Annotated in this window: 51 protein-coding genes (2 of these 51 cut by a window edge); 18 read left to right on the top strand and 33 right to left on the bottom strand. The window is 42.0% G+C overall.

Translation table 11 applies throughout. The annotated features are described in order from the left end of the window. From PROVALCAL_RS07255 to pta, 5 genes are all read left to right on the top strand, one after another. A protein-coding gene (locus tag PROVALCAL_RS07255) for a glycoside hydrolase family 32 protein (protein ID WP_006658527.1) crosses the window boundary here: on the top strand, positions 1 to 1,155 show its 3' portion. It extends 291 nt beyond the left edge of the window; only the last 1,155 of its 1,446 coding nucleotides appear in the window; the start codon falls outside the window, past its left edge; its stop codon occupies positions 1,153 to 1,155. Between the two features lie 312 nt (positions 1,156 to 1,467). Next, positions 1,468 to 2,208 (top strand): MurR/RpiR family transcriptional regulator, encoded by a 741-nt coding sequence (locus PROVALCAL_RS07250; RefSeq protein WP_006658526.1) that lies wholly within the window; start codon positions 1,468 to 1,470, stop codon positions 2,206 to 2,208. Between the two features lie 281 nt (positions 2,209 to 2,489). Next, entirely contained in the window at positions 2,490 to 4,046 is a 1,557-nt protein-coding gene (locus PROVALCAL_RS07245) for a PTS transporter subunit EIIC (protein ID WP_006658525.1), read from the top strand. A gap of 11 nt (positions 4,047 to 4,057) precedes the next feature. After that, positions 4,058 to 5,428 carry a class-II fumarase/aspartase family protein gene (locus PROVALCAL_RS07240; RefSeq protein ID WP_039861734.1) on the top strand — a complete coding sequence of 457 codons (1,371 nt, stop codon included), beginning with the start codon at positions 4,058 to 4,060 and terminating at the stop codon, positions 5,426 to 5,428. Positions 5,429 to 5,892: 464 nt separating this feature from the next. Beyond that, entirely contained in the window at positions 5,893 to 9,126 is a 3,234-nt protein-coding gene (pta, locus tag PROVALCAL_RS07235) for an autotransporter Pta (RefSeq protein ID WP_006658523.1), read from the top strand. Between the two features lie 58 nt (positions 9,127 to 9,184). Here the strand turns inward: pta and PROVALCAL_RS07230 are convergent, their stop codons facing one another. The 7 genes from PROVALCAL_RS07230 to PROVALCAL_RS07200 all read right to left on the bottom strand — a co-directional run bounded on the left by PROVALCAL_RS07230 (position 9,185) and on the right by PROVALCAL_RS07200 (position 17,503). Beyond that, positions 9,185 to 10,156, bottom strand: a complete 972-nt coding sequence (locus PROVALCAL_RS07230; RefSeq protein ID WP_006662510.1) for an Rpn family recombination-promoting nuclease/putative transposase — start codon at positions 10,154 to 10,156, stop codon at positions 9,185 to 9,187. Between the two features lie 209 nt (positions 10,157 to 10,365). Next, entirely contained in the window at positions 10,366 to 11,109 is a 744-nt protein-coding gene (gene ugpQ, locus PROVALCAL_RS07225) for a glycerophosphodiester phosphodiesterase (protein ID WP_006658521.1), read from the bottom strand. After that, positions 11,106 to 12,176 carry a sn-glycerol-3-phosphate import ATP-binding protein UgpC gene (locus PROVALCAL_RS07220; RefSeq protein ID WP_006658520.1) on the bottom strand — a complete coding sequence of 357 codons (1,071 nt, stop codon included), beginning with the start codon at positions 12,174 to 12,176 and terminating at the stop codon, positions 11,106 to 11,108. The genes ugpQ and PROVALCAL_RS07220 overlap by 4 nt, the downstream gene beginning before the upstream one ends. 2 nt (positions 12,177 to 12,178) lie before the next feature. Continuing rightward, entirely contained in the window at positions 12,179 to 13,024 is an 846-nt protein-coding gene (gene ugpE, locus PROVALCAL_RS07215) for a sn-glycerol-3-phosphate ABC transporter permease UgpE (protein WP_006658519.1), read from the bottom strand. Next, positions 13,021 to 13,908: a sn-glycerol-3-phosphate ABC transporter permease UgpA gene (gene ugpA / locus PROVALCAL_RS07210; RefSeq protein ID WP_039861733.1), complete on the bottom strand. Its 888-nt coding sequence runs from the start codon at positions 13,906 to 13,908 to the stop codon at positions 13,021 to 13,023. Before ugpA ends, ugpE begins: the two co-directional genes overlap by 4 nt. A gap of 68 nt (positions 13,909 to 13,976) precedes the next feature. After that, positions 13,977 to 15,290, bottom strand: coding sequence for a sn-glycerol-3-phosphate ABC transporter substrate-binding protein UgpB (ugpB, locus tag PROVALCAL_RS07205; RefSeq protein ID WP_006658517.1), 1,314 nt, complete (start codon positions 15,288 to 15,290; stop codon positions 13,977 to 13,979). A 641-nt stretch (positions 15,291 to 15,931) separates the two neighbouring features. Beyond that, entirely contained in the window at positions 15,932 to 17,503 is a 1,572-nt protein-coding gene (locus PROVALCAL_RS07200) for an AbgT family transporter (RefSeq protein ID WP_006658515.1), read from the bottom strand. A gap of 454 nt (positions 17,504 to 17,957) precedes the next feature. On the opposite strand from PROVALCAL_RS07200, the gene PROVALCAL_RS07195 reads away from it, so the two are divergent. After that, entirely contained in the window at positions 17,958 to 18,326 is a 369-nt protein-coding gene (locus PROVALCAL_RS07195) for a DnaJ family domain-containing protein (RefSeq protein ID WP_006658514.1), read from the top strand. A 13-nt stretch (positions 18,327 to 18,339) separates the two neighbouring features. Here PROVALCAL_RS07195 and PROVALCAL_RS07190 read toward each other — a convergent pair whose 3' ends face one another. The 18 genes from PROVALCAL_RS07190 to PROVALCAL_RS07105 form a co-directional block, all read right to left on the bottom strand. Further along, positions 18,340 to 19,035, bottom strand: coding sequence for a helix-turn-helix transcriptional regulator (locus PROVALCAL_RS07190; RefSeq protein WP_006658513.1), 696 nt, complete (start codon positions 19,033 to 19,035; stop codon positions 18,340 to 18,342). A 70-nt stretch (positions 19,036 to 19,105) separates the two neighbouring features. Next, positions 19,106 to 19,441 carry a tRNA-binding protein gene (locus PROVALCAL_RS07185; protein WP_006658512.1) on the bottom strand — a complete coding sequence of 112 codons (336 nt, stop codon included), beginning with the start codon at positions 19,439 to 19,441 and terminating at the stop codon, positions 19,106 to 19,108. Between the two features lie 160 nt (positions 19,442 to 19,601). Then, entirely contained in the window at positions 19,602 to 19,928 is a 327-nt protein-coding gene (locus tag PROVALCAL_RS07180; protein WP_006658511.1) for a DMT family transporter, read from the bottom strand. A gap of 18 nt (positions 19,929 to 19,946) precedes the next feature. Then, entirely contained in the window at positions 19,947 to 20,360 is a 414-nt protein-coding gene (locus tag PROVALCAL_RS07175) for a DMT family transporter (RefSeq protein WP_006658510.1), read from the bottom strand. Between the two features lie 52 nt (positions 20,361 to 20,412). Then, entirely contained in the window at positions 20,413 to 21,111 is a 699-nt protein-coding gene (locus tag PROVALCAL_RS07170) for a hypothetical protein (RefSeq protein WP_224050613.1), read from the bottom strand. Between the two features lie 22 nt (positions 21,112 to 21,133). Next, positions 21,134 to 21,778, bottom strand: coding sequence for a phosphate propanoyltransferase (locus tag PROVALCAL_RS07165; protein WP_006658508.1), 645 nt, complete (start codon positions 21,776 to 21,778; stop codon positions 21,134 to 21,136). Continuing rightward, positions 21,775 to 22,167: a BMC domain-containing protein gene (locus PROVALCAL_RS07160; protein ID WP_006658507.1), complete on the bottom strand. Its 393-nt coding sequence runs from the start codon at positions 22,165 to 22,167 to the stop codon at positions 21,775 to 21,777. Before PROVALCAL_RS07160 ends, PROVALCAL_RS07165 begins: the two co-directional genes overlap by 4 nt. Before the next feature lie 13 nt (positions 22,168 to 22,180). Beyond that, complete coding sequence (gene cutD / locus PROVALCAL_RS07155) at positions 22,181 to 23,131, bottom strand: choline TMA-lyase-activating enzyme (protein WP_039861742.1); 951 nt, start codon at positions 23,129 to 23,131, stop codon at positions 22,181 to 22,183. An 84-nt stretch (positions 23,132 to 23,215) separates the two neighbouring features. Continuing rightward, a complete protein-coding gene (cutC, locus tag PROVALCAL_RS07150) occupies positions 23,216 to 26,647 on the bottom strand; it encodes a choline trimethylamine-lyase (protein ID WP_036963339.1) in 3,432 nt (1,143 codons plus the stop codon). Positions 26,648 to 26,706: 59 nt separating this feature from the next. Further along, positions 26,707 to 27,837 carry a 1-propanol dehydrogenase PduQ gene (locus PROVALCAL_RS07145; RefSeq protein WP_006658504.1) on the bottom strand — a complete coding sequence of 377 codons (1,131 nt, stop codon included), beginning with the start codon at positions 27,835 to 27,837 and terminating at the stop codon, positions 26,707 to 26,709. Between the two features lie 7 nt (positions 27,838 to 27,844). Beyond that, complete coding sequence (locus tag PROVALCAL_RS07140) at positions 27,845 to 28,108, bottom strand: EutN/CcmL family microcompartment protein (RefSeq protein ID WP_006658503.1); 264 nt, start codon at positions 28,106 to 28,108, stop codon at positions 27,845 to 27,847. A gap of 25 nt (positions 28,109 to 28,133) precedes the next feature. Beyond that, positions 28,134 to 29,765 carry an acetaldehyde dehydrogenase (acetylating) gene (locus PROVALCAL_RS07135; RefSeq protein ID WP_006658502.1) on the bottom strand — a complete coding sequence of 544 codons (1,632 nt, stop codon included), beginning with the start codon at positions 29,763 to 29,765 and terminating at the stop codon, positions 28,134 to 28,136. Positions 29,766 to 29,834: 69 nt separating this feature from the next. Further along, positions 29,835 to 30,113 carry a BMC domain-containing protein gene (locus PROVALCAL_RS07130; protein WP_006658501.1) on the bottom strand — a complete coding sequence of 93 codons (279 nt, stop codon included), beginning with the start codon at positions 30,111 to 30,113 and terminating at the stop codon, positions 29,835 to 29,837. A gap of 15 nt (positions 30,114 to 30,128) precedes the next feature. Then, positions 30,129 to 30,413, bottom strand: a complete 285-nt coding sequence (locus PROVALCAL_RS07125; RefSeq protein ID WP_006658500.1) for a BMC domain-containing protein — start codon at positions 30,411 to 30,413, stop codon at positions 30,129 to 30,131. Between the two features lie 17 nt (positions 30,414 to 30,430). Further along, a complete protein-coding gene (locus PROVALCAL_RS07120) occupies positions 30,431 to 30,709 on the bottom strand; it encodes a BMC domain-containing protein (RefSeq protein WP_004249182.1) in 279 nt (92 codons plus the stop codon). A 625-nt stretch (positions 30,710 to 31,334) separates the two neighbouring features. Continuing rightward, positions 31,335 to 31,853 (bottom strand): FidL-like protein, encoded by a 519-nt coding sequence (locus PROVALCAL_RS07115; RefSeq protein ID WP_006658498.1) that lies wholly within the window; start codon positions 31,851 to 31,853, stop codon positions 31,335 to 31,337. Continuing rightward, positions 31,853 to 32,692 (bottom strand): transcriptional regulator, encoded by an 840-nt coding sequence (locus tag PROVALCAL_RS07110; protein ID WP_006658497.1) that lies wholly within the window; start codon positions 32,690 to 32,692, stop codon positions 31,853 to 31,855. The genes PROVALCAL_RS07115 and PROVALCAL_RS07110 overlap by 1 nt, the downstream gene beginning before the upstream one ends. A gap of 42 nt (positions 32,693 to 32,734) precedes the next feature. Continuing rightward, entirely contained in the window at positions 32,735 to 33,307 is a 573-nt protein-coding gene (locus PROVALCAL_RS07105; RefSeq protein WP_006658496.1) for a TetR/AcrR family transcriptional regulator, read from the bottom strand. Positions 33,308 to 33,622: 315 nt separating this feature from the next. Between PROVALCAL_RS07105 and PROVALCAL_RS07100 the strand changes: the two genes are divergently transcribed. After that, the gene (locus PROVALCAL_RS07100; RefSeq protein WP_006658495.1) at positions 33,623 to 34,180 is read left to right on the top strand and encodes an NADPH-dependent FMN reductase; all 558 of its coding nucleotides are present in this window, start codon (positions 33,623 to 33,625) and stop codon (positions 34,178 to 34,180) included. A gap of 70 nt (positions 34,181 to 34,250) precedes the next feature. Here PROVALCAL_RS07100 and potD read toward each other — a convergent pair whose 3' ends face one another. The 4 genes from potD to potA form a co-directional block, all read right to left on the bottom strand. After that, entirely contained in the window at positions 34,251 to 35,300 is a 1,050-nt protein-coding gene (potD, locus tag PROVALCAL_RS07095) for a spermidine/putrescine ABC transporter substrate-binding protein PotD (RefSeq protein ID WP_006658494.1), read from the bottom strand. 117 nt (positions 35,301 to 35,417) lie between these two features. Further along, entirely contained in the window at positions 35,418 to 36,221 is an 804-nt protein-coding gene (potC, locus tag PROVALCAL_RS07090) for a spermidine/putrescine ABC transporter permease PotC (RefSeq protein ID WP_006658493.1), read from the bottom strand. Next, on the bottom strand, positions 36,218 to 37,081 hold the full coding sequence (gene potB, locus PROVALCAL_RS07085; protein WP_006658492.1) for a spermidine/putrescine ABC transporter permease PotB: 864 nt from the start codon (positions 37,079 to 37,081) through the stop codon (positions 36,218 to 36,220). The genes potC and potB overlap by 4 nt, the downstream gene beginning before the upstream one ends. Continuing rightward, the gene (gene potA / locus PROVALCAL_RS07080; protein WP_006658491.1) at positions 37,068 to 38,177 is read right to left on the bottom strand and encodes a spermidine/putrescine ABC transporter ATP-binding protein PotA; all 1,110 of its coding nucleotides are present in this window, start codon (positions 38,175 to 38,177) and stop codon (positions 37,068 to 37,070) included. Before potA ends, potB begins: the two co-directional genes overlap by 14 nt. A gap of 814 nt (positions 38,178 to 38,991) precedes the next feature. Here potA and PROVALCAL_RS07075 point away from each other — a divergent pair. Next, the gene (locus PROVALCAL_RS07075; protein WP_006658489.1) at positions 38,992 to 40,638 is read left to right on the top strand and encodes a fumarate hydratase; all 1,647 of its coding nucleotides are present in this window, start codon (positions 38,992 to 38,994) and stop codon (positions 40,636 to 40,638) included. A gap of 87 nt (positions 40,639 to 40,725) precedes the next feature. Here PROVALCAL_RS07075 and PROVALCAL_RS07070 read toward each other — a convergent pair whose 3' ends face one another. Together PROVALCAL_RS07070 and araD are read right to left on the bottom strand one after the other, a co-directional pair. Then, the gene (locus tag PROVALCAL_RS07070) at positions 40,726 to 42,078 is read right to left on the bottom strand and encodes a polysaccharide deacetylase family protein (protein WP_039861729.1); all 1,353 of its coding nucleotides are present in this window, start codon (positions 42,076 to 42,078) and stop codon (positions 40,726 to 40,728) included. 244 nt (positions 42,079 to 42,322) lie between these two features. Continuing rightward, the gene (gene araD, locus PROVALCAL_RS07065) at positions 42,323 to 43,021 is read right to left on the bottom strand and encodes an L-ribulose-5-phosphate 4-epimerase (RefSeq protein ID WP_006658485.1); all 699 of its coding nucleotides are present in this window, start codon (positions 43,019 to 43,021) and stop codon (positions 42,323 to 42,325) included. A 473-nt stretch (positions 43,022 to 43,494) separates the two neighbouring features. Here araD and PROVALCAL_RS07060 point away from each other — a divergent pair, with 473 nt between their 5' ends. From PROVALCAL_RS07060 to PROVALCAL_RS07015, 10 genes are all read left to right on the top strand, one after another. Next, positions 43,495 to 44,307: a DeoR/GlpR family DNA-binding transcription regulator gene (locus PROVALCAL_RS07060; protein WP_006662495.1), complete on the top strand. Its 813-nt coding sequence runs from the start codon at positions 43,495 to 43,497 to the stop codon at positions 44,305 to 44,307. Between the two features lie 215 nt (positions 44,308 to 44,522). Next, positions 44,523 to 45,515: a substrate-binding domain-containing protein gene (locus PROVALCAL_RS07055; RefSeq protein WP_036963394.1), complete on the top strand. Its 993-nt coding sequence runs from the start codon at positions 44,523 to 44,525 to the stop codon at positions 45,513 to 45,515. A gap of 152 nt (positions 45,516 to 45,667) precedes the next feature. Further along, positions 45,668 to 47,173: a sugar ABC transporter ATP-binding protein gene (locus PROVALCAL_RS07050; RefSeq protein WP_006658482.1), complete on the top strand. Its 1,506-nt coding sequence runs from the start codon at positions 45,668 to 45,670 to the stop codon at positions 47,171 to 47,173. After that, a complete protein-coding gene (locus PROVALCAL_RS07045; RefSeq protein ID WP_006658481.1) occupies positions 47,166 to 48,155 on the top strand; it encodes an ABC transporter permease in 990 nt (329 codons plus the stop codon). Before PROVALCAL_RS07050 ends, PROVALCAL_RS07045 begins: the two co-directional genes overlap by 8 nt. A 13-nt stretch (positions 48,156 to 48,168) precedes the next feature. Beyond that, positions 48,169 to 49,203: an ABC transporter permease gene (locus PROVALCAL_RS07040; protein WP_006658480.1), complete on the top strand. Its 1,035-nt coding sequence runs from the start codon at positions 48,169 to 48,171 to the stop codon at positions 49,201 to 49,203. 16 nt (positions 49,204 to 49,219) lie between these two features. Continuing rightward, the gene (locus PROVALCAL_RS07035) at positions 49,220 to 50,089 is read left to right on the top strand and encodes an L-ribulose-5-phosphate 3-epimerase (RefSeq protein WP_006658479.1); all 870 of its coding nucleotides are present in this window, start codon (positions 49,220 to 49,222) and stop codon (positions 50,087 to 50,089) included. Between the two features lie 10 nt (positions 50,090 to 50,099). Then, positions 50,100 to 51,572: an FGGY-family carbohydrate kinase gene (locus tag PROVALCAL_RS07030; protein WP_006658478.1), complete on the top strand. Its 1,473-nt coding sequence runs from the start codon at positions 50,100 to 50,102 to the stop codon at positions 51,570 to 51,572. Positions 51,573 to 52,559: 987 nt separating this feature from the next. Continuing rightward, positions 52,560 to 53,978 (top strand): NAD(P)/FAD-dependent oxidoreductase, encoded by a 1,419-nt coding sequence (locus tag PROVALCAL_RS07025; RefSeq protein ID WP_006658476.1) that lies wholly within the window; start codon positions 52,560 to 52,562, stop codon positions 53,976 to 53,978. A gap of 84 nt (positions 53,979 to 54,062) precedes the next feature. Further along, on the top strand, positions 54,063 to 54,566 hold the full coding sequence (locus PROVALCAL_RS07020; RefSeq protein ID WP_006658475.1) for a RidA family protein: 504 nt from the start codon (positions 54,063 to 54,065) through the stop codon (positions 54,564 to 54,566). A 195-nt stretch (positions 54,567 to 54,761) separates the two neighbouring features. Beyond that, the gene (locus tag PROVALCAL_RS07015) at positions 54,762 to 56,228 is read left to right on the top strand and encodes a hypothetical protein (RefSeq protein WP_006658474.1); all 1,467 of its coding nucleotides are present in this window, start codon (positions 54,762 to 54,764) and stop codon (positions 56,226 to 56,228) included. 37 nt (positions 56,229 to 56,265) lie between these two features. On the opposite strand, the gene PROVALCAL_RS07010 is transcribed toward PROVALCAL_RS07015, so the two are convergent. Then, on the bottom strand, positions 56,266 to 57,021 hold the full coding sequence (locus PROVALCAL_RS07010) for an iron ABC transporter ATP-binding protein (RefSeq protein ID WP_006658473.1): 756 nt from the start codon (positions 57,019 to 57,021) through the stop codon (positions 56,266 to 56,268). Position 57,022: 1 nt separating this feature from the next. Next, positions 57,023 to 57,671: the 3' portion of an iron chelate uptake ABC transporter family permease subunit gene (locus PROVALCAL_RS07005; RefSeq protein WP_006658472.1), read on the bottom strand. The gene runs 335 nt beyond the window's last position; 649 of the gene's 984 nt are visible here — the last part of the coding sequence; the start codon falls outside the window, past its right edge — the gene reads right to left on this strand; the stop codon is at positions 57,023 to 57,025.

The following is a 57,671-nucleotide window of genomic DNA, read 5'->3' as shown; positions in this document are numbered from 1 at the left end:
TCGGGCTGTGCCGTGAATGACAACGGAGTACTTTCGCTGATTTATACCGGACATGTATGGCTCAAAGAAGAAGGCGATGATAGCGCAATCCGCGAAGTTCAATGCTTGGCAACAAGCACTGATGGTATTCACTTTGAAAAACAGGGTGTTATTCTCACTCCCCCTGAAGGCATTATGCATTTTCGCGATCCAAAAATTTGGCAAGAAAATGGCACTTGGTGGATGGTGGTGGGGGCTCGAGATGCCGCTAATTGTGGACAAACGCTGCTATATAAAGGTCGTTCATTGCGAGAATGGCAGCTCGATAGGATCCTCGCACATGCGGATCTGGATGGCGGCTATATGTGGGAATGCCCAGACTTCTTCCCTTGTGGCAGCCACCACTATTTGATGTTTTCCCCACAAGGCATTCAACAAAGCAAAGGCTATCAATATCGTAACCGCTTCCAATCAGGAGTGATCCAAGGTCATTGGCAAGCAGGAAGTGCATTTATACAAAGCCAAAAATTGACTGAACTAGATAACGGGCACGATTTCTACGCTCCACAATCCTTCACTACAGCGGATGGTCGCCGTGTCATTATGGCTTGGATGGATATGTGGGAATCAGTGATGCCATCAAAACAAGAAGGCTGGGCGGGCTGCTTAACCTTACCACGCGAGTTATTTGAACGAGATGGGCATTTATGCCAACGCCCAGTGATTGAAGCCAACTCACTGCGCCAACAGAGCCAACCCATTAAGCCGCACTCGTTCAGTAAAACAGAAGTGTTACTCGACCATTCCAGCGCCATCGAGTTAGAACTCGTTTGGGATATACGCCAAAGCCATGCAGAACGATATGGCATAGCGCTAGGTAATAAAGTTGGCGATGGATTAGAGCTGTATATTGATAGCCAATCTCAACGCTTAGTGCTCTGGCGGCACTACCCAGAATATGAGTTGGACGGTTATCGCAGCATTCCATTACCTACGAGCGATAAACTTTCATTGCGTATTTTTATTGACCGCTCCTCCGTTGAAGTCTTTGTCAACGATGGTGACGCCACAATGTCTAGCCGTATATATCCCCAGCCTAATGCGCGCAAGCTAATGTTATTTGCTTCTCATGGCAGCGCGGTTATTTCTGAAGGAACGCTTTGGCAACTCAAATAATGATTGAGCAGGAATTAGGATAAACAAAAACGCCTCGTGATGTGCTTTATCACAAGGCGTTTTTAATCTTTTAGACTCTGGTTGAGGTCCGTCTCATTTTTATATTCTTAGCTTAAATAGATAAGTATTATTATCGACCTTATAAGTCATTCACATCAAAAAAAATCTCGGAAAACCTGCATAAAATACGGCTTTAACGTATAATCAACGCTGTTGAGCTTTTGCTCACTTCACACAGTGTCGATATCATCATAAATAACACGCGAACCCAGACTAAAATGGGCTTTTGATACTCTATTGATCAGGTGAGATATGCTGGATTTTCTAAAGAATTATGACAACTTAACCGTCAGTGAAAAAAAAGTATTAAAATATCTTACCGATAACATTGCCGATATTCCCTACTTAAATATTAATGAATTAGTTGCCAAAACATTTGTATCTAAAACAGTCATTATTAACTTATCCCAGAAATTAGGGTTTAGTGGGTTTAAAGAACTAAAATTCCAAATTAATAATCACATACTCTCACAGAATAAAGCTGAGAAAAAAAATCCAGCGTCATATAAAAAGCAGCTCGAAAATAATATTCATAAAACGTTCACGCTGATTAATGAAGACCAAATTCGGGACTGTGCGAAAATATTGCACGGTTCACGAAATATTTTCCTAGTAGCACGAGGAACCAGTAAAGCCGTCGGCTATTATCTCGAGCATTTACTCTTCTCCCTCGGATTACATTGCTTTTTTATCAATGATTACAACCTTTCTGACTCCTTTACTCGTCTGGTTAACCAAAATGATACTGTCATTTTTATTTCTCTTTCAGGCGGTACGAAAAAGATCATCGAAACCGCCAAAATCGTTCAACTGAAAGAAGCCAATATCATCAGTATGACCGCCTTTCATACCAATGAACTCACCGCATATGCGAATAACACGCTTTTCTGCTTTGCCGACAGTTATGACACCAAACGCGATGATTCAAAATCGAGAACCGGATTTTTTATTCTGGTAGATTTACTTATTAATGAATTAGAAAATCTACTGTAAATACGTTCCTCTATTCTCTTTTATTTAGCTTAAAGTTAGTTAATTACGCCTCACTCAATTATTTTTGATATTTTTAAAATAATTATTTATTTAAAAAATCCCTAATACATTGATAAGAAAATCATTATCAACATGATTTTTAAAGATTTACTTTATTTAAATGACCTAGGTCTTAAAGCATGACCTGAGATAATATTTAAAACCGTAACATCATTTCATTTAAAAAACCCAGTGCTAGTATTCCAGTTAATTTCAATAATTCTTCGTCATTAGGAAAAAATATGGCTAAAAGAAAGTTTGGTGAGTCAATCCAGCGCTTTGGTAGGACACTGCTCCTGCCAATCGGGGTTCTGGCTCCAATTGGTATGATACTGGGGATCAGTGGTGCATTAGTTCAAACCTACATGATTGCTCGATTCCCTTTCCTCGGCAATGAAACCGTTAACGCATTACTTGTCAGTATCCGTTCTATTGCGGGCGTTATCTTCGACAATATTCCATTACTGTTCGCCATGGGGGTCGCGTATGGAATGAGTCAGCGCGATAAAGGAATCGCCGTCTTCGCCTCCGTTGTGGGTTACCTTTCGTTGATCATCACCATGAATATTTGGTTGGTGCTCACCGGTAAACTGGCGGATCCGGCGATTATGGGTCAAGTAGGACAGATTAAGGTTTTAGGTATTCAAACCTTAAACATCAGTGCCGCTGGGGGGATTATTACAGGGTTAATTGGTGCATGGGCCACCGATAAATTCTATAACCTCGAGCTGCCAACCGCCTTCGCTTTCTTCTCAGGTAAAAAATCGGTTGCGATTATCATGGTCGGTTTAATGATCATGGTCGGAGGAACATTACCGTTTATCTGGGAAGTATTAGTTCAAGGCTTGATGAAGCTTTCTGCCGTTTTCCTAAGTCCTGTCGGTCCATTCTTTACCGCAGGGGGTGAACGCCTGTTTATTCCATTCGGGTTACACCACGTTTGGAACGTTCTGTTTAGATTTACCGAAGCTGGTGGTACCTATGTTATTGATGGACAGACCTTTGTCGGTGTCGTTCCAGCCTTAACAGAAGTGTTATTTAAGCAAGGTCCAAGTAGTGAATACTGGGCAATGATGCCAAGCCTGACGCGCTTTATGGCGCAGCAACAAATGCTGGTGACGCTGTTCCTGTTCCCTGCCATTGCATTAGCTATCTATAAAACATCGAAAAAAGAGAACCGCGCTGAAGTTAAATCAATGTTGGTGACCATGGTGCTCACCGCAATGCTCGGTAACGTTACCGAACCGCTCGAATTTACCTTCGTGTTTATCGCACCGCTGCTGTACTTAATCTATGCCATCATCGTCGGTATTGGTGCAGTGTTGTTGTCATTCGCTGGCGTTGCTATCGGGTATATCCGTGGAACCGTGTTTGACTTCACTATCTTCGGCCTGCTGTACGAACACACTAACTGGATATTCTTAGTGCTGATTGGTGGCGGTTTAGCGGTGGTGACTTACTTCATCTTCTACTGGGCGATTATCAAATTTGATATCAAAACTCCAGGTCGTGAAGAGTCTAGCAACCTGAAAAATACTTTAATTAAAGAAAAACGTTATGGCGAAATCGCCGAGATCCTTGTTGAAGCCTTAGGCGGTAAAGAGAACATTCGTAACGTAGATAACTGTATTACCCGTATGCGTATTGATGTCGCAGAAGTGAATAAAATTGATAAAGATTTAATGTTGGAATCAGGATGTACCGCATTCTTCTTTCCATCGGCAAACCACGTCCACGTAGTGTATGGACCGAAAGTTGAATTTGTTCGCAACGCTGTTGATGAGTTCATGAAGAAATAAAAGGATATATGATGAGAGCCTTATATGATTCTAAGAGTAAAACTATCGATGACCGTGGCATAAAAGCCCTGTTATCGGATGAAGCCAAATACAATACTTGGCTGATGTTTGAATCCATGTTAGCTCAAGCGCAAGCTGAAGCGGGGTTCATCCCCCAGTCAGCGGCCGATGAAATTAAAGAAAAAGCGGTTATTGAGAACATTGATTTTGTAGAGATGAGCCGCATTTACCAAAAAATTGGGCACGGCTTCGTTCCCTTCTTAAAAGTATTGGTGAATGCATGTTCTGAAGAGAGTGGTAAATACATCCATTACGGCATTACCACCCAAAATATTCAGCAAAGCTCGCAGCTGTACATGATGAAAACAGTCCATAATAAATTTATGCTGCTGTTAAGTGAGATCATCGAGAACTTATCAGGTCTTGCTGAAAAAACGAAACACATGGTGATGCCGGGTAGAACTCATGGGCGCCACGCTATCCCAATTACTTACGGGTACAAAGTGTCCGTGTGGATCAGCGATTTCATCGACTGCTACCAACGAATGAAAGAGTGTGAAAAGCGCGTATTTACCATCATGATGGGCGGTGCTGTAGGTGCATTTAACTCTATGCCGGGCATTGGTTTAGAAGTGCAAAAACGCGTTGCTGAACTGACCGGCATGCACGCAATGGAAGTACCATCGCGTAACCTAAGTACCCATAAACTCGAGTACATGGCAAACTTAGCGCTGATGGCGAATATCTGCCATAAAATCGGGGAAGAAGTTTACAGCACGACACTGGAAGAAATTGCGGAAGTGTCTGAAGGCTTCACCAAAGGTACCGTGGGCAGCAGCACCATGCCACACAAAATCAACCCGAAACTGGCGAAAGGGATTATTGCTAACTCCCAGAAATTGTATTCACTACCGAGTGTTGGAATGTACTCCGCAGTTAGACCGTATGAAGGTGATAGCAGTTCTTACATGCTATTTGATGGACTCATCGAAGAAGCACTTGAGCTCACGACGGAAATTCTGTTAAGAACTGAAGAGCTTTCTAGAACGATAGTGCCTCACGAAGAGAGAATGTTACACAACGTTCTTAGAAACAAAGGGTTAGATAATACTGAATACGTGATGATGAAAATGGCAGAGAAGCTGGGTAAAGATAAAGCGCACTCATTACTGTATGAAGAAGCCATCAAAACTGCGGCGGATGGTGAGGATTTTTATACTAACCTGACCAAAAACAAAACTATCACAGACGCTTTTAGCAATGATGAAATCAAAGCCATGCTAGACCCTCGTTCTTACATTGGTCTGTCCGTTGAAATTGCAGAAAAAGAAGCAAAACGTGGTTTTGCAGCCGCACAAGAAATTAAAAAGCTTTATAAGTAATTATTAGCTTCCTAATTTTATTTTAAAGATAGCCTTCATTTGAAAAAATGGGGGCTTTTTTTGGTTATAAAAATATGAATATTGCTAAATAATAGAAAATAATTAATTACCTTTAATTAAGTAGTCGTACTTAAATCCATTAATAAAAAACGCATGTTAATAAATAAAGCTAAATTGTTGCCACTCTTGATTTATTCTAAAAAAATATATTCAAATTTTAATTTCATGATGAAAAAGCAGAAGTTAGTTTAATTCCCCACATGAAATTGTCATTTTATTTGTTCTTTTTACGTGCCATTAATCTGGTTTTATTGTGATTAGCCAGTCAATAAATCTACTTTATGGATAAATGATAAAACTTTGCGATGACGCTCAAGTATTTATTTTTAGAAAAAATAGATTATCTCAGCGATTCTGTTTTTGATTCTTAATGATGGTTATTTATTGATAATAAAGGTATCAGAATGAACAAAGCACAAAAATTCGCTGTATCTTCACGCAATAAAAATAAAGCTGTAATAAATAAAAATATTTTCCAACTCTCGATTATTACCTCTGCTCTATTATTTTCTGGTTATACACTGGCTTACTCTGAAACTGGGCAACTCGGTGATAAAAATAGTTGGGAAAGCCAAGAATATAAAAATGATTGGGGCTTAGCCGCCATGAATGCTTCTAGTGCATACGCGCTGGGATATCATGGACAAGGCGCTAAAATCGGAGTCATGGACTCCGGTGCGTTATTATCTCACCAAGAACTGAGTGGTTCCCGCTTCCACGCCGTTAAAGCCAAAGGTGAGTACGGCTCAACAGGTATGCGTTACCCACAAGAATTAGGCGGTCACTATGAAAAAGGCCAAGCCTTCGATGTGACTGGCGATTGGATCAAAGGCGTGAATGATACTCACGGCACACACGTTACAGGTACTGTTGGCGCGAATCGAGATGGTGAAGGCATGCATGGAGTTGCATGGGGATCGGATGTCTATGTGGGCAATACCGGCGCTACCGATAGCAACAACTACGGACCTTATCAAGACTACCAATATTTCTATACTGGCTGGAAAGCCATGGTCGATGCGGGCGCTCAAGTCATCAATAACAGCTGGGGAACTAACCCAAGAATTATTGATGCTGGTAAAACCGTCGGACCGGATGGTGGTAATACTAGCGTGCATTTACCCGTAGATACCACTCAACAAACTGAATACGAATATTTTTACTTCAAAAAAATCTATGGAGATAATCCATCCTTTGTGGATGCCGCCTATGATGCAGTGAAAGATACCAATGTGGTACAAGTCTTCACGACAGGTAACCGTGATTTTAAAAACCCGTACTACCGCCCTCTCTACCCTTATTTCAATCCACAAGCTGAGAAACATTGGATTGCCGTTGCGGGTTTAAAACAGACCGCAGATAAGACCGGTTATGAAATTGAAGGTATGTTCAACGAAGCGGGCAACGCCAAATGGTGGACCGTGGTTGCACCGAGTCGTTATATCTATTCCAGTGTCGTCGATGCCGATGGTAATCCAGGTTGGGATACTTTCAGTGGCACCTCAATGGCTGCACCACATGTCACGGGAGCCATGGGTGTTTTGATGTCCCGCTACCAATCCATGAATGCTCTGCAAGTGCGTGATGTCATGTTCACGACCGCTAACCGTTATAACCCAGATGGTAGCCTCTATAAAGACTGGAAATCCGCTGATGGCGTACCCGATGAGCGCTATGGTTGGGGTACCCCTGACTTAGAAAAAGGCATGTATGGTCCGGGTCAGTTCTTAGGTAAATTCGAATACCAGTTAGATGCCGTACCACTTGATGTGTGGAGCAATGACATTACCCAAGCAGCGCTTGATCAACGTGAGCAAGAAGATCTGGCTTGGCTCGCTGACTATAAAGCCAATGGCATTGATGCAGGTGGCGATTACAATCTGGGTACCGATTTTGTGGTAAATGACGGTAATCCAGATCCAACCTCGCATATTATTGACAAAGAAGAGGCTAAAAAATGGCGTCAGGAGTATTACCAAAAACGTGCCGATGCTATTCAAGCAAAAATCGATGCGGGTTTATACGATGGTTCTTTAGTCAAAACGGGTGAAGGCTCGCTGGTAATGACGGGTGACAATAGCTACCGTGGCGGCACAACAGTTAAACAAGGCTCACTGTTCGGTTTCACTGAGTCATTTGGCACGGCTGATGTGAACGTCAATGGCGGCACAATTAGCGTACTCAATCACTATAATGACCAGTTTACTCAAAAAGGTCAGTTAGTCTCCAATGAAAGCCATAAAGCCAATATCAACATCAACGACAACGGTACCTATTTAGTCACCGCAGGTCACAATGTAAATGTTGGGAATATGACCTTAAATCAAGGGGCTAAACTGGATATTGCTGCGGATAACATTGGGCAACTGAAAGACGTTTATCTCAATGACAATACCGTACAAGGTACTGTGAATGCTGATAATTTAGCTGACAACCGTGCTAAGTCAAAAATGCTCGCGAATGCCGCACCTAATGCAGTAAATAATGACTATGCCTTATTCCAAAAAGAGGTTTCTGTCAAAGACAACACCATTACAGGCTCTCTGAGCAAAAAAGCGGATACCTCATTTGCTTCATTTGCCAATAATGAAAATGGTCGTTCAATTGCTAACGTACTAGAAAATAACGCTAAAGGTCAGCTATTTGATGCAACGCTACCAATGAGCGCACAAGATCTTCGTCATACCTATCAATCATTAGGTAGTGATATGTACCTCAATGCTAACACGGCTAGTGTGGTTAACGTTTTAGGTCTAACTCGAACAGTGAAAGATCAGGCAATCGGGATCGGTCATGGTCGCTATGCTAACCTTGAAAATAGCAATGCACGCATCTGGATGACAGGTGTTGGTCAATGGGGCAACCTTGATTATGGTTACAGCAATATGGATACCGATTTCTACGCGGCATTAGTCGGTGCAGAAATTGATGTTGCCTCACATACCAAAGCGGGGCTGTTCTTCGGGGCAGGCTCATCTAAATATAAAGCCCATGAGTACGGTAAAATTGACAGCAATGACCTGCATGTCGGTGCCTACGGTGTATCTAATATCCAGAATGTTGCTGCCATTAATTATGGTGTCACACATACTAACCAAGATCGTGATGCGAAACGCACATTATGGGTTGGTCAAGATTCAGGTTACAACTCCAGCAGCTATGATGCGAAAATTACTCAACTCTTCGTGGAAGGTGCGTATACCCAATTGAATAATGATCAATATTCGATTGAACCCTATGCTGGATTTAACTGGTTACATGTCACCAGTGACAATCTGCATGAACAAGTGGGTAATATGCAATTCACCACTAAAACTGACAACCAAGATATCCAAGTTGGTACTGTCGGTTTACGTGGTGGCTACCCATTCGCCGCGGGTAACGTTAATTTAGCCCTGAAAGGCGATGTTTCAGCCAGCCACTTATTTGGTGATAATCGCCCTGAAGCCATGCTGTTCTTATCAGATACTGGCGAAGCCAAAATCCGTGGCGGTAAGCTGGATAATCTGTTTGGAATTGGCTTAGGTATTGATGCTCAACTGAACAAATCGACGACTCTCGGCGTATCTTACCAAGGTCAATACAACAGTGATGTCAACTCAAGTGGTGTGAATGCGACATTAAAAATTAACTTCTAATACAATAGATTGAAAAAGGGCAGAGTTCACTGTTACGTTAACTCTGCCCTGTATTATTTTAGCGCATAGCTTGTATTTCAGAATGTGGTAACCCTGTAATTTTACTGATAATGTCAATACTTAAGCCAAGGTCCAAACTGGTAATAACTTGAGTGTAAGTTCGCTGTCTAGCTATCGCTTGCTCCTCTTGCCGAGCTTCTTCTCTTCCTTCTGCTTTTCCTTCTGCTTTTCCTTCTTCTCTACCTTTTATTAAGCCTTTTTCTAACCCTTCATTTCTTAAACGGTCAGCAATCGTCATGACAGTCTCCTGATACCCTTCGGTTTGTTCAATTAATGTTTTGACTATCTGAGTGTATGTCGGGGTATCCATCACACTAAACAGATAGTTAATGATTAAAATCACATCATCACGGTGGTTTTCATTCTCACTAATCACCTGAGCTAAACGCTCGGATAGCACTATCAGGTCATCCCTCAATGTAGAATGTTTAAGCACGAGCTCCATTGCAGCAACTTTTCGGTGATTCACAATTTCATCGTCACTCGCTACCGTCACGTCCACCAGCGGCAATGGATTGCAATAGAGGTCATAGGCTAAATCTGCCCACGGAAAACAATCAGTCCATACCTGTGAATAGGGATAAGGCGACTGTTTCCCATGATAAAACAAGATAGGTACCACCAGTGGTAATGCGTTATTTCCTTGCTGCAAATGTTGGTTCATTGCACAGAATGCATAGTGCATAAGCCGCCATCCCATCAGCTTATCGGGGGTAGATTGATGTTCAACTAATAGGTAGAAATACCCTTTTCCCTTGAGAGTTTGAACAGAATAAAGCATATCTGAAAAACGAGACCGCAAGGTTTTATCGATGAATGAAGCACTCGCTAGCTTCAGTGTATCCAAATTACAAAGTGGTTTAATGCGGTTCGGAAGATAGATTTCAAAGAAATCTCGCGCATTATCGACTTTGCTCATAAAACCTTTAAAAGTCGAATCATGGGGTCTAGCAATGAGCTGCATTGTCATATCTACTGCCATCCTTATCCGTGTGATGACGAGATACTAACCAATATTTTTAAGGAAAAGGAAAAAAGTTAATCCTAATTACCGATAATCACTTGACAAACTAACTCATTGTTTTTAATTAAATAAATTACTTGTTTACACAATGGAAAAGCTCCCCCAATAAGCAATAGGCTTATTGGGAGAGCTTTAAAAACAAAGGGATTGCTGTTCTACTTTACAGGGAAGTTTGGACCGATTAGATCAATACGATCGGTACAAATTGCATCCACCCCCCAGTCTAATAATAATTTAGCGCGATCAGGGTCATTCACGGTATACACCAAAATAAATAAGCCAGCACGTTTCAAAAGATCAACTCGCGCTTTATCCAGTAAAATGTGGTCCAAATGAATAGACACACAATCTAAGCGCCCCGTGAGTTCTCGCCAATCTTCACGCCACTCTTCGAGTAGTAAACCGCGTGGTAATTCGGGGGCAGCGGCCTGAGCCGCTTCAAGGGATTCAATTGAAAATGAAGAGAGTAATGGCGCTGTTTGCCCCTGCCACCATTGACGAGCAGCGAGAGCCACCACAGTTCCTGTTTCGGTTTCTAAGCCCGTTGTGGGTTTAATTTCGATGTTTGCCATCATGTTATGTTGCTGGCAACGCTCCGCGACTTGTGACAGCAATGGCAAGGGTTCATGAGCAAACTCTTGGCTATACCAGCTTCCCGCATCTATTTTGATTAGCTGACTCCAATCGAAATCCCCCGCAATACCATGCCCATTACTGGTGCGCTCAAGGGTATCATCATGAAGCAGAAAAATTTGACCATCACGGGATAATTTAGCGTCAAACTCAATCATCGTATGACCATATTTTGCTCCGACATCGATGGCGGCAAGGGTATTCTCAGGGGCTAATTTTCCACCACCACGATGAGCAACAATTTTAGGATAAGGCCAAAGATTCATAAACGGTGTCCATATTGAGTATCAAAAAAATGCTGATGGGCTTCAGGAAGATGAAGCCATAGTGTTGTACCTACTTGGGGTCGATGTTCGTGACCAAGACGTACAATCACTTTTTGTCCAGCCCACTGACCATGCACAAGATTATCGGCACCTAACATTTCGAGTGTGTCGACTTCAAGGGGAATCCCCCCTGATGATTCAGAGCCTAATTGCAAATGTTCCGGTCGGATACCTAACGTTAGCGCATGCCCTACCCACTGTAAATATGTTCTCTCTAGAGGTAATTGCATTCCACCGTTTAATTCAAAACATGCGCCATCAGTACTTATTTTTCCTTCCAACAAATTCATCGCGGGGGAACCAATAAAGCTTGCCACAAAACGGCTAGCAGGACGTTCATACACCTCGACTGGTGAACCAATTTGCTCTGCGATGCCTTTATTCATCACCATCACTCGCTGAGCCAATGTCATCGCTTCCACCTGATCATGCGTGACATACAAACTGGTAGTTTTTAAACGTCGATGTAGTTGCTGTAGCTCAAGGCGCATTTGCACGCGTAATTTTGCATCGAGGTTAGAAAGCGGTTCATCAAACAAAAATACCGCAGGATCGCGGACAATCGCACGCCCCATAGCCACCCGTTGACGTTGACCGCCAGAGAGCTCTCTAGGCTGGCGCTTTAATAAACCATCAAGTTCTAAAATACGGGCTGCATCCTGTACTTTTTGACGAATGATTTCTTTCCCAAGCCCGCGAATTTTTAATCCCCACGCCATATTTTCTTCAACACTCATATGAGGATAAAGCGCATAATTCTGGAAAACCATCGCAATACCACGCTCTTTTGGCTCCAATTCCGTCACGCGTTTTCGGTCAATCCAAATGTCCCCACTGGTCACTTGCTCTAGCCCTGCCACCATGCGTAATAACGTGGATTTTCCACACCCTGAAGGTCCCACCATAACAATAAATTCGCCATCGGCGACATCTATCGTAAGCGGCTTAATGACTTGATTTTTTCCGTCCCAACTTTTGGTGACGGCTTGAAGCTTTAATTCTGCCATGGTTATTTCTCACTATCGACTAAGCCACGTACAAAAGCACGCTGCATCGCTAATACAACAAGAATAGGAGGAATGAGTGTCAGCAACATTGCAGCCATCACTTGGTTCCATTGTGTTGTCCCTTCTCCAGAAGCAATCATGCCTTTGATCCCAGCCACTGCTGTTCCTAAACTCGGGTCTGCGACGATCAAAATCGGCCACAAATACTGATTCCAACCGTAGATAAACGTGATCACAAATAGTGCGGATAAGTTTGTTTTAGACAATGGCAATACAATGTCGCGGAAAAAACGCATTGGGGAGGCACCATCAATACGTGCGGCTTCAATTAACTCATCCGGCAACGTCATAAAAAATTGACGAAACAAAAAAGTGGCAGTGGCTGATGCCATCAACGGTAAGGTTAACCCAGAGTAACTATCCACCATGTTTAAGCTGGAAATGACCTCTACAGTAGGAAAAATACGGACTTCTACAGGCAACATTAACGTAATGAAAATCATCCAAAAAAATAGACTACGGCATGGGAAACGGAACCAAACAATCGCAAACGCTGATAGCATCGAAATCGTGATTTTTCCTATCGCAATTACCAGCGCCATAATGGCGCTATTCACCAGCATTAACCAAAATGGTGCACTGTTTGCTGCGACGCCGTTATTCCAGATATAGGTCAGGTTTTCCCATAAATGGGTACCAGGGATCAGCGTTATCGGAGTATCAAAAACCGCTTTATCGTCCAGCGTCGCGGCAACAAACGCCACATACAGTGGAAATAAAATCACCAAAATTCCAAGTATCAGCATTGAGTGACTAAATAGGCTCAACCCTCGATTTTTTTCAATCATTGGTAACGCACCTTACGTTCGATAAAACGAAATTGAACTACCGTTAAGATGACCACCAATCCCATCAAAATGACTGACTGTGCTGCGGATGAAGAGAGATCGAGTCCCGAAAAACCTTCACGATAAATTTTATAAATGAGTGTTGTGGTTGCTTGTACGGGTCCCCCTCCCGTTGCCGCGTCAATCACCGGAAAGGTATCAAAAAAGGCATACACCAAATTCACGACCAGTAAAAAGAAGCTGACAGGGGTAATCAGTGGTAAAGATATTTTAAAGAAGCGTCGAATAGGACCCGCACCATCGATTGCAGCGGCTTCCATCAGAGATTTAGGAATCGACTGCAACGCAGCAAAGAAAAACAAAAAGTTATAACTAATTTGTTTCCAAACTGACGCTAGAACCACTAAAAACATGGCTTGCCCACTGTTTTGTGCATGGTTCCAATCATACCCAATCGCCTCCAAACCATAGGTGATTAATCCTCTTCCTGGGCTAAAGAGAAACATCCATAACACCGCCGCCACAGCGGGAGCTACTGCATAAGGCAACAGCATCAATGTTTGGTAAAAACGACTCCCTCTCACCACATAGTCAACTAACGCAGCAAAAAAAAGTGAAACCACTAACCCACACCCCGCGACCCACGCGCTAAAAATCATCGTGGTATAAAAAGAGTCGACATAATAGCTATCGCTAAAGAGTTGAGTGAAATTTTCCAATCCTACAAATTCACTGGATAATCCAAAAGGATCAATACTTTGTAGGGAGTACCATAGGGCTTGCCCTGCGGGCAAAATAAAGAAAATGACCGTAATGATTAATTGCGGCAACACGAGGACATAAGGCAACCAGCGAGAGCGAAATACGGGACGAGATGATGACATAAGCAACCCAATAAATCAGATGTGATGCAGCGCCCCTCTGCATGCCATCAGAGGGGCGAAAGGACTCATTACTGAGTGGATTTTTCAAAGCGGCGTAATAATTGGTTACCCCGTTCAACAGAAGCATCTAATGCTTGCTGTGGGGTTTTCTTACCGGACCATACTGATTCCAACTCTTCATCCACAATGGTACGAATCTGTGGCATGTTCCCTAAGCGTAACCCTTTGGTATAAGGGAGAGGTGCCTTATTGAGCATTTGACGCGTGGCAATATCTGCACCGGGATTTTTGTCATAAAAACCCGACTTTTGGGTTAATTCATACGCCGCAGTGGTAATCGGTAAATACCCCGTATTCTGGTGCCATTTTGCGGCATTCTCAGGCTCAGCAAGGAACTTCATAAATTCAGCAACGCCTTTATAAGTTGCGGGATCTTTGCCCTCCATCACCCATAAACTCGCACCGCCAATAATGGCATTTTGTGGCGCAGTTGGAATTTGCGCGTCGTATGGCATCATACCAACACCAAAATCAAACTTGGCGTGTTTACGGATATTGGCAAGAGAACCGGAAGACCCCGTAATAATGGCACAATCCCCGTTATAGAATTTTTCGGTTGGCTCATCTTTACGTCCTAAATAACTGAACGTCCCTTTCTTATTCATGTCTTGTAGCAGTTCAATGTGCCTTACGTGATCTGGTGTATTAAATGCCAAAACTGCATCCGTACCATCAAACCCATTATTTTTCGTTGCAACAGGTAACCCATTCCATGCACTAAAGTTTTCGATTTGAATCCATCCCTGCCAGCCACTCGCATAGCCACACTTCATTCCCGACTCACGTAATTTTTCAGTGTATTGAGCAAGGTCTTGCCATGTTTTTGGTGGCTCATCTGGATTCAAACCTGCTTTTTTGAAAGCCTCTTTGTTGTAATAGAGAACCGGCGTAGAACTATTGAAAGGTTGAGATAACAGGTGACCTGTTTTTGCGTCGCTGTAGTAACCGGAGACGGTAGGAACAAACTGGGATTCATCGAAAGCAATGCCAGCCTCTTTAAAGACTTCATAGACTGGCTTAATGGCTTTAGATGACATCATCGTTGCCGTGCCCACTTCATAAACTTGCAAAATAGCAGGGGCATTACCGGAACGAAATGCGGCTATTCCCGCAGCAAGGCTTTGTTCATAATTCCCTTTATAGGTAGGAACCACTTTGTAATCAGGATGCGTTTCATTAAAGCGAGTGACAAGGTCATTCACTTCTTCACCAAGCTGCCCCTCCATTGAATGCCAAAATGGAATTGTGGTGGCTGCTATTCCCTGACTACTAAACGCAAAACCAAGCATCAGTGCTAGAGCCGACTGTTTTATCGATGCCATGCCAATTTCTCTCTTTTATGATGACTAAAATTTATTCGCTGAGATTTACACTGAAATGTGCGAATTCACGCAGCTTATGTTCGAGAGAGAATTTATCACCGAGAAATGACAGAAATATCGCCAACACATGACAGACAGATGACAGTCATATCTCTTGCGAATGACGTTTACATGACAATCGACGTATTTTATTTTCTCGCTATATTACCAATAAACACGCGATGTAATTTAAAGCATTTGTTTTTGATTATTGAAAAACGACAAAATAACAAAAAATAGGAAACATGAATAATAAAGTAAAAAAAGACACGAGGAATAGTTTTGCGGAAATTGTCATTCTATACATATTAATCACCCTTATTTTTATTTAAAACAACACATAAATAAAAACAAACTTGAGAACAAGTCTATTCTTGACGTAACCATGCAAATAAATTTAATTCCTCATTTAACTTTAGGGTAATAATAAGATAACAACAAATATTTAATACAATAGAACCAAAAAACCAATAATACCCTATCAAACAAGCCATCTAATGATTATCATTTTATGTCTACTTATAAATACATATATCAATAGAAGTAAAAAAGGGTAAATAGAAAGCTATTTACCCTTACAACCTAATCGTTTAATAATGTAACTAACTGCCCGGTGTGAAATAAATTGGTGAACCTGGTCCTACTGGCAGCCCTAAAATAAATACCCAGACAATAAAGAACAGTGACCATCCAATAAAGAAAATAATGGAGTATGGCAACATCATTGAAACTAAGGTTCCAATTCCAGCATCTTTTTTATATTTAACAACGATTGCCATAATCAATCCAAAATAACTCATCATTGGCGTAATAATGTTTGTCACGGAATCACCAATACGATATGCAGCTTGGATAGTTTCAGGGGAATAGCCTGCCAACATTAACATCGGAACAAATATCGGCGCAGTCACCGCCCATTGAGCGGAAGCCGAGCCAATCATAAGGTTAATAAAGGCACAAATCAGAATAAAGCCAACAAATAATATTCCACCGTGTAGGTCAATGCTATTTAAGAAATTAGCGCCTTTGACCGCAATAACTTGCCCGATATTTGTCCATCCAAAGAATGCAACGAACTGTGCTGCAAAGAAAATGATGACTAAATAGAGACCCAAGGTGCTCATTGCGCTTGCCATCGCATCAACCACATCTTTATCACTGCGCATGGTTTTTGCAATATAGCCGTAAACAATCCCTGGAACCGCAAAGAAAATAAAGATAAATACCACAATCGCTTTTAAGAAAGGTGAATTACTCACTAACCCAGTTTCTTGATTACGTAAAATTCCACTTTCCGGCACCACCATTAAGGCTAATACTGCCGCTAATCCCCAGAAAGTCACCGATGCCCAGAACAGCGCTTTTTTCTCAAGCGGCGTCACTTCAGCTGAAGCTCTGAGCTTATCTTCATCTTCATCAACACCACCGCCCTGATAGGGACCTAACTGTGGCTCAACAATTTTTTCGGTGATGAAGTAACCCAAAATAGTAATCAAGAACGTACTGGCGAACATAAAATACCAGTTCGCTTCTGCACCGACGATATACGTCGGGTCTATAATTCGTGCGGCTTGCTGTGTGATCCCAGACAATAACGGATCAACTGTTCCTAACAATAAGTTTGCGGAATACCCACCGGATACGCCAGCGAATGCCGCTGCCAACCCTGCAAGTGGATGGCGACCTAATGAATGGAAAATAATTGCGGCAAGAGGAATCAGCACCACATATCCCAACTCTGCGGCAGTATTCGACATGATTCCAGCAAACACAATTGCAACAGTCGTTAATTTGCGAGGCGCTTTAATCACAATTAGACGCATTGCAGCGGATAATAGACCTGCACGTTCCGCAATCCCCACACCTAACAATGCCACTAATACCGTACCTAATGGAGCAAATCCGGTAAAGTTGGTCACGACATTGGAGAGAATTTTACGAATACCCTCAGCATCTAATAAACTCACAATGTGAATGATTCCGTCTTCAGCGCGACCTTTCGCGCCTTCAGGGCGAGGATCAGGAACACTAATACCAAAATACTGACCGACTGCTGAAGAGACTAATAAAATCCCAATTAAGATAATGAATAGAATGACAGGGTGTGGCAAGGCATTACCCAACCACTCAACCGTACGTAAAAAACGGCTACCCTCTTGTTTTTTTTGCTCCATATTTTCTCCTTATAAACAAGAGAAATGGACATTACACAATATTTTTTGCCTCACCTAATCACAAATACACAATTTCAAACCAACAAATTTGATACAATTTGATACATAAACTAATAATTACTAGATGGATAATAAAATAACAGCATTAATTTTGTTAAATTTTATTTATGTAATAATCAAATTTTATAAAAATTAAATATCAGTAAATATAAAAAATGTGGTCAAGTTAACATTTTAATAATATTAAGGTGCCATTTTTTATTATTTAACACTATCAAAGTATCAAATTTAGTCGGTTTTATTTCATTTAATCTGTCTAATGCACATTTTTACAATACCTCAAAATCTGTGTCATTCCCCCCTACAAAAAAACCATTAGCCAGATTAATGTGCGTTTCTCATTCACACTAATCAACGTTATAATTCATGCTTATTGACAACAGAGCGAACAATAATGTCTGTAATTGATCTTTGGGCCGAGCGCCATATTCAAGACGCCTTAAACAAGGGAGAATTATCCAATCTCAATGGTGAGGGTAAGCCTTTGCAGCTTGATGATGATAGCCTCGTTCCTGAGGAATTAAGGGCGGGATATCGTATTCTCAAAAATTCAGGATATCTACCTGCTGAATTACAGCAGAAAAAAGAAGCGCTCAATTTATGCCATATGTTACAGCAACTCTCTGCCGATGACCCTAATTATGTGGCTATCAACAAACAGCTGGCATTACTTGAGTTGAAACTCAAACAAGCCAATATCAACACCGATTTTTTATACGGAGAGTACTCCGCGACAATTTCGCAGCACGTAGAGTCTAAATGACGTAATTTAGACATCATATCAGGGATTTTAGGCGATATTCCAACGGTGTTTTACCGTAAAATTTACGGAATGCGTGGCTAAACGCTGAATGGGAATCGTACCCGACAAGAGTGGCAACGTGCTCAATGGTTTGATTAGTTAATAATAAACTTCCAGCAGCTTCCATCCGTTTTTGTAATAGAAACTGCATGACTGTGCCCCCAGTCTCTGCTTTCATTTTACGCTGTAATGTACTGACAGACATATAAAATGCAGAGGCAATATCCTCGCAGCTTATGGGTAAATGCAAACGTAATTCAATCCAGTGAGTCAATTCATCAATCCAACGATTTTCAGGCGTTAACTGGGCTAATAATAGACGTGCGACGGCAAAGTTCTGTTCAGGTGCTTGAGGAAAATGCTGTAACCAATTCAATAACCCTATCGCAGCAGGCGTGAGCGCGAAGTGGGTCATTCGCTCACTTAATGCCCACTGTGCTGTTGCTGGCATTTCCAATACATAGTTTTGATTACCTTTTTGCCCACTAAAGGCATGACTCACACTCGGAGGGATCACCACCCCCTGACCCGCATTCAATAGCCAGTGTTGGCGATGCATATTGATTTCCATCGCGCCAGATACGGCAAATACCACCTGCCATTGCCCATCATGTTGATGAGAAATAACCTCTTGAGAATATTGGCGATAATGCAGTTCAGGTAATAACAAGGTGAGCTCCTACTGGGTGGCATACAGTAGGAGTATAACGGTTTTAATCAAGAAAATGCAGCCTTACGGCTTAAGCAAGACGAGAACCATTCGGCACGGGTAAATTAAATTCCGCTAATACAATCGCCCCTGTTTCATCTGGTGCTCCCGTAATTAACACTTCAGATTTTATGCCAGCAATACGTTTAACTTCAAAATTACACACACATAAAACCTGTTTTCCAATTAAACTTTCGGGAGTGTAATGCACCGTAATTTGTGCGCTTGAGCGTTTAATTCCTAATTCTCCTAAATCCACATCCATGACATAAGCGGGCTTCTTCGCTTTACTGTTCACTTCCGCACGAATAATGGTGCCAATACGCATTTCAACTTTCGTAAAGTCATCCCACTCAATAATTTGCATATCTCATTCCTAAATTAAACGATAGTCATACGTTAAATTAGCATAGGATAGACAATGACTCTTAGCGTTAAACATTCATTTTATGTTGTGAAACCGTCATTGATTATCACCTGAAAAAACAGGCAATAATCAATGGGTATACGAGAGATAAAACCGAAGATTACATCGTTGAGAAGGTGTTCATAATAATACCGCCAGAGATAATTAATCCCATCGCGAAGACAGCAGGCACATCGGGTTTCTGCTTATATAAAATCATCGAAACTAACGTTACACCAACAATACCAAACCCACACCATAAAGAGTACGCAACACCCACAGGGATATATCCCATTGCACGAGTTAACGCAAAATAGCACAAACAGTAAGCCACAATCACTAAAATAGATGGACCTAATTTACTAAAACTGTTGGTTTTTTTGATCATCGATGTTCCTGTAATCTCCGAACCAATCGATAATGCCAACCATAAAAATCCAGTAAACATACTATTCCTCTCTTCTTATTAATGAGCGACGTTGTTAGTTGAAGACAGTGACGCTTCTGAATTTTCAGCTGGTTCAGCCTCATCAGCCCCCATCTTAGAAAACAAGTTCATAATCACGATGCCAGACGCAATGACCCCCATTCCGATAATTGCCGCCATATCGGGATGCTGCCCATAAAAAAGCATACCTAAGGTAGAAACCATTAAAATGCCCGTGCCTGACCAAGTGGCATATGCTAATCCAACTGGAATATATTTCACTGCGCGAGAAAGAGAGTAATAACAAATAACATACAGAATCACTATCAGACCTAATAATAATGATTTGGTTGTTCCTTCACTATTATCGAACATTTTCAATGTGGATGTTGCTGAGGTTTCAGAAATAATCACCGCCAGCATCCAAAGCCATGATTTTGCTTTAGAAGACATAGATAATACTCCTACATAGATAGACGTTTAAAATATTAAATTGAAATGAAATCTATTTTTTTAGAGACTTTAAATAATCTATTGCTGAATCTGTTAATTTATTTTTATTTAGAGAGTATTCCTTTGGGTCATTCATTACTTCGTTCAAAGTAATATAGCGATTCTGATTAACTTTATTTTCACTCGATGCCTCATCATTTCTAATGAGTATTTTATTTTCAATATTATTAAATGTATCGAATTGAATACCTAATGAGATAGCCTTATTTATATTCTCTTTAATTAGGTCGTTATACTGTTCATTTTTATTCAAACCTAATATCTGGTTTAAATCACTATCAGGACAACAATGATATTTCAGCGCCAAAATAGGAATATTTTGAGAGAGTGCATGTAAGATAATTTCACTTTCTTCGCTAACGGATAATCCATTCACAACTTCACTAACGACCTTACTTCCCAGAAAAGGTAAAAACACACAATGGAATTCAGCCAGCTTGTCTACACTAAAGGTATTAATATCAAATTGTTGTCCGATTTCTTTCCATTGGTTCCCTGTCGATTGGTTTCCTGTCGATTGCGTTAACATTTCCTTGGTGGCATAGAAAGAAAAAGACATCGAGGATAACGACAATAAACGTTGATACACCGCCTGTTGATAAGCTTGGCTAGGGGACAATACCACTAATACTCGCTGTTTCAGCTGTTGCAGTACCTGTGACACTATCTGCTCAATTATTTTTTCGTTCATCTTGCCACCGTTCGCTAAGTATTTAGCTGACAACAAAAACACTGTCATTATTGCGTAACCCTGCTGCATTCGCTTCATCTGTATCAATATGAAATTCCAGAGAAAATCGTGCATCGACTCGAATAACAACTTCATCAAATACGAGGCTACGCTCACCCTCAGTCCGCACACATACCCGCTGTCCATTAACGACATTGAGCGCGCGAGCATCCATCAGGTTCATGTGAATATGGCGTTGGGCACAAATCACCTGTTCCGAGAGATTAACGTACCCAGCCGGACCAATTAACAGCGCATTTCCTGACTCATTTAGATCCCCAGACTCACGCACTGGTGCTTTAATGCCAAGCGCAAAACAATCGGCTTTCGAGACCTCAAGCTGAGTTTTGGGTCTTGTTGGTCCTAATACTCGCACTTTACTGATCGACCCTTTAGGTCCAACCACCATCACACACTCTTTTGCCGCAAATTGTCCCGGTTGTTTCAAATCTTTAAATGGCGTGAGTTGATAACCTTCACCAAAAAGAACGGTGACGTCCTCTTGCGAAAGATGAACATGACGGTTAGAAACGCCCACCGGAATAGCGATAGGACTCTCCATTATTGCAGCAGAGTTTGGCACGGCTAAGCGAGACAGAATTTTCCCCATTAGCTGCTGGTTTATCATGATTTCTTCCCTTTACGAACTTCCGCTTTTGGCTCTACAACAACATGATTTTCTAGCGTTTCTACAGAAGACTCACGCACTGACGCTTCACGACATTGCTCAATTTCACTCGCGGTATTCTTGGCAGATAACAGTTGAGTGATCACACTCTCCTCAGGGCGAGCAATCACTAGCGTACCTTTTAATAAATTTTGATGGCTGACAACCGATGCACCATGATCAACCGCTGTTCTTACTGCACTAATTTCCCCCTGAAAACAGACAGAAACTAAGCCAGAACCAATTTTACGATAACCAACAATCTCAACACTTGCCGCTTTACATGCCGCATCGGCAGCTTGTATTGCCGATGTCAGTCCGTAAGTCTCAATGACACCTAAACTTTTCATCTTTCTCTCCTACTTAGTGACGAACCAGTCGAATATCAAAATCGAATGTTTTAAAGAAAGCCTCTAATTGATCTAACTCTTCAACGCTGTAGGTTGGATCTTTCTTGATGGGATAAATCATATCGAGCTTGTCGTATTTCCCACGACCAAGCTGGTGATAAGGTAAGATATCAATTCGATTTAAATTACCGCGTTTCGACAATTCCATGGCGTACTCAATTGCGCCAGTTATGGCATCAAAAGAGTCGTTGTATCCGCGAACTAAAGGCATACGCATCACCACATTTGCCCCCAACTCCATTAATCTTTCGAGATTACGGCGCACATTTTCATTACCAATACCAAACAAGTTTTTATGCTCAACGGTATCGATATGCTTCACATCGAACAAGAATAGGTCGACAACTTCGGCTAACCTTTCATAATTGGCGAGTGACGTTGTTCCTTGAGTTTCAACGGCTGTATTGATCATCATCTTTTTACATTCACGCAGAAGTTCCACAGCAAAGTCAGTCTGTAAACTCATTTCACCGCCACCAATCGTGACACCACCGCCAGAGGAAATATAAAAATCGTAATCCTGCATAATGATGTCCATCATTTCAGAAACCGTGACATCTTTTCCCATAATGTCTAATGCATCAGAAATGCACACTTCCTCACATTTACGGCAGCCAATGCAGTCAATACTGCGATTCACGCGATGGATAGCTTCCCCTTGTTCATTGGTTGTCATGTAATGGATACCTGTCGGGCAGACATCCACGCATTTCCCACATCCCACACATTTGTCGTGGGAAAACATCACTTGAAATTGGCTACTGAGCCCTTCAGGGTTAGCGCACCAAGGGCAACGAATATTGCATCCTTTGAGAAAAATAAGGGTACGAATGCCATCACCGTCATAAATTGAGTATTTCTGGATATTAAATATCCGCCCTCTGATTTCTGCCGCTGTGTTCATCATTGCATCTCCAAAACAGTTTCAAACTTATTGTTTTTATTATGATGGGTAGGGAATAGCTATCTATCCCCACCCAGATTGGGTTTAGAACTTCTCAATCACGGTACGGCTAATGATTTCGTCCTGAACCTCTTTACACAATTCAACGAAGTAAGCACTGTAACCAGCAACACGAACGATTAAGTCACGATATTTCTCAGGTTCTTGCTGTGCTTTTTTCAGCATTTCGTTATCAACGTAGCTGAACTGCATTTGACCGTTACCCAAAATGGATGCCGTTCTTAACAAGGTGATTAATCCATTGCGGCCTTCTGGCGTATCCAATAAGCCTTTTAAGAACTTAAAGTTATGCACCATCCCGATATTCATCGTTTCCACGTTCATTTTACTGATGGACTTAATAATCGCCGTTGGTCCTTGTTTATCAGCACCTTGGGTTGGGCTAATACCATCTGACAGAGGCATCCATGCTAAACGACCATTTGCCGTCGCTGCGGTTAACTCACCAATCGGTGTATTGTTAGAAATGGACAATGTTCCGTGACTCAATGTGGAATACAGCATGTCGTATTTACGACACTCACGTTCAGTCCATTCAGTAATGTCTAAAGCATATTGGTCAACATAGTTGTCATCATTACCGAACTTAGGTGCATTCAGGCAATCACGACGTAACTCTTCATAACCTTCAAAGTTGGCAAGCAGGCCATCGCGCACTTGCTCTAAGGTATAGCGACCCTCTTCATAAACCACTTTGCGAATAGCCGCCATTGAGTCAACGTAAGTTGCTAGACCAGAGAAAATCAGCCCTGGACCGTGGTTAATCATTGCACCACCCGCCGCAACATCTTTCCCTTTCTCCATACAGCCTTCCACCAGCAAAGACATCAATGGCTTTGGCGCGACATCACGGTGAACACGCTGACTGATGACCGTACCAATCGCAGATAGGCGAACAATATGGGCAATTTGCGCTTTCACCGCGTTATCGAAATCTTCAAAGGTTTTCAGGTTACGCAGATCTCCGGTATCTAAGCCTTGGTGGCTATCAAACAGCACCATCCGACCACGATTCAGAACAAATTCAATCGCAATAGGCCATTGTGTGTAACCCGTTGATGTCCACTGATAAATTCGACCTGATTTTTGTGGTTCCACGCAACCCATTAAGCAATAGTCGCGCGCATCTTCGAAATCAAAGCCTTTACGTAGCATCATTTTGATATGGGAATCGTCAAAGTGGCAGGCAGGGAAGCCCATACCGGCTTTCACCACATCTACGATTTTTTCCATATATTTTTGCGGAGATTGGTTGTGAATACGGCATGCTAATGATGGCTGATAAACTTTAACGAAACGGACTGCATCCATAATTAAGTACGTTAAATCGTTACATGCATCACCACCCGAGCGTTTTTGACCACCCACAGTTAAATTGATAAACGGCTGATATCCAGCGAAATATTTAGCACCCAGCTCACTGGACATCCACATTAATTCCGCACATTTGATGATAAACGCCTGCATCATTTCCAGTGCTTGGTCTTGAGTTAAACGACCCGATTGAATATCGCTTTCATACATTGGGAAACAGTATTGGTCTAAACGACCTAATGACAATCCAGTTTGGTTTTCTTCAATTTCAAACAAGGATTCCACAGTCCAAATACTTTGCAGCGCTTCTTGCAATGTTTTTGGTGGGTTCGCTGGGACATTTTCGTTCACTTGAGCAATTGTCAGTAACTCTTCACGACGTTTCTGATCTGTCTCTTGAGAAGCCAGTTCACGAGCATGTTCAGCGATACGATGCGCATAAGCCACCACCCCCTCACAGGTTTCAATCGAGGCTTTATAGAAATAAATGCGGTCGATGTCCTCTGGATTTTGCATGCTTAACTCAGCCAGTCTTGCCTGAGCATCCGCTTTAATGCCATTCATGCCTTTAGTGAAAAGTAATACGTCATAACCTGGGCAAGTATCGCCGCCGCCATTGATTTGGTGATAGGACAAGTCACTCACAAAGGTTTCGCCGCTGAATTCCCAAACCCCCGCTTCACGGTATTGCGCTTCACAAATTTCATCCAGAGAACGACCTTCCCAAAATGGCGCGATTTCTTCACGAATCACTTTTTTATCTTCTTCAGAGATCACAAATGGATCTTGTGGGCGAGTGCTCATTGTATCGAGTTCGTCTACCACCCAGCGCCATGCGATATCAGGAGAAAATGCCCCAGCGCGTGCTTTACCGCATGGGTGACCGACAATCAGCTCTTCAGGTTGAATCAAGATAGGTGCGGTTTCACACGCACGACGGAACGCTTTTGCACGCAACAAAATCGGCGGTAAACCTGGATTATTCTTTACCACTTCCGTAAAGGCTAATGCGCGATAGATAGACACGCTTGGACGCGCTTCTAGATAACGGTTACGCAAACGCTGTAAGCGCGGCGTTAACCCTTCCATCACTTTGAATTCATTATCTTGTTGAGCCGTTGGTGCGACATAACTCGCTGAAGCCGCAGAATATTGAGGCTGCGTACTTGCTTGACCGCAATATAAACGGACTTTTAATCCAGCATTAATTGCGCTGATATTTTCATGAGCCGAAAGCATCATCGCGGAAAGTTCGTTGATGCAAACTTGCGGATCATTAAGATAGATACCGCCTTTAAGCGCATCAAACATCGGATAACCATCCATCGCGCGAGTTGCACGGACTTCCGACAATTCAGCCAGTTTCAACCATAGACTTTCAACAATCTCATAAGCCTGTTGTGGCGTTAAGCGGCCTTGCTCAATGTCGCGTTGGTAGAATGGATAAACCGCTTTGTCGAAACCCATTGGATTGACGGCATAGCTGCCATTTTCTAAATGCAAAATCAGTTGTAATAAGTAGAATGCTTGGCAAGCTTCTTTAAAGGTTTGCGCGGGTTTTGCGGGTACTTGGCGTAATACTTCTGCACTCTCTTGCAGCTCAGCACGACGATATGAATTCGCCTCTGTTGACGCGAGATTTTCAGCTCTTAACGCTAAAGATTGGGCAAAATGGATAGCAGCATCACAGGCATAAATCGCCGCACGGCAATTATTTGCCTCATCAATACTGTTACGACTGACCGCACTACCAATATTTCTGACGCGATTTTCCAGCTGGTTTTTAATTTCGGCGAATCCCACATTTAACACAACTAAATAATCGGGAGCGGCAATGGCACTATCACCGGCTAAAAACTCATAAATACTCTGGCTGTGCACTTCGTCTTCCGTATGAAAAATAGCACCACGCGGCGTTGAAGACTGGCTACCAATGATCAATTCATCTTGTGCGATAAACGCAGGGAAATGACGAATAAATTCATAAAACTGTTGAGCGGGTTTAATCGCTTGTGGTGCACCCGTCAGTTGGTTTCTCACGGTTTCAAGAATGTTGGCACGTTCGGTAATGATTGAGCAATTACGAGCACTTAAACGTTCAGCCAGTGTTTTTACTCGTGGGGTCAAAGCATATTTGGCCATGTTAGCCTCTCCTGATGTTCTTTCTCGTTCGTTATTCATCACATAAAAAGCGTTAACTATTAAAAAGACTGTCTGTACAGTGCTTCTATCTGCTTTTCATTTACGTCCCGTGGATTAGTCGGAGTGCAACTATCGCGCAATGCTTGTCCAACCATTTCCCCTAAACGGGCATTAAAATCAGTTTCATTGACGCCTGTCGCGTGGATGCCTTTCGGCATATTCATTTCATCTTTCAGTACGTTGATTGCCATGATTAAGCTCTCAACGCCTTCACGTACGTTCGATGCTGGTAAATTAAGTTTTTGCGCTAATTCGGCATAACGCTTAGCCGCAGTCGTTTCACAACAGCCTTCCAGTCCTGCGTTAAATGCCACCACTTGCGCCATCAATATTGCGTTGGCACGACCATGAGGAATATGAAACACACCACCTAGTGCATGCGCTAAGCTGTGGGTGATCCCAAGAGATGCATTGGTAAATGCCATTCCCGCAATACACGATGCGTTATGCATTTTTTCACGAGCCACTAAGTTGCTGCCGTCGCGATAGCAATCAATGAGATGGGCAAAAACTAACTGAACGGCTTTTTCTGCAAGTGCATCTGAAAAATCAGAAGCACTGCGTGACACATACGCTTCTATGGCATGACATAACACATCCATTCCCGTATCTGCGGTGATAGTGGCAGGAACAGATTTCACTAATACAGGGTCTAAAATTGCCACATCTGGCAACATAAACTCATCAACCAATACCAGTTTTTCTGAGTGAGACTTAATCACCGAAAAAGCCGTGACTTCAGAACCCGTTCCACTGGTTGTGGGGATTGCCACAAAATGAGGTTTGGTTCTATGACTGTCTTGGCGGGTATGCCATAAGGAGTAAATAACCGCTTTCGCAGCATCAATAACCGAGCCACCACCCAGTGCAATCACTAAATCTGGGTATTGGCTATCCATGATTTTCATACCCTTCACGATGGATGAAATTTCTGGATCTGGCACCACATCATCGTACAAAGAAAATGAGATACCTTGCTGGGTTAATCGACGAATCACTTCATCGGCTAACCCGAATTTCACCATCGCTTTATCGGTCACGATAAACGCGTGCTGGGCATTAACTTGAGATAAATAATCCAAAGCATTTGCACCGAATTGCACTCTTGGCTTAATGAAAAACTGGTTCATGCGTTATTTACTCCCTGCCGTCTCGATACACTTTTTCAACAATGGCAACCACGGACATGGCTTTGTATTTGTCTTTGTTCAAAGCGAAATACTCTTCCGCCAAAACAAGGTCATTAATCCCTGCGCCAACACTGTCCACCGCAACAAACGTTTTATCCTTCAACGGATTCAGATCATCGCCAAGTGCCGTGATCATCAGTAAGTTACTACCACTTAGCTCTTGGCATTTCTGCGTTGCGACAACATGTCCAATTACCTTTGCCAAAATCATGATTTACCCGCCTTATCTCAATGAATTACTTATTTAGGCGTCCGAGAACGGCCTTAATAATCTGCTCAACATTCTCTTCCGTGATATCGCCATGAGTCGCAACCGCTTCAGCGACATCTGCATGACTCACCGTGTTAGAAAACCGGTTATCCGTAGCGCTTGAATGACCTTGAACTTTTGCTGGTTGCGACTGACGGAAACGATCATCGTCCAGAATACTGACCGACGACTGACATCCATGAGTTACTGGCGATGTTGAATACGCAGGCGTGTTCACCGGTGCTGGTTGTCTCAAATCATCAATAGAACGGACGCCATAACCGACTTTACGAATGTTGAGTAAATTCATTGGACCGACGTTGTCAGAACTTGAACCCCCTCCAATCGCCCCACATCCTAATGTCAGCGCTGGCGTAATATTGGTGGTTGCCCCAATGCCACCTAATGCCGCTGGGGTATTAATCAAAATACGGTTTACGGGTTTTTCGAGGGAAAACTGACGAATAACATCTTCATTTTGCGTGTGGATCACCAGCGTGTGCCCCAAGCCTTCATTTGTCAGCAAATCGACAACGCGGTGGCATGCAGAGCGCCAATCTTCTTCAACGTACATCCCTAAGATTGGGCACAGTTTTTCGCGTGAATACGGATTTTTCGGTGAGACAGTATCTTGTAATGCAATTAATACTCTCGTATTAGCTGGAACACTAAAACCTGCACGTTGACTCAGCGTAATCGCATCTTTCCCCACGACATCAGGGTTAATGGTGCCATTCGCTCTGAGCAGCATTGAAGCCATCCGTTTTGCTTCATCTTCATTCATGAAGTAAGCACCTTGAGCTAATAACTCGCGGTGAACATCGTTGTAAATGCAACGTTCAACAATGATGGATTGCTCAGATGCGCAAATCACACCGTTATCAAAGGTTTTACTGGTAATAATGTCACTGACGGCTTTTTTGATATCAGCACTGCGTTCAATGAAAGCAGGACCGTTACCCGGACCGCCACTGATTGTGGGTGTGCCCGATGCATAAGCAGCACGTACCATGCCTTCACCACCCGTTGCCAGAATTAACGAAACGTCTTTGCTGTGCATTAATTCTTTTGTCGCTTCCAATGTCAGCATGGTGACACCATCTACGATGCCCGCTGGCGCGCCAGCTTCCAGAGCGGCTTTTTTAACAATGTCCAGAGTTCTGAAGCTACACGCTTTCGCGTTAGGATGAGGGGAGAAGACGATGGCATTACCCGCTTTCAAGGCAATCAATGTTTTATAGATAATGGTTGACGTTGGGTTGGTCGAAGGAACCAGTGCCGTGATCACCCCTAACGGAACCCCCACATCCATCACTTTATTGATTTTGTCATCATTAATGATGCCAACTGTTTTCAGATCTTTAATATGTTCATACACACGAACTGATGCAAACGTGTTTTTCAGGACTTTATCTTGCCACTTCCCAAAGCCTGTTTCTTCGTTCGCCATTTTTGCTAACTCTTCTGCATGGCGCGCAGATTCTGTTGCAATGTGTTTAACAATACTGTCAATTTTCTCCTGCGAAAAAGTTGCAAAGGTTTTTTGCGCTTGTTTCGCGTTTCTAACTAGCTCTCTTGCCAGTTGTCTGGATTGCAGATCTTTATCTAATGCAACCATGTCTTCCCCCGTACCGGAGTCAAAAGATTAAACTTACTAATTTGTTGTTTTTTCTAATGCTTCTAATGATTAAGCTTTGTGTTGCTGCGCGATTTTGCCGATATCATTATGTGGTCTTGCGATCACTCGAGACGTAACCACTGTACCGACACGTTTCGCCGCTTCTACACCAGACTCAACCGCTGCGTTAACTGCGCCCACATCGCCTTTGACCATGGCAGTCACAAGCCCTGAACCCACATTTTCATAGCCGATTAATTCAACATTGGCGGCTTTACACATGGCATCAGCAGCTTCAATACATGCCACTAAACCTTTGGTTTCAATTAAGCCAAGAGCTTCTTTCATAAGTAAATTTCCTATTTATTCTGCGACTTTATACTGAGAGACAATTTTCTGGATGTCGCTATGTGGACGGGCAATAACCAAAGAGGTCACTACCGTGCCAATACGAGATGCAGATTCAACGCCAGAATCAACGGCTGCTTTCACCGCACCAACATCCCCTTTCACCATGGCGGTGACTAACCCAGAGCCCACATTTTCATAGCCAATCAACACCACATTTGCGGCTTTGCACATCGCATCAGCGGCTTCAATACAAGCAACTAATCCTTGTGTTTCAATAAGACCTAATGCATCACCCATGATTTCCCCCGAAAACGCTATGCTTTATGCTTAATCACAATTTTGTTGATATCGTTATGTGGACGGGCGATGACTAACGACGTCACCACTTCACCAACACGCTGTGCTGATTCAACACCTGAATCGACTGCCGCTTTTACTGCGCCAACATCACCTTTCACCATGGCAGTCACGAGACCAGAACCCACGTTTTCATAGCCGATAAGCTCGACGTTAGCGGCTTTGCACATCGCATCAGCTGCTTCGATACAAGCCACCAAACCTTTTGTTTCAATAAGTCCTAATGCATCACCCATTGTTGTTTCCTCCAAGGAAGCCGTTACGTTTTTCTTTACTCCCAGCGCCTAAGAGCCATTCCCCAAAATGCTGATGCCTCTTAACTGTGAGTAAACATTTATGCCAATTGAGTCTGCGTGGTGATTAATTGAACGCAGCTTTTGGCTTCAAAATCACTATAATCCCCAAAAAATAAAACAAAATATAAATCCATGATATGAAGATAATTAGAATAAAAAACCACAATTTATAATTGTTAGCTTAAAAATTCACACATCTATGCTGAAAAATGAGAAAATTCACGTTTCCGTCCGGTAAGAAAAAAAGCGATAAATACACTTGGTGGGTTTATTGAGGAGATTGTTAACAAGATATGATTGAGCTGATGCTAGAAGGTAATTTGGTCAATAATAAGTGTGGTTTGCCTCACGCGGGGACCAGAGGTCAATGGTAAATAGGGGCTAAGAACAGAAGATGAACGGGAGAATCACTGTATTCCACAACGTGTGGCTGGATGTTAACACTCCATGTCATGCAGTAACGTTGTTATTCGTGCAGTAAAAACTGTCGCAGCTTGTTAGAGAAAATGGTGTGGTAAACCGATGAGGGGAAATGTGTAGATAAGCACCCTAGCTACGTAGGTTATCAATTAAACTTGCTACCTAACTTAGGCGTGCAGATAAACAGGGGGGAATTAATCGAACTCAAAAGTAGTGCTTTATCATTGAGTTTTTGGGCATTAATAAATAAGCCATCATGGCTATCAGACATTTCTCGCATAAAATAATCGAAAATCACATCGGGGGATTCATCAATCGAGGAGGCACTGGCTTCCCAGTGGCTAATATTATAGTGCCGCTCAGTCGGCGAAATGCGTTTGCTGGTGTATTTAAATTTCACATATCGTTGTAAATAAAGCCATCCTGCACTGGACGTCGTATAGCCCTCAACAACAATTGAGCCTTCGCCATTTGCACCAAAATTAAAGTGAATATTCCCGTTAACGTTTTCATCCTTCATATTTTCAAAGCGCATAATGCCTTTCGTTGAACATGCCATTTCACCGGAATTTTTATTGGATAGCACAACCGATTGGGTATAAATCACCACACCTGTAAAAATCAGCGCACTCAAGACACATAATAATTTTCCGGATATTTTCATTATGGCTTCCAAGAATAATAAAAATAATTATCACAATAACTAAATGGATTAGATTCATTCGCCGCACAGTGGGCAAGAAAGACCCTACCCAACCCATTTTTTTGTAATTTGTCCCCGTAGAAGAAGACAAAACGCTCTTTATCATTACATACGAGGTTTAAATTTTTTCTAACTTTATCAAAGTTTTGAACATAGTTATCTGCAACAACACCGTTGATCATTTTCTCATTCGATAACACATCACAGCTGGCGTGTTCTAATGTTGGCAAAATCATGGGCGCAGAAGGCTGAGATGAAAAATAGCTCATCGTCGCCAACAAAATGGCGCAACACAAAAAAGCGGCACTGGCTAAATACCAACAAATTTCCCGTTTTTGTTTTGATATTGCATGAGGTAATGGATCTGAAGGCGATTCGGTAGGTTTAGTTTCTGAGGAAGGAGCCAGCATCACTTCCGCTTTTTGTATTTGACTTAAGCTATTTAACAAGTGGGTCGTATTGAGCGTTTCTTCATCAAGTACTTCCAACAAAACCTCAGAGTTAAACTCTAATCGCCCACGCGCGACGGTGACAATGATATTTTCAATGCCGTATTGTCGAAACGTTTTTCTAAGCAAGCTAATGTATTGGTTTAAATTACTATTTGAAGACACTAGTCCATTATCATCCCAAATAGCTTTAAGCACTTCATCACGGGAAACGACGCCTTTTTTTTGGATCATATAGAATAACAGGGCATTTGCAGTGATGGATAACTGAGTATCCACCTCATCTTTTTTTAAAGATAAAGTGCCATCAACGGCATCATAAATAATGAAGGCATTGATCTTATATTTCATTATCGCCTCATTCTATTTTTAGACGTACTTTCCCTTGGAAAACTAATGCGTCTCTTCAAATGAAATTTGGGTTAACCGTTGAATGATTGCATCACGCTCTTGACGTGATAATGTAGGACCTTCCGTTAACGCGGATAGCCACAATCCATCGGCGGCATAGCGCACTAAAGCCCCCAAATAGCCATTATCAAACGCATCACCTTGGGCTAAATGCCCTAGCATCCAATCACGCCAGCATTTCCGCAAAACAGGTTCTGTCGGCATCGCCAATGATAAAAGTGCGAGCTGAAAACTTTCATCGGAGTCTTTTAGCTCGCCAACATAGTGCAAATAGGCGCGAGAAAATCGCCCATAAGGATCAGAATCATTCGCCATAATGGCGGCAATACGCACATCCATAATGTCTAATAGCTGGATAAACAAAGCATGAATCAATTCTTGTTTACTGGGGAAATGATGCATTAGCCCCCCTTTGCTCACACCGGCTTCTCTGGCCACCGCATTGAGTGAAAGCGCCGCAATACCTTCTCGACCAGCGATTACCCTAGCTGCGTTTAGCAGCTCTTCTTGTCGTTTGATTGGATCTTTTTTTCTTGGATGCGCGAGTGTGTTCATGGGGATGAATAATACCGACTGGTCGGTATGTTCTATTTTGACTCGTATCAATGAAGAGAATATTGAGAGGAATTAAATATGAATAGTGTAATTAACTTCACAGTATTTCTGTTTAATAGTTAAAAAACATAAAGTTAATTTTAAAATATAAACAAATACTGCAATGAATTATCGACGGTTTATCATTGGCAAAATTAAATTTAACTTAATTTAGCTTTAGTGAATTTTATTATGCTAAATTATTAAAGACATTCCTATTCCAAAGAAAATATGCGAATTCATTGTATTTTCACAACATAAGAAGAGGTTTTGATTATGTCCAATCAGTATAATATCGGTGTGGTTGTCGGTAGTTTACGTGCTGACTCTTACAATCTAAAAGTCGCTAAAGCCATCACTAAATTATTCCCATCTAATTTCACCTTTAAATTTATCAACATTGCCGATTTACCTCTCTATAACCAAGAAGCCGACCAAAATGTTCCTGCGGTAGTGGCTAATTTTAAGAGCCAAATAAAAGCGTCTGACGGTATTATTTTCGCCACACCTGAGTATAACCGTTCAATGCCTGGTGTATTAAAAAATGCGATTGACCAAGGTTCAAGACCTTGGGGTGATAACTCATGGGATGGCATTCCTGCGGGAGTATTAGGCGTTTCTATTGGTAATATTAGTACGGCAATCGCCCAGCAGCATTTACGTAATAGCCTCGCATTTTTAAATATGCCTACCATGAATCAACCTGAGTGTTATTTAAAATGGTATGACGGCATGGTTGATGACCACGATAATATTTCACCAAAAAGTAAGGACTTCTTACAACCTTGGGCAGATAATTTTGCCAAATTTGTTATCCATAATAGTGCGCGTTAATCACTGATTTTATGTATGAAAAAGGCATCACCAAGGTGATGCCTCTGACCATTTCCAAACAGAACCGAAATTAGCGCCCTGCTTTCAGCTTTTGGAAATACTCTTCATACAGAATATTGGTATTCCCCACATCGCTTTGCCATTCCCCTTTTTTCAATACCTCTTCCGATGGGTACAGAGATGGGTCATTGGCGATTTCCGTAGGCAGTAATTTTTTCGCTTCTAAGTTTGGCGTCGGATAACCAATAGACTCCGCTACTTGTGCCGCAATTTCTGGGCGTAATAAGAAGTCGATAAGCTTATGAGCCCCTTCTACGTTTTTAGCATTCGCCGGAATCGCTAGGCTGTCCATCCAGAAAATACCCCCCTCTTTTGGCCACACAACTTCAATCGGTAACCCTGCTTGTCTCGCGACAAATGCGGAGCCGTTCCACAGCATACCCACATCCACTTCCCCTTCAATGTACGGAGTCGCAGGGTTGTCTGAGTTAAACGCCAGAATGTTTGGTCGCAATTTTTGCAGCTCGTTATACGCTTCTTCGATCTGTTTTGGATCAGTGGTATTACCGGAATAGCCTAATTTTGTCAGCGCGACTTGGAACACTTCACGAGCATCATCCATCATCAACAAGCTATTTTTATATTCCGGCTTCCAAAAATCCGCCCAAGAGGTAACAGATTTCGGATCAACCGCATCACCATTAATCCCGATACCCGTTGCCCCCCAAATATAAGGTACTGAGTAATCGTTATTTGGGTCGAACTCTTTGTGGATAAGGTTTGGATCGAGGTTTTTAAAGTTAGGCAGTTGTGACTTATCAATCTTTTGTAACATGCCTTCTTTACTCATTTTGTCGATAAAATAAGTCGATGGCACCACTAAATCGTAAGCCCCTTCTTTGTAGGTTTTCAATTTAGTGTACATGCTTTCATTTGATTCATAGGTGGAGTAAATCACCTTGATGCCAGTTTCTTTAGTAAATTGCTCTAATAAACCGGGGGGAACATATTCTGTCCAGTTATAGAAATACAGTACGTTTTTGTTATCGTCAGCGGCTGTTGCCGTGCCAATGCTTGCAGCCATTAAACCTGCGGCTAGCAGATAGGACCATTTTTTCATCACTGATTTTCCCTCAACAAAGTGCTTTTTATCTATCTTAATAGGCTTCGCTAAAGCCTACCCTCTCGCCTGATGGCATGGAAAGATTGGGTGCTGACAGCACCCACCAAGTACAACTTAACGTTTTGATGGCTTAGCCACCGCATTTTTACCGTGTTTGTCGCGCATCACCCACTGGCTGAGGCACACCAAAATCAACGACATTAATAACAAGACCGTTGCTAATGCATTCACTTCAGGGGAGACCCCCACTTTAACCATCGAGTAAATTTTTAACGGTAAGATTTCATAACTTGGACCCGTCACAAAAGAAGAGACCACCACGTCATCCATCGATAAAGTGAAGCTCAGTAACCACCCAGCAACAATGGCGGGTAATGCTAATGGCAGGATGATTTTACGTAAAATCGTAAATTCCCCAGCGCCAAGATCTCGGGCGGCTTCTAACATTTTCACGTCAAAATCTTTCAATCTGGCGTACACCGTCACCACCACAAAAGGCAGGCAGAAAGTAATATGTGAAAATAGCAGTGACCAAAAACCTAATGAAACCCCAAGGATCATAAACAGCACCAGCAACGAAATTGCCATCACAATATCAGGAGACATCATGACCACAAACAGCATTCCGCCGACAAAAGGCTTGCCTCTAAAACGATAACGAAAGAGTGCCACAGCGGTTAATGTGCCGATAATTGTCGCAAATGTCGCTGAAAGTACCGCCATTGTTAATGAATGCCCAGCCGCCTCAAGCAAGCTGTCATTATTGCTCAGTAACTCATACCACTTAGTCGAAAAGCCTTGCCACTGGATCCCAAAACGCGATTCATTGAATGAGTTCACAATCAGAATAATGATTGGAATATAAAGATACGCGTAGATGGTGGTCATAAAGCCACCACGCAAAATACGTCCGATCATTCTTCATACGCCTTTTTATTCAAAAGCTTAGCAGCTCGGTAGTACACATACAGTAGCAGCCCCATCATCACCGTGAGGAAAATACTGGTTGCCGCCCCAAACGGCCAATCGCGAATATTCAAGAACTGGCTCTTAATGACGTTACCAATCAGCAGGTTTTTCGCCCCGCCCATTAAATCCGCCACGTAGAACAGCCCCATTGCTGGCAGCAACACTAATAAGCAGCCCGCAATAATTCCCGGCATGGTCAGTGGAATAATAATCTTCACAAAAGTTTGGCATTTATTGGCGCCCAAGTCTCGCGCCGCTTCTAAGTAGGATTTATCCAGCTTTTCAATACTGGAATAGAGCGGCATCACCATAAATGGCAATAAGATATAGATTAAGCCCAATACCACCGCTTCTGGGGTATACATTAATTTCAGCGGCTTATCGATAATGCCAACCCACAGTAAAAAGTCATTCAAATACCCCTTGGTACTTAAAAAGACTTTTAACCCATAGATTCGAATCAATGAGTTAGTCCAAAATGGCACAATCAGCAGAAACAGCATTAACGGCTGGATGCGTTTAGGCAACCTTGCCAAAATAAACGCAAAAGGATAGCCAATCACAAGACAGAAAAATGTGGCGATTAACGCCATATTTAATGAATGTAGCATCACTTGGGCATACATCGGATCCGACAAGCGGATATAGTTGTCCCAAGTGAAGACCAAATCCACCAGATTCGTATCACTGCGTGTGAAGAAACTGGTACCAATAATCATTAAATTTGGCAGAAAAACAAAGAGTAGCAGCCAAGCGACAACGCCGGTGATAATCACATTCTGCAAGATTTTATGCTTACGAATGATCATCCAGAACTACCTCCCAGCTTTCAACCCAAGTCACTGCAACTTTTTGGTTAAGCGAGTGGTCGACATCAGGGTCATCTTCGTTGAAAAACTCGCTGACCATAATAATTTTGCCATCTTCCATCTCAACCACTGAGTCTAACGTCATACCCTTATAGTTACGTTCTCGTACGTAACCAATCAGCCCAGGATGATTATCGGCATCGTTAACTTCTTCGACACGTAAATCTTCGGGACGCAGTAAAACGTTTAAATGCTGACCTTCGGTGACCGATAAATCGGTAAAAATATCACATTCATGCCCTTCAACATTGGCACGAATTCTTTGCTCATCAATACGATGCAATACTTTTGCATCAAAAATATTGATTTCACCGATAAATTGAGCAACAAACAGGTTTTTTGGCTCTTCGTAAATTTCACGAGGCGTGCCATCCTGCTCAATTTTGCCTTCACGCATCACAATGATACGGTCAGACATCGCGAGTGCTTCTTCTTGGTCATGGGTCACAAAAATAAACGTGATACCGAGCTTGCGCTGTAAGGCTTTCAGTTCATTTTGCATCTGTTTACGCAGTTTATAATCCAGCGCCGATAAGGACTCATCCAAAAGCAGTACTTTCGGGCGATTCACGACTGCACGGGCAATTGCCACACGTTGCTGTTGACCACCAGAAAGTTGATTCGGCATACGCTCTGCAAAATCAGCCAATTGCACCATATGCAAGGCTTGTTCCACACGTTTTTGAATGTCAGCTTTCGGCGTTTTTTGCATACGCAAGCCAAATGCGACATTTTCAAATACGGTCATATGAGGAAATAATGCATAGCTTTGGAATACAGTATTCACGAAACGCTGTTCCGCAGGAATATCAGTAATATCCTGACCATCAAGAATAATTTGACCGTCATCTACATCTTCTAATCCAGCAATCAGACGCAAAACCGTCGTTTTACCGCAACCAGAAGGTCCCAAAATGGTTAAGAATTCGCCATTTCGGATGGTGAGATCAAGCTCAGAAATAATTTGTTTGCCATCAAAACCTTTATTTAAAGATTTTAATTCGACGAGTGGTGTGAGAGAAGTTGTCTCAGTCATTTATAATACACTCTATCCCTAGGAATAATGCAGATAGAACCGCCACCGTTAAAGACTGTTAAGCCCCCAGGAAGATCCCCAGCAAAGCCCAAAACCAGTAGCGCCATTTTAATAAAACTATAAGGGCTGCATAATAAACACTGTTAATGAAAATTGAAAGCCATTTTCAACACTTTGTTTGCCTTTCATTATGAATTTAAAACAAATAAAAGCGATTTATGATGAAAATAAGTGACATTGCCCTATTTTTCATAGCTTTCCGCTTAACTATCATTTTTCATTATAAGACTTAAAATAATAAAAACATAAAAACACAATGTGTTCAAATGGTTATATTAATTACCGATCTTATTGATGATTAAGATAACTTATCTAAGTAATAATAATCACTCTTTTTTATTTAATCCTTGTGCTTCATTTTATTTATTATTTTCTAAATGCTAATAAACCATGAATGATTAATGAATCAGCTAACCTAGCATGATATTTATGGAAAAATTGAATGCATAAAATCTAAATTAACACCCTAGATATAACATGAATAACAAATAGTTAAATCTAATACCCATAATTAAATTATGTGATTAACTTCATACTTTGAATTTGAATTTGAGTTTCTCGGAAAAGTTTAACCAAAGTCATATTTTCTTTTACATCCCTTTGAATATAATGGGTAATTATTCTAATTGCATTCAGACTATTATCCCTATAAACGATTATCCCGCCTGACAAAACAAGCGGCATTTAGAACAAAAAGCCTATAAATAATTTATTTTTTATATTTTCCGCTAAAATTGATATGTGAGTGAGCAAAATGGCTAATAAAGAGTTTTTTTACCAAGAACCTTATCCGTTATCTGAGGATAAAACCGAATATTACCAAGTCTCTGATAAATATGTTTCTGTAGAGCAATTTGCTGGGAAGCAAATGTTAAAAATTGAGCCGGAGGCTTTAACCTTTCTTGCTGAACATGCAATTTATGAATCCCAGTTCTTTTTAAGACCAGCCCACCAAAAACAAGTAGCGGCTATCTTGCACGATCCTGAAGCGAGCGAGAATGACAAGTATGTCGCCCTGCAATTACTGCGTAACGCCGAGATTTCTGCGAAAGGTATTCTGCCAAACTGTCAGGATACGGGAACTGTTGCCGTAGTCGGGAAAAAAGGTCAACAAGTTTGGACTGGCTGTGATGACGAAGAATACCTCTCTCGAGGTATTTATAACGTTTTCCAACGCGAAAACCTGCGTTTTTCGCAAAATGCCCCGCTGGATATGTTCAACGAAGTCAATACAGGCACGAATTTGCCAGCGCAATTTGACATTTTTGCCACCACGGGTGATGAATACCATTTCTTGTTTGTTAACAAAGGCGGCGGCTCTGCAAATAAATCCGCCCTTTATCAAGAAACTAAGGCAACGCTGACCCCAGCTAAGTTGAAAAACTTCTTAATTGAGAAAATGAGAAACTTAGGGACAACCGCTTGCCCACCTTATCATATCGCATTCGTTATCGGCGGTACTTCTGCAGAAACCACGCTGAAAACAGCCAAACTGGCTTCAGCAAAATACTATGATAACCTGCCAACGACAGGTAATGAGTATGGTCGTGCGTTTCGTGATATTGAGCTAGAAAATGAGTTATTAGAAGCGTCACGCCATCTTGGCTTTGGTGCGCAATTTGGCGGTAAATACTTTGCCCACGATGTGCGTGTCATTCGCTTGCCTCGCCATGGCGCTTCTTGTCCGATCGGTTTAGCCATTTCTTGCTCCGCTGACCGCAATATCAAAGCAAAAATTACTAAAGACGGCTTGTGGCTGGAGAAAATGGAGCATAATCCAGCGCAATATATCCCTGAATCGATGCGTCATCAGACAGAAGGAACCGTGGTTCATATCGACCTCAACCGCCCAATGAAAGATATTTTGGCCGAGTTGAGTAAACACCCTGTGTCGACCCGTGTATCCCTCAGTGGTCCACTGATCATCGCTCGCGATATCGCCCATACCAAGCTCAAAGAGCGCTTAGATAATGGTGAAGAGCTACCACAATATTTTAAAGATCATATGGTCTATTACGCAGGCCCTGCGAAAAAACCTGAGGACATGGTGTCAGGTTCTTTAGGTCCAACCACCGGAAACCGTATGGATCCATACGTTGACCTCTTCCAATCCCATGGCGGCAGCATGTTAATGCTAGCAAAAGGTAACCGAACTCAAGCAGTCACCGATGCGTGTAAAAAACACGGCGGTTTTTATCTTGGTAGCATTGGCGGCTCTGCGGCGATTTTGGCGCAAGAATTTGTGAAAAGCTTAAATTGTCTCGAATACCCAGAGCTAGGTATGGAAGCCGTATGGAAAATGGAAGTGGAAGGATTACCTGCATTTATTCTAGTGGATGATAAAGGCAATAACTTCTTTGATATTGTCCAAAATGACTCTTGCAAGAAATGTGTTAAATAATTAAAAAAGGGTGAGCAATAATCATTTTGCTCACCCTGTTATCTTAACCAATCGTTATTTATCAGCTTTCTACTTATTATCGATTCTCTACTTATCAACGACCACGTTCTTATTCACCACATCCTGCTCGCTATTACCTACCATCAATGCAAATTTGCTAATAGGGTCAGTGCTATAGGCATATAATCGTTTTAATGCGTAGGGGTTATCGCCAAGTTTAACTTTGCCTTGAATAGTTGATACCGCAATATGCAAACCTGCCTCTTTCGCTGCCTCAATTGCCGTTTGGTTATAAGCGCCAAATGGATAGGCTAAATAACGCTGGTCTCGTTCAAACTTAGCAAGAGCTTTCATTGAACGCTTAAAATCCAACATTATCGTATGCTCTTTACGACTAAAGATAATCGGATTATTACGGTTATCTAAGCGATGCAAAAAGTGCGTATGAGACTGAATATGAAACACATCTTGGCTCTCTTTAATTTCCTGCTTACTCATAAATTGCAGAGAATCTGGGTCCCATTTTTGTGGCTGTGTTTTAATACGGGAAGAAATCACGAACAGCGTCGCTTGCTGCTGGTTTTCTCTTAGAATAGGCAACGCATAGCGATACACTGATTTCAGTCCATCATCAAACGTTAATACCACTGCTCGCCCCGGCAAATTTGCACTCTTATTTAAATACCCTTCCACATCGTCTAAAGATAGCGTTTGGTATCCCATCTCTTTGAGGTAATTCATCTGTTCACGGAATGCCTCAACAGAGGTGGTCGTCGATGTATGGCGAAAGTTTTTATTTTCGCTATCTTTGAGAACATGGTGGTAGGTTAAAATAGGAATGCCTTTATCTATGGCAACATCATCTAAACGGACATACCCAAGGCGATCACCTATACGAATCGTTAACCACGATGTTTTATCACCATCTTCATCGGTTTTGATCATCCGCGCGAGTACCGGATAACGTAAGTTTTCCCATAACGAGGCTATCTGCCGAGAATTCTCATCAGTTGCGCTGTATACCGGTGTTTTTTGGCTTGTAATCAAATAGTCATAGACCGGATTCTTTAAGTCATTTAATCGGTCATCCTCAGGAATATTTCGAGGTTTCTTTTTGGATATTTGGGTGTTTTTTACATAGGCAAAATCATTACCAAACTGTAAAGCATTATAGTCGCCATTCGGGCTATAGGCGTAAAAACCCGTATCCGGATTAATTTCCCCTACAACTCGCATTTGACCACCAACAACAGCAAAGATATTTTCTGGGACTTTTGTCTGAATCAATTTAGGCGGTACATCCACAAGCTCCCAATTATCAAGATTGATAGCTTTTGAACCGCTGATGATTAAATTATTATTTTTTATATCTGCAGCATGTGAAACAGAAAAAAGATTAACGCAAAAGGTCAAAAATAGAAAAAGTAATCGATTAGACATGTCCTTTCCACTCAGTGTCACCAATACACCGCGCCAGTTTAAACCGACTTACAATTTAACCCTATACCCCGATAAAAATATTTTTTGCACGACAAAGCCACGAAAATATTTCCGTGGCTTTTGGCATGGTGAACAGATAAAAAATGAATGAGCTAAAATTTCAATTAAATGAAAAACAACTTTAGCAATCAATTAACAATAAAAAGAATCTCTTTTAAATTATCAATTTAAAAATAAATAAAAACTATTTTTGCCCGTAATAGGCATTTTTCCCATGCTTACGTAAATAATGTTTATCTAACAGCTCTTGCTGCATATCACCAATTTGAGGTGTCAATTGACGAGTAAATAAGTTCATGTAGGCAATTTCTTCCAATACCACTGCATTATGAACAGCATTATGGGCATCCTTACCCCAAGCAAAAGGACCATGACTATGCACTAATACTGCTGGAATATCCTTTGCAGATACACCGAGCTGTTTAAATGTTTCAATAATCACATGCCCTGTTTCTTTCTCGTATTCCCCAGCAATTTCGCTTTCGGTCATTTTACGGGTACAAGGGATTTCACCGTAAAAATAATCGGCATGTGTTGTACCTAATGCACTCAGTGGTAGCCCTGCTTGAGCCCAAATAGTCGCATGACGAGAATGAGTGTGAACAATGCCACCAATCTCTGGAAATGCTTGATATAACGCTAGATGGGTATCAGTATCGGATGACGGTTTATATTTACCTTCAACCACTTCGCCAGAGCTTAATGACACAACGACCATGTCATCCGCTTTCATGGTTTCATAATCCACCCCTGAAGGTTTAATCACCATTAAGCCTGCTTCTCTGTCTACCCCGCTAACGTTACCCCAAGTAAACGTCACCAGTTTATGTTTTGGTAATTCAAGATTAGCCTCAAAAACTTGCTGTTTTAATTTCTCCAGCATGATTACCTCCCCAGGTGTGAAAATAAAATTTGAAAATAGCTATGAATATCAACGACAAAAACTTATTTTGTTGTCTCTTTTTTTGCCGATGTACAGAGGATGTTCTGGTATTAAGGTAAACAGATTTAGCCGAATTAAAAAGCTCGCAGCTTTACAAATCATTAACAAAACCATGAATTTCAGTCATAGTCGGTCATACTCAGTCAAACTAAAACAAAAATAGCCCTAGTAAAAATGACCGAGTTTGATGAAGTTGATTAAAGCATCGTCTGGTTTTTGCCTACACATCGCTATATTTGGTGATCTAAATAACCATTTTAATGAAAGCATATAATTAACTTTCATTAAAAAGGTGACTTATATCTCTATAAATAGCTTTGTTTATTTCTCTACACCGTTACATGAGTCGAGTCACGACAAAAAAAAATCAACGCAGGCACAATGCATATCATGGAAAGAATAGGAGTCTTGAGATGTTACAAGCTGAACGCCATCGATTAATTTGTTCTCATGTTTCACAGCATGGTTCAGCACTAGTGCGCGATTTAGCCCTGCTTTGTCACGTTTCTCAAGAAACTATTCGTCGTGATTTAACGGCGCTTGAACGCGAAAAACGTCTGCTCCGCAGCTTCGGCGGTGCCGTTGCTACTGAACAAGATGAAACTCCAGTACTGAGTGTCATGCCTTCTTCGGTCAAACTCAGTCAAATGGTGGATGGCGCAGAATCGTTTCGCAAAAGAACGGAAGAGAATCCAGATGCGAAAATGAAAATAGCAAAAGCCGCACTGAAATTTATCCAACCCGGTGATTGCATCATGATGGATAACAGCAGCACTTGCTGGTTTCTCGCGAGGCAAATACCGGATATCGATATTACGGTGGTTACGAATTCCGTCAAAATTATTCAAGCTCTTGCGTGTCGAGATCGCGTCCGAGTCATTGGAATTGGTGGGGAATACTCAGAACGCCATGATGATTTTCATGGTCCAATATCGGAAAGTATTATCCGTAGTTTTCAAATTAAAACGTTATTTTTATCGTGCCAAGGATTCAATATAGAGACTGGCGTGCGCGATGGTAGTGAAATAAATGCCAAATTAAAAAGTATTATGATTCAGGTTTCTGAGAACTGTGTGTTATTAGCTGATAATAATAAATTAGACCAATATGCATTTAGCCAAGTTTGTACCTTAAATGATATTAACGTGTTAATCACAAATAAACTAAATGACAAAAACTTTAAGCAAACATTTCCAAAATTAAACATTATTGAATGTGATAAGTAATCTTTATATACATCATAGTAGCAGCGTAAGTCAGTGAATTAAGCATCTTGTTTTATTTTAAATAAATGAATTACACCAGGCAGCAAAAAAACCTATTAATTAAATTAACGATTAATAGAAATTAATTATATCTATCTAATTAAACAAAACATTAACCCTATGTTGATGAGCATGGCTACATATGCGCATCATCTCTGAGGAATATAACGATGAATATGAAAAAATTAGTTTTACCTTGCTTAATGGGCGCAGCACTATTTTCCAACGTGGCAATGGCTGAATCTCAGAAAGCGCAGAAGCCATTTACTATGGGTGTCGTGGTGAAAGTTGGTGGTATTCCTTGGTTCAACGTAATGGAACAAGGGATCACCGAAGAAGGTCAAAAACTGGGTGTTAATGCATTTCAAGTTGGTCCAACAACCGCCGACCCTGCTGAACAAGTTCGCGCAATTGAAGATCTGATCGCGAAGAAAGTCGATGTCATCGGTGTTGTTCCTAATGATGCAAAAGTGCTTGAGCCTGTTTTAAAACGTGCCCAAGAAGCAGGCATCAAAGTGATCACTCACGAATCACCAAATCAAAAAAATGCAGATTGGGATTTCGAATTATTAGATACCCAAAGCATGGGTGCTAACCATATGAAAGATATGGCTGCATGCATGGGTGAAGAAGGTAAATACGCCATGTTCGTTGGTAGCTTAACAGTGCCATTAGTGAACGAATGGGCTGATGCTGCTATCGCTTACCAAAAAGCACACTATCCAAAAATGCAAATGGTCGATGATCGTTTCGGGGTTGCAGAATCCGTTGATGACTCCATGCGTACTGCAAACGACCTGCTCTCCAAGCATAAAGACCTGAAAGGCATCATGTCATTTGGTTCACAAGGTCCTATCGGTGCAGGACGTGCTATCGACAAACGCCGTAAAAATGCAGAAACCTGTGTATTTGGTACGTTCACTCCAGGTCAAGGCATTAAATTATTAGAAAAAGGTGCGATTGATGGAGGCTATATCTCTAACCCGAAAGTAGCCGGTCAAGTCTTCGTTCAAGTGGCTACCGCAATGATGAATGGTCAAGAGATCAAAGATGGCGTAAGCATTGGTGATATGGGTGAGATCAAAGTCAGTGGCAACACGATACTCAGTGATAAGCCCGTTAACCTGAATATTGAAAATACCAAAAAGCTGGTTGAAGTCGGTCTGTAAGTTCGCTCTACATAATAAAAATACGATAACAGTATTCTTTTGTTCCACATAGTTTAAGTGACAACAACGTCGTGACTTTTCCCCCTTTAGGTCAGTTATGGCGTTTGTTGTCGCTCTGAATATGACGACACAGTCAACACCAGGACTCCACTATGACAGCCGAAAAAAACTCCCCTCTCATCACATTACGGGATCTTTCCAAAAGCTTTGGTGGTCATCGTGCATTACGCAATATCGACTTAACGCTGAACAAAGGTGAAGTTCACTGTTTAGCGGGCACCAATGGCTGCGGAAAAAGCACATTAATCAAAACCATCAGCGGCGTTTACGCTCCCGATGAAGGTAGCGAAATTGAAATCGATGGCAAGCGCTACACCCGTTTAACGCCGGACAAAGCCAGAGAGCTTGGTGTACAAGTTATCTACCAAGATTTATCTCTATTCCCTAATTTAACGGTGGCTGAAAACATCGCTTTTGAGCTAAACCTAAACGGTTATTTTGGTTGGTTCCAAAAGGGAAAAATTAGGGAAAAAGCGCTACAAATCCTCAAAGAACTTGAATTTACGATCGACCCAGACACACCAGTACAGTTCCTCCCTATCGCACAGCGCCAACAAGTCGCTATTTGCCGTGCGCTCGTGGCAGAAGCTCGCTTAGTGATTATGGATGAGCCAACTGCCTCATTGACACGCACAGAGGTAAATCAACTTCTCTCCACGGTGAATTATTTAAAAGATAAAGGCATAACCGTCGTTTTTGTGAGTCACCGATTAGAAGAAGTGAAAGAAATCTCAGATCGAATCACAGTGATCCGCGATGGACAAAAAATGGGGACGTGGCCAGCAGAAGATCTCACCACACGAAAAATCACTGAGTTGATGACAGGACTCGACATTGTACATGAACGTAAGTTACCGAATAACGCGGAAGAAACTCATACGGTTCTAGAGCTGAAGAACCTCAGCCGTAAAGGGCAATATCAGAATATTTCCCTCTCGCTGAAACGAGGTGAAGTGCTTGGACTATGTGGGTTATTAGGCTCTGGTCGAACTGAACTCGCGCTATCTCTCTTTGGGATCACGCGCCCCGATAGCGGCGAAATGAGAGTAGAAGGCAAACCGATTATCTTCAAAAGCAATGCCCAAGCTATCAAGCATGGTATTGGCTATGTCTCTGAAGACCGGCTAACCCTTGGTGCCATTTTGCAGCAGTCAATCGCCGATAACATGGTAATTTCCATTTTAGATCGCTTGAAAACCCCTCTGCATCTAATTGACGAGCAAAAATGCCAACAAATCGTTCAAGAGTGGATTGCGGATTTAGATATTAAGGTCACGGATCCCAACAATGCCCTTTCCACCTTATCGGGGGGAAATCAGCAAAAAGTGGTGCTCGCTAAATGGATCCTAACTCGCCCCAAAGTGTTGATCCTCGATGCCCCAACCGTGGGAGTCGATATTGGTGCAAAAGACAGTATTTATAAGTTGATCCATCGCCTTTCTGGGGTTGGGATCGCCATTTTGTTGATCACGGATGAAGCTTCCGAAGCCTTTTACAACTGCGATCGCATTTTACATATGAAGCAAGGATCTATCGTCAAAGAAATTGTGACGGATTCCATGACTGAGCAACAATTGGAGGAAATCATCAATGACTAATTGGCAAAAACTTCGTCCACAGTCTGTTGAAGGCTGGTTAATCTGGGTGATCCTCGTGATGGTGGTATTTTTCACCTTAATGAGCCCACAATTTCTTACCATTCAAAACTTGCTCGACTTAAGTGAAAGCTATGCGGTCACGGGCATCTTTGCGCTAGGTCTATTCGTGGTACTGGTCACCGGAGGAATTGATATTTCCTTCGCCGCCGTTGCCTCGGTTGTCCAATATGTGATTGCCACTTTTTTACTACAAGGTTTACTCGAAAGCCCAACGCTTAGCATTGCTCTCGCCATCGTGATCGGGATTACCTTTGGTTTGATCAATGCAATTTTGATCTACTCCCTCAATGTAGTGTCGATCATTATCACCATCAGTATGCAATCTTTACTGTTCGGTATGCTGATGTGGCTAACCAACGGGCACAGTATCTACGACTTACCGGATTGGTGGGTGGATCCTGTGACCATCCTGCCTTTTGAGGTGGATGGTGAATATTACCAAATAGGCTTACCGCTCGTGGTGATGCTAGGCATCGCGTTTTTAACGTGGATTCTCATGAACAAAACCCACATTGGGCGCCAACTATACGCGGTCGGTGGTAGCCAAGAATCGGCTTCACGTATTGGTATCCGTGTTTGGGTTATCTATCTGTTTGCTTACGGCTATCTTGGTGCTATGGCGGCGATTGGCGGCATGTTGCAAACCTACCGCATGAGTGAAGTTGTTCCAAGTGCACTGGTTGGTGGGGAATTGGATGTACTTGCAGCGGCGGTATTAGGGGGCGCAAGTTTATCCGGTGGTCGAGGGAGTGTGATAGGCACCCTCATGGGCGTTTTCCTCATCGGTATATTGAAAAACGGTCTGAACTTGATCGGGGTTTCTAACTACTTCGTCAATATCGTTATCGGGATGGTTATTCTTATCGCCATTTGTATTACTCACTACAAAAAGCGTAAAGAGACGGACGTAGGCTTTGTTTAACAGGAATATCACCATGAAAAAACAAGATTTTTTTAAAATTGATGGCTCTGTTATCGGACTGCTTTCAATCTTTCTTATCGCGATTGCGGCATTTAGTATCGCCATGCCAGGGCACTTTTTTACACAAAATACCTTTTTAAGTATTACGTTTCAGTTGCCAGAGTTAGGTCTTCTGACCTTCGCCATGTTTGTTCCAATGCTAAGCGGTGGACTAAACCTCGCCATTATTAGCACCGCCAACTTAACGGGCTTATTTATGGCTTGGGTGTTTATCAACTACCTGCCTGTTGATGCGGGTACGGGCACACAGCTAATGTGGTTGGTTTTTGCGTTAATCGGTGCAACCGTCATTGCGGTGATCATTGGTTGCCTCACTGGATTGATGATATCCCACATTGGGGCGCACCCTATTTTGGTGACTCTCGGCTCGATGACGATTATCAGTGGTATTGGGGTTTATCTCACAAAAGGCGCAGCGCTTAGCGGCATGCCCCCAATCGTTCGCGCAATTGGCTCTGATACTGTCTTCGGGATGCCTATTGCCATGATTATTTTCATTGTGACGGCGATTATTTTAGCGCTTTTCTTAGGACGTACACGCCTTGGGAAAAATATCTACATGAGCGGCAGCAACATCAATGCGACTTGGTTCAGTGGTGTGCGTACCGACCGCGTAATGATTGCCATCTATACCATTTCCAGTTTGCTGTGCGTGTTAGCAGGGCTGATCATGATGGCGCGTTTTAACTCCGCGCGTATGGGCTACGGGGACTCTTATTTACTGCTGACTATTTTAGCCATTGTTTTGGGCGGTACAAACCCGTTTGGCGGTGTCGGAAAAGTCAGCCGTGTATTCTGTGCACTGCTTGTTTTGCAAGTGATAGCAACGGGTTTAAGCCTGTTAGGCGTCAGCTTACACTTCAACCTTGCCGTTTGGGGCATCACCTTAATCCTCGCACTCGCCTTCAAATTCTTTAAAGAAAAATGGAGCGCTAAGCGTGCAATGACACGTAATCAGCGTCTCAACAAAGCATCCGTACAAAATTAACTGACAGGGAATACAGATGAATACTTCACGAAAAAATCCGATTGGTATCTACGAAAAAGCCCTTCCAAAGCACAGCAGCTGGAGCGAAAAATTAGCTATTGCGAAAGCCGCTGGATTTGATTTTGTTGAGATGTCTGTTGATGAAACGGATGAGCGTTTAGCGCGTTTAGATTGGAGCTTAGAACAACGCCTTGAAATTGTCGCCGCTATCCAGAAAACACAAGTACGTATTCCAACAATGTGTCTATCTGGCCACCGCCGTTTTCCATTTGGTAGCCATGATGAAAATACGCGTCAAAAAGCTCGTGAATTAATGACAAAAGCCATCAAATTGGCACAAGACCTTGGTATTCGTACTATTCAATTGGCTGGCTATGACGTGTATTACGAAGAACAAGATGAAGGCACCATTGCCCGCTTTGAAGAAGGCATGAAATGGGTCTCTGAAATTGCCGCGGCTTCTCAGGTGATGTGCGCCGTCGAAATCATGGATACACCATTTATGAATTCGATTACTAAATGGCAAGCCCTTGCCGATAAAATTCGCTCACCATGGTTCCAAGTGTATCCCGATGTTGGTAACTTAACCGCTTGGGGTAGTGATGTGGCTGCCGAGTTAACCAAAGGCATCGAAAATATTGTTGCTCTGCATCTGAAAGATACCTACGCCGTAACAGACAGTTGCAAAGGTCAATTCCGTGATGTGCCATTCGGCGAAGGGTGCGTGGATTTTGTGGCACTGTTCAAACAGCTTAAGCAGCTCAATTATCGTGGCACCTTCTTAATTGAAATGTGGACGGAAAAAGCCGATGAACCGCTGATTGAGATCATCAAGGCGCGCCATTGGATTGAAGATAAAATGCAACAAGCGGGCTGGGGAAATTAAGGAGCACACAATGAGCACATTTTTCATGGGTGTTGACCTCGGAGGCACCGTTATCAAAGCGGGGATCTACAGCCCTGATGGTCAAGAGATTGTCGTGGCTGAGCATCCTTTCCCAACAGAAAGCCCACAAGCTGGGTTCAGTGAACGCAATATGGAAACACTGTGGCAAGTCACCTGCGGCGTGATCCGTGAGGCCATAGTCAAAAGCCAGCTGCATGCCTCACAAATTGCGGGAGTGAGCTTTTCCTCTCACGGCAAAGGGTTGTATTTGCTAGACAAGCACGGAAAACCCGTCAGGAACGGGATCGTTTCTTCAGACTCCCGCGCACAGGCGATTGTTGACCAATGGCATCAAAATGGCACCGCAGAGCAAGCATACCCGCTCAGCTTGCAGCAACTGTGGGCATCGCACCCAGTTGCACTGCTGAATTGGCTAAAACAACATGAGCCCGATAGCTACCGTGATGGCCGCTACGTTTTAATGGTTCACGACTATATTCGTTACCGGTTGACTGACCAGCTCACTTGTGAAGAAACCAATATTTCAGGTAGCCAATTATATAACCCAACCACATCCAGCTATGACCCTAGACTGTGTGAATTGTTTGGCATTGAAGAAGCTAATGAAAAATTAGCGCCAGTTATCAACTCCGCACAATCGGCGGGTTGCGTCACCACCCAAGCAGCCAAAGATTGCGGTTTACAAGAAGGCACGCCCGTTTTTGGTGGTTTCTTTGATGTGGTCGGCGCGGCGTTATCATCCGGTGTCAGCCAAAAAGATAAGCTGAGCGCAGTGGCGGGAACCTGGACTATTTCAACACGGGTTTTCGACAAAATTATGCCTGCTGATTATCCTTATGTTTGGGGAAAATATTGTATTCCAGGCACCTATTTTGTCCACGAAGGAAGCCCAACCTCCGCCAGTAATCTAGCTTGGTTTACACGACATTTTTTCAACCAACGCTTGCAGGATTATAACGTGCTTAACGCATGTGTTGCGGAAGGTGCAACTCGGCAGAATGACATCCTGTTTTTCCCTTGGCTGTATGGTTCCAATTATCACAGTAACCTGCATGGTGGATTGCTTGGTTTAAGCTCTCATCATACTGAGGGGGATATCGCTTACGCGATTTACCAAGGAATAGTGTTCTCTCATCTACTGCATCAAGATCGTATTGTAGGTATCGATAATTGCACTCAAGCTATCCGCTTTACTGGCGGACCGACTAACTCTGCGCTGTGGATGCAGATGTTCTGTGATGCAAGCAATTTACCACTAGAAGTTGTCGATGTTCAGCAATCAGGTTGCCAAGCGGCAGCACTATGTGCCGCTGTCGGCTCCGGCTATTACACTGGATTTGATGCTGCGATTTCATCCAGCCCCCCAAAAATCACAGCATATCAGCCAAGCCAAGCGGCTCACTTACAGTTACGGGATAAGTTTGCCCGCTTTAAAGCGGTAGCAGATGCATTGAGCCAATAACGTCAAAAATACCTCCTAAATTCGTCACATGACGAAGGTAGGAGGTATTTTTACCTGCCATAACCCCTCCAATGGCACCTCCTCTTATATATATTATTTCGTTACTCAAAATCTCATTTACCAATTTAACATTTTATTAACTAATTTTTTGTAAGTTTAAAAAGTACTCAAATGTTAAATAGCGAAATAAAGCGAAATTTTCCTAATTAATTTATTCGACCAAATAATAATCGAAATAGAAAAATAAATTCCCTTTCAATATAAAAAATGAAAATGCAGAAATTACGCATAAAAAAATATTACTGTGAGTCAGGTCAATAATCCCAGATTAAACGTGATTAATTAGCAACCAAATGCTCAGAAATTGGATTTTTTCCATATTTTGATTAAGTCTGGAAAGTCAGTAAAAATATCTAACATATATTTGACCGATTGTGCTAAAAAATGAGCACTTAAATTTAAAGTTAAATTTTTCATATAGATACAAACAAAAAATATCATAAAAAAAAGAAATCACTGAAGAAGAGTCGTTAATATGCATTTTCATTAAAAATAAATTAATTGGTTGAAAATACATCAAGTGATGATTAAATAACTAAAAAATTTAACTTAATATTTATTTTATGTCTCAAAAAAAATAATCTGACTTAATCAAAATTTAGCATAATCAACTAAGAATGATTATTTAATATTTTTCCAACCCACCCAACGAAATAATTAACTTATCTAAAATAAATCTATTTACACCTGTACACTTTTTCTGACATTAACAATTAAATTTCACTATTTATGCTATTTAAAAAATAAGCCAAATTGCGACAAACCCCCAACAACACTGACCAGATCAAATAATTCATTCATACATTTCACTCAAATTTATTAACAAGTACTAACCATACTTAACAATTTCAAAATATATGATAAGATCATTATCTCAATTTGAAATTATTTACTATATAAAAAACAAGATTGTTATTGAGGTTATAGATGAAAATCTCGAGAAGAAAACTATTATTAGGGGTTGGTGCTGCTGGTGTGATTGCTGGGGGCGCAGCTGTTGTCCCTATGATCCGCAGAGAAGGTCGTTTTGAATCTACTCAGTCTCGCGTACCTGCGGTTGCTGGTACAGAAGGTAAATTACCTGCGTCAGCTGATGCAGTAGTTATCGGTGCGGGTCTTCAAGGGATCATGACTGCGATTAACCTGAAAGAACGTGGCTTAAACGTTGTTATCTGTGAAAAAGGAGTTGTGGGCGGTGAACAATCTGGCCGTGCATATAGCCAAATCATCAGCTACAAAACCTCCCCAGCTATTTTCCCTTTACACCACTACGGAAAAATTCAATGGCTCGGCATGAACGAAAAAATCGGCGCTGATACCAGCTACCGCGTTCAAGGTCGTGTTGAAGTTCCTTCAAGCGAAGAAGATCTGGAAGTTTCAAGAGCGTGGATCAAATCTGCGTCTGAAAACCCAGGTTTCGATACCCCGCTGAGAACCCGTATGATCGAAGGTCAAGAACTGGCTAATCGTCTGGTTGATGCTCAAACTCCATGGAAAATTGGTGGCTTTGAAGAAGATTCTGGTAGTCTTGACCCAGAAACTGTTACCCCAGCAATGGCTAACTACGCAAAATCAATTGGCATTCCAATTTACCTAAATTGCGCAGTTCGTGGCTTAGAAACCGCCGGCGGTAAAATTTCTGACGTTGTGACTGAAAAAGGCGCAATCAAAACCTCTCAAGTCGTTCTGACTGGTGGTATCTGGTCACGTCTGTTCATGGGTAACTTAGGTGTTGATGTCCCTACTCTGAACGTTTACCTGTCTCAACAGCGTATTACTGGTGTTCCAGGCGCACCAAAAGGTAACGTTCACCTGCCAAACGGTATCCACTTCCGTGAACAAGCAGACGGTACTTACGCAGTTGCACCACGTATCTTCACCAGCTCTATCGTGAAAGACAGCTTCCTGTTAGGGCCAAGATTCCTGCACGTATTAGGCGGTGGTGAATTACCATTAGAATTCTCTCTTGGTAAAGACCTGTTCAACTCATTCACAATGGCAACATCTTGGAACTTAGACGAGAAAACACCATTTGAAGAGTTCCGTACAGCAACCAACACACCAAACAATGAACATTTAGATGGCGTGCTGGAAAGACTGAGAAAAGAGTTCCCAGTATTTAAAGAATCTAAAGTTGTCGAGCGTTGGGGTGGCACTGTTTCTCCAACTGATGATGAGATTCCAATCATTTCTAAAGTTGAACAATACCCAGGTCTGGTTATCAATACCGCGACCGGTTGGGGTATGACTGAAAGCCCGGCGGCTGGTCGATTAACGGCTGAATTGTTAATGGATGAAAAAACCTTTATCGATCCGACGCCTTATAAACTGTCTCGTTTTAACTAATTAAGACGAAACACTATTAAATTGAACCTATTAAATACTTAACAGTCTTAATAGGTTCTTATTCACATATATAATGGAGTTATTATGAGCTACAAAACTTTACTGCTTTCTTTACCTTTAGTTTTAGGTGTAGCAACTGCAAATGCAGCAGATGATGTGAAACGTGTTCCAGTTAAAGGTTTTCCAATTGCTGAATCCGTAGAAATCGGCGCAGGTAACAGCATCATTTTCCTGAGCGGAAAAGTCCCTGCTAAAATCTCTAAAGATGCTCCAGAAGGCGTTTTAGAATCTTACGGTAATACCGAAGCGCAAACACTCAGCGTCCTGAACCAAATTCAAGCAAACCTAAAAGAAATGGGTCTGACTATGAATGACGTTGTTAAAATGCAAGTTTTCTTAGTGGGTGGTGACGAAACTAAAGGAACTATGGACTTCGCTGGCTTCATGGCTGGCTACAACAAGTTCTATGAAACTGAAAAAGTGACTAATCTGCCAGCTCGCTCTACCTTCCAAGTCGCTAAACTGGCTAACCCAGCTTGGAGAGTGGAAATTGAAGTTACAGCAGTTCGTCCAGCAGCTAAAAAATAATTTTTAACTGACAACGAATTCCTAAAACGGCCGACTATTTATTTCCGCTTTGGCTTGGAAGTAAACCTTAGCGGCCGTTTTTGTTTCCTTTCTCTTTTATTCCCATTACTATTATTCTTCTTTGATAAATACTTATATCGAATTCACCGCCTATATACTTACAGTTAGGGCATACTGAGCACCAGTAGGAAGAATATGATTAAAGAATCTCTGAAGATCCATGGAAAAAAACAGTTTGAAATCAAACAGCAGGTTTTTTTTCCTCGAAAATCCAAAGAGATCCGATACCAAGTTGAGACTTTCTTTTTTCTTCCTGCATCGATGCAAGTTAACCCCGATCTCTACACCGCCTCAAATCTTCAGCGCAGTTTAAAAAACTATATTCGTTTACGGGCACCTACGGTTCAATTGTCCTCTATCCCCGCAGAGAATGGATTAGTCGATGAATTAAAAAGCTGGCTAGAGCGACTCGACCCAGAATTACCCCCAACATTAGATGAATACGAAAACCACCTAAAACGCTTCGCGCTTACCTTTAAGCGTAGCGTCAGACTCACGCTAAAAATGGTCGCTCAAAACGCGCAGAGGCAAACTGAAGAGTACATAACGGGGTTATTAGCCGACATTGAACATGGGCTTAAGCGCTATCGTGAACTGAGTACTTACACCGCTCCGATTGAAAATATTATTCACTCAAACGCATTCGCGTATTGCGATGAATTTATGTCTCATTACACGTTGTTTTACTTACACGATTTATTAAAAGAGAAACAACTTCCTCTGCGCGATGAAATTCGTCATCTGTGGTATCAAGAAATGCGTTATCTGAAAAAGCTGGCTCCCGATAACTTTCCTCACGATGAAAATGATGCAGAAATGGTGACCTATCGGCGCAATTTGCTGAAGAAATATATTAACCGCTACCTCTATTTAGACATTCGTCATAAGCGAGGACTCCCTCTACTTTTACACTCAATTTATGGTATCGCCGCCGCAATTTCGATGGTATTCGCTACATTTATTGCATTTATGTGGCAAGGAAAATATGGGGCACTTAGCGCGAATTTATTCTTGGCAATGGTCATTGGTTATATCTTTAAAGACCGTTTAAAAGAAATTGGACGTGAACAACTGTATCGTTTGTTCCAACGTTGGATACCCGACCGCCAGCTACGTATTTATCGTGAAGGCGTCAAAGAGCCCGTCGGGATATGTAAAGAGTCATTCCGTTTTCTAAAAGAGAGCACCCTCTCACCCGACATTCACGAGATGCGCCAAAAATCCCACTGGGTAAATTTGATCAATGTGCAGCGGGTTGAAGATATTTTGTATTATCGAAAAGATGTAACCCTGCACAGCCACTCCGCGGCGTTTATGCAGACTCAATCTTCCATTGTGGATATTACGCGGGTCAATATTTCGGATTTCCTGAAATATATCGATATTAGCTATGAAGAGTTAATGGTTAACGATGATGAGCCAGCCATCATTGGCGAGAAGGTTTACCATATCTACCTTTGCCGCCGCGTCATCATGAATAAAAAAGCTTACAATGAGCTGGCTCGGTTAGTGGTAAATGCAGATGGCATCAAACGCTTGGAAATTCTTCAGCCACTTGATGAATTAGACAGCGACGAAGATATTACTATTCCGCCACAATAAAACACCGCTCCAATATCGCCTATTGGAGCGGATATCACTAGTAATACAGTGCGATACGTTGCCCATCGAGCTCTTTGACTTCAAGAGGCGTATCAAAAATTTCCTCTAAAATCTCAGACTTCATGATCTCTTCCGGTGCACCATGATAAGATAAACGCCCATTTCTCAGCGCCACAATATAATCCGAATAAACGGAAGCGAAGTTAATATCGTGGATCACCAGAATGATGGTTTTACCCAGCTCGTCAGCAGCACGGCGCAATAATTTCATCATAATCACCGCATGCTTCATGTCTAAGTTATTCAGCGGTTCATCTAGCAGCACATATTCCGTATCTTGGCATAATACCATCGCCACGTAAGCACGCTGGCGCTGACCACCCGATAACTCATCAAGGTAACGATGACGAAATTCGGTTAAATTCAAAAACGCCAAAGACTCATCGATTTTCTTTTTATCATCCAGAGTTAGGCGCCCTTTGGTATATGGGTAGCGCCCAAAACCCACCAGCTCTTCCACCGTTAAACGGCTAGCGAACTGGTTTTCTTGGCGAAGCACCGATAAGCAGGTTGCAAGCTTGTCACTGGGTGTTGTCGACACATCGAGTTCGTTTACTTTGACATAACCATGGTCCGCCGATAATAAGCGACCAATGATCGATAATAGCGTTGATTTTCCTGCACCATTTGGACCAATGATTGAAGTAACACCACTATTTTTAATACTGGCAGTGACGTTATCTAAGACCTTAGTATCTTGATAACTTTTCGATATCTGATGAATTTCAATCATACTAAAACCTTCTTAACACCATATAAATAAAGAATATTCCGCCAACAAACTCCAGCACCACAGACAGAGTTCCGGCTTTATTTAATCCATATTCAAGAACCAGCTGCCCACCGACTAAAGCGATGACACCCAGCAAGAAAGAGACGGGCAGTAAATAACGATGCTGACTACTACCTGCAATATAGTAAGCCAAGTTTGCTACCATCAACCCGAGAAATGTTAGTGGTCCCACTAGCGCGGTAGAAATCGCCACTAAGACAGAAATCAGCAATAAAATGACCGTGACTTGCTGGCGATAGTTAATCCCTAAGTTCACCGCATTGGCTTGCCCCAGTGCTAACACATCGAAGCAGTAACGCATGCGCCAGAGTAGAATTCCCACAATCACCGTAATCACGAGTGTGAAGAGAATCAGCTCAGGCGTACCTCTGGTGAATGTCGCAAACATCCGGCTTTGTAGAATGGAAAACTCATTAGGATCCATTAAGCGCTGTAGCAACGTCGCCACACTACGAAACAGCGTACCGAGAATAATCCCCACCATCAAAACAAGGTTGATATTCATTTTGACGGAGATAAATAACCAGCGATACAGCAGCACAGAGAAGATAACGAGCAGCGACGATTCCAGCAAAAACTTACCAATATTC

The organism is Providencia alcalifaciens DSM 30120 (assembly GCF_000173415.1).
GTDB lineage: Bacteria > Pseudomonadota > Gammaproteobacteria > Enterobacterales > Enterobacteriaceae > Providencia > Providencia alcalifaciens.
This window is presented reverse-complemented; position numbering and strand designations above follow the sequence as displayed.

Coding starts and splice junctions, on each gene's coding strand:
- PROVALCAL_RS07250 (WP_006658526.1), top strand. CDS start 1,468: ATGCTGGATTTTCTAAAGAATTATGACAACTTAACCGTCAGTGAAAAA.
- PROVALCAL_RS07245 (WP_006658525.1), top strand. CDS start 2,490: ATGGCTAAAAGAAAGTTTGGTGAGTCAATCCAGCGCTTTGGTAGGACA.
- PROVALCAL_RS07240 (WP_039861734.1), top strand. CDS start 4,058: ATGAGAGCCTTATATGATTCTAAGAGTAAAACTATCGATGACCGTGGC.
- pta (WP_006658523.1), top strand. CDS start 5,893: ATGAACAAAGCACAAAAATTCGCTGTATCTTCACGCAATAAAAATAAA.
- PROVALCAL_RS07230 (WP_006662510.1), bottom strand. CDS start 10,156: ATGACAATGCAGCTCATTGCTAGACCCCATGATTCGACTTTTAAAGGT.
- ugpQ (WP_006658521.1), bottom strand. CDS start 11,109: ATGAATCTTTGGCCTTATCCTAAAATTGTTGCTCATCGTGGTGGTGGA.
- PROVALCAL_RS07220 (WP_006658520.1), bottom strand. CDS start 12,176: ATGGCAGAATTAAAGCTTCAAGCCGTCACCAAAAGTTGGGACGGAAAA.
- ugpE (WP_006658519.1), bottom strand. CDS start 13,024: ATGATTGAAAAAAATCGAGGGTTGAGCCTATTTAGTCACTCAATGCTG.
- ugpA (WP_039861733.1), bottom strand. CDS start 13,908: ATGTCATCATCTCGTCCCGTATTTCGCTCTCGCTGGTTGCCTTATGTC.
- ugpB (WP_006658517.1), bottom strand. CDS start 15,290: ATGGCATCGATAAAACAGTCGGCTCTAGCACTGATGCTTGGTTTTGCG.
- PROVALCAL_RS07200 (WP_006658515.1), bottom strand. CDS start 17,503: ATGGAGCAAAAAAAACAAGAGGGTAGCCGTTTTTTACGTACGGTTGAG.
- PROVALCAL_RS07195 (WP_006658514.1), top strand. CDS start 17,958: ATGTCTGTAATTGATCTTTGGGCCGAGCGCCATATTCAAGACGCCTTA.
- PROVALCAL_RS07185 (WP_006658512.1), bottom strand. CDS start 19,441: ATGCAAATTATTGAGTGGGATGACTTTACGAAAGTTGAAATGCGTATT.
- PROVALCAL_RS07180 (WP_006658511.1), bottom strand. CDS start 19,928: ATGTTTACTGGATTTTTATGGTTGGCATTATCGATTGGTTCGGAGATT.
- PROVALCAL_RS07175 (WP_006658510.1), bottom strand. CDS start 20,360: ATGTCTTCTAAAGCAAAATCATGGCTTTGGATGCTGGCGGTGATTATT.
- PROVALCAL_RS07170 (WP_224050613.1), bottom strand. CDS start 21,111: ATGAACGAAAAAATAATTGAGCAGATAGTGTCACAGGTACTGCAACAG.
- PROVALCAL_RS07165 (WP_006658508.1), bottom strand. CDS start 21,778: ATGATAAACCAGCAGCTAATGGGGAAAATTCTGTCTCGCTTAGCCGTG.
- PROVALCAL_RS07160 (WP_006658507.1), bottom strand. CDS start 22,167: ATGAAAAGTTTAGGTGTCATTGAGACTTACGGACTGACATCGGCAATA.
- cutD (WP_039861742.1), bottom strand. CDS start 23,131: ATGAACACAGCGGCAGAAATCAGAGGGCGGATATTTAATATCCAGAAA.
- cutC (WP_036963339.1), bottom strand. CDS start 26,647: ATGGCCAAATATGCTTTGACCCCACGAGTAAAAACACTGGCTGAACGT.
- PROVALCAL_RS07145 (WP_006658504.1), bottom strand. CDS start 27,837: ATGAACCAGTTTTTCATTAAGCCAAGAGTGCAATTCGGTGCAAATGCT.
- PROVALCAL_RS07140 (WP_006658503.1), bottom strand. CDS start 28,108: ATGATTTTGGCAAAGGTAATTGGACATGTTGTCGCAACGCAGAAATGC.
- PROVALCAL_RS07135 (WP_006658502.1), bottom strand. CDS start 29,765: ATGGTTGCATTAGATAAAGATCTGCAATCCAGACAACTGGCAAGAGAG.
- PROVALCAL_RS07130 (WP_006658501.1), bottom strand. CDS start 30,113: ATGAAAGAAGCTCTTGGCTTAATTGAAACCAAAGGTTTAGTGGCATGT.
- PROVALCAL_RS07125 (WP_006658500.1), bottom strand. CDS start 30,413: ATGGGTGATGCATTAGGTCTTATTGAAACACAAGGATTAGTTGCTTGT.
- PROVALCAL_RS07120 (WP_004249182.1), bottom strand. CDS start 30,709: ATGGGTGATGCATTAGGACTTATTGAAACAAAAGGTTTGGTGGCTTGT.
- PROVALCAL_RS07115 (WP_006658498.1), bottom strand. CDS start 31,853: ATGAAAATATCCGGAAAATTATTATGTGTCTTGAGTGCGCTGATTTTT.
- PROVALCAL_RS07110 (WP_006658497.1), bottom strand. CDS start 32,692: ATGAAATATAAGATCAATGCCTTCATTATTTATGATGCCGTTGATGGC.
- PROVALCAL_RS07105 (WP_006658496.1), bottom strand. CDS start 33,307: ATGAACACACTCGCGCATCCAAGAAAAAAAGATCCAATCAAACGACAA.
- PROVALCAL_RS07100 (WP_006658495.1), top strand. CDS start 33,623: ATGTCCAATCAGTATAATATCGGTGTGGTTGTCGGTAGTTTACGTGCT.
- potD (WP_006658494.1), bottom strand. CDS start 35,300: ATGAAAAAATGGTCCTATCTGCTAGCCGCAGGTTTAATGGCTGCAAGC.
- potC (WP_006658493.1), bottom strand. CDS start 36,221: ATGATCGGACGTATTTTGCGTGGTGGCTTTATGACCACCATCTACGCG.
- potB (WP_006658492.1), bottom strand. CDS start 37,081: ATGATCATTCGTAAGCATAAAATCTTGCAGAATGTGATTATCACCGGC.
- potA (WP_006658491.1), bottom strand. CDS start 38,177: ATGACTGAGACAACTTCTCTCACACCACTCGTCGAATTAAAATCTTTA.
- PROVALCAL_RS07075 (WP_006658489.1), top strand. CDS start 38,992: ATGGCTAATAAAGAGTTTTTTTACCAAGAACCTTATCCGTTATCTGAG.
- PROVALCAL_RS07070 (WP_039861729.1), bottom strand. CDS start 42,078: ATGTCTAATCGATTACTTTTTCTATTTTTGACCTTTTGCGTTAATCTT.
- araD (WP_006658485.1), bottom strand. CDS start 43,021: ATGCTGGAGAAATTAAAACAGCAAGTTTTTGAGGCTAATCTTGAATTA.
- PROVALCAL_RS07060 (WP_006662495.1), top strand. CDS start 43,495: ATGTTACAAGCTGAACGCCATCGATTAATTTGTTCTCATGTTTCACAG.
- PROVALCAL_RS07055 (WP_036963394.1), top strand. CDS start 44,523: ATGAAAAAATTAGTTTTACCTTGCTTAATGGGCGCAGCACTATTTTCC.
- PROVALCAL_RS07050 (WP_006658482.1), top strand. CDS start 45,668: ATGACAGCCGAAAAAAACTCCCCTCTCATCACATTACGGGATCTTTCC.
- PROVALCAL_RS07045 (WP_006658481.1), top strand. CDS start 47,166: ATGACTAATTGGCAAAAACTTCGTCCACAGTCTGTTGAAGGCTGGTTA.
- PROVALCAL_RS07040 (WP_006658480.1), top strand. CDS start 48,169: ATGAAAAAACAAGATTTTTTTAAAATTGATGGCTCTGTTATCGGACTG.
- PROVALCAL_RS07035 (WP_006658479.1), top strand. CDS start 49,220: ATGAATACTTCACGAAAAAATCCGATTGGTATCTACGAAAAAGCCCTT.
- PROVALCAL_RS07030 (WP_006658478.1), top strand. CDS start 50,100: ATGAGCACATTTTTCATGGGTGTTGACCTCGGAGGCACCGTTATCAAA.
- PROVALCAL_RS07025 (WP_006658476.1), top strand. CDS start 52,560: ATGAAAATCTCGAGAAGAAAACTATTATTAGGGGTTGGTGCTGCTGGT.
- PROVALCAL_RS07020 (WP_006658475.1), top strand. CDS start 54,063: ATGAGCTACAAAACTTTACTGCTTTCTTTACCTTTAGTTTTAGGTGTA.
- PROVALCAL_RS07015 (WP_006658474.1), top strand. CDS start 54,762: ATGATTAAAGAATCTCTGAAGATCCATGGAAAAAAACAGTTTGAAATC.
- PROVALCAL_RS07010 (WP_006658473.1), bottom strand. CDS start 57,021: ATGATTGAAATTCATCAGATATCGAAAAGTTATCAAGATACTAAGGTC.